Source organism: Streptomyces sp. NPDC034084, from assembly GCF_055575535.1.
On sequence record NZ_JBVISK010000006.1, the window covers coordinates 221,332 to 277,435 of the forward strand.

Below are 56,104 nucleotides of genomic sequence, written 5' to 3' on the forward strand. Positions count from 1 at the left end.
CAGGAAGGGGTACTCCACCTGGGAGCAGACCACCAGGACCGCCAGGAGCACCGAGTAGACCGTTTTGGTCAGGAAGAGCGTCGCCACGCGGGTGATGTTGCCGATCACCCGGCGGCCCTCCGCCACCACCGACGGGAGCGTCGCGAAGCTGTTGTCGAGGAGGACGATCTGCGCCACGGCCCTCGTCGCCTCCGAGCCCGAGCCCATCGAGACGCCGATGTCCGCGTCCTTCAGGGCGAGGACGTCGTTGACGCCGTCGCCCGTCATGGCGACCGTGTGGCCGTGGGACTGGAGCGCCGCCACCATGTCCCGCTTCTGCTGCGGGGTGACGCGGCCGAAGACCGCGTTCTCGTCGAGCGTCCTGGCCATCTTCTCCAGCTCGGTGGGGAGCTTGCGGGCGTCCACCGTGTTCCGCGCGCCTGCCATGTCCAGCTTCGCGGCCACCGCGCCCACCGAGACGGCGTTGTCGCCCGAGATGACCTTGGTGGCGACGTTCTGGTCGGCGAAGTAGGCCAGGGTGTCGGCGGCGTCGGGGCGCAGGCGCTGTTCCAGGACGACCAGCGCGGCGGGGTGGGCGCCGGTGGCGACCTCGGGGGAGTCGAGCTCGTGGGCCGTACGGGCGAGGAGGAGGACCCGCAGGCCCTCTTCGTTGAGCTGGTCGATCTCCGGGAGGGCCGGGTCGTCCGGGGACAGGAGGACGTCCGGGGCGCCCAGGAGCCACGTCGAGTCCTCGCCGTCCCCTTCGCTGAACGACGCGCCGCTGTACTTGCGCGCCGAGGAGAACGGCAGGCTCTCCGTGCAGCGCCACTCCGCCGTCTCCGGGCAGGCGTCGATGATGGCCTGGAGGGAGGCGTTCGGGCGCGGATCCGACGCGCCGAGGGCGCCGAGGACCTTCCGCACGTACGCCTCGTCGCTGCCGTTCAGCGGGCGGAGGTCCGTGACGTCCATGCCGCCCTCGGTCAGCGTGCCCGTCTTGTCCAGGCAGACCACGTCGACCCGGGCCAGGCCCTCGATCGCCGGCAGCTCCTGCACGAGGCACTGCTTGCGGCCGAGGCGGATCACGCCGATCGCGAAGGCGACGGAGGTGAGGAGGACGAGGCCTTCGGGGATCATCGGGACGATGCCGCCCACCGTACGGGCCACGGCGTCCTTGACGTTGTTGTCCTTGACCACGAGCTGGCTGAGGACGAGGCCGATCGCGGTCGGGATCATCATCCACGTCACGTACTTGAGGATCGTCGAGATGCCCGTACGCAGCTCGGAGTGGACCAGGGTGAAGCGGGACGCCTCCTCGGCGAGCTGTGACGCGTACGCCTCGCGGCCGACCCTGGTGGCGGTGAAGGCGCCGCCGCCCGCGACCACGAACGAGCCGGACATCATGCGGTCGCCCGGTCTCTTCACCACCGGGTCGGCCTCACCCGTCAGCAGCGACTCGTCGATCTCCAGGCTGTCGGCCTCCGCGACCTCGCCGTCCACGACCACCTTGTCGCCCGGCCCGAGTTCGATGAGGTCGCCCAGGACGATCTCCGACGTGGACAGCTCGGCCGTGACGCCGTCGCGCCGGACGGTGGGTTTCGCCTCGCCGATGACCGCGAGTCCGTCGAGGGTCCTCTTGGCGCGGAGCTCCTGGATGATGCCGATGCCGGTGTTGGCGACGATGACGAAGCCGAAGAGGCTGTCCTGGATCGGCGCGACGAGGAGCATGACCACCCACAGGACGCCGATGATCGCGTTGAAGCGGGTGAAGACGTTCGCCCGGACGATCTCCGTGGCCGAGCGGGAGCTGCGGACCGGGACGTCGTTGACCTCGCCGCGCGCGACGCGCTCCGCGACCTCGGCCGAGGTCAGTCCGGCGAGGCGGTGGACGACCGGTGTCTCATCCGGCCCCGTCCCGGGACCGGTTCCCCCGCCGCCCGTGTCGATCTTCGCCCGCTGCGTCATGTTTCCGACGGTACGACCGGATGCGGTCGTTCACCTGCCGAGGAGGGGGCGAGGGGGATCTCCCGTTACGCGCCCGGGGGTGTCTCCGGCGTTTCGCTCGCCCGCGCCGCCGCGTGACGCTTGATCGCCGCGTCCCGCTTCCGTACGTACCAGATGCCGATCAGGCCGAGCCCCGCCCCGGCGAGGCAGGTCCACACCCACCAGGTGAGGTCCCGGTCGTCGAACCAGCCGTAGAAGGGGACCTGGACGAGGAAGAGGACGAACCAGAGGATCGTTCCGCCGGTGATGGTGGCGACGACGGGCCCTTCGAGGGGCTCGGGTGCCTCGTGCTTCGGTGTCCACTTCGCCATGGGGCTCAGTCTAGGCGGCGCCCTCCTCCGGGCCGGGCCCGAGCGGGTCTACGCGCGGAGATGGACGCTCGCTCGTTCATGTGTTCATACTGAAACGGTTTGCCTCTGGCGGGTTCCACTCGTATGAACCGCCAAAAAAGGACTTCTCAGACCTCCGAAGAGGAACCCCCATGAGCTCGACGGCCACCGCCAAGGCCACGCCCCCGGAGACCCCTGGTACCCCCGTCTCCGGGCTCGACCGCTACTTCAAGATCTCCGAGCGCGGCTCGACCGTCGCCCGCGAGGTCCGCGGCGGCTTCGCCACCTTCTTCGCGATGGCCTACATCATCGTGCTGAACCCGATCATCCTCGGCAGCGCCAAGGACATGTACGGGCACCAGCTCGACGGCGGCCAGCTCGTCACCGCCACCGTCCTCACGGCGGCCTTCTCGACCCTCCTCATGGGGGTCATCGGCAACGTCCCGATCGCCCTCGCCGCCGGCCTCGGCGTCAACACCGTCGTCGCGCTCCAGCTCGCGCCGAAGATGTCCTGGCCGGACGCGATGGGCATGGTCGTCCTCGCCGGCATCGTCGTGATGCTGCTCGTCGCGACCGGCCTGCGCGAGCGCGTCATGAACGCCGTCCCGGTCGGCCTGCGCAAGGGCATCGCGATCGGCATCGGCCTCTTCATCATGCTCATCGGCCTCGTCGACTCGGGCTTCGTCTCCCGCATCCCCGACGCCGCGCACACCACCGTCCCGCTCCAGCTCGGCGGCGGCGGTCACCTCACCGGCTGGCCGGTCCTCGTCTTCATCCTGGGCACGCTCCTCACCCTCGCCCTGATCATCCGCAAGGTGCCGGGCGCGATCCTGATCTCGATCGTCGTGATGACGCTCGTGGCCATGGTGATCAACGCGGTCGCGACCGTCCCCTCCTGGGGCCTCACCACCCCGGAGTGGCCGGGCAATCCGGTCGCCTCGCCCGACTTCGGTCTCGTCGGCAAGGTGAGCCTCTTCGGCGGCTTCGACAAGGTCGGCGTCCTGACCGGCGTCCTCTTCGTCTTCACGGTCCTGCTGTCCTGCTTCTTCGACGCGATGGGCACGATCCTCGGCGTCGGCGACGAGGCCAAGCTGATCGACAAGGACGGCGACTTCCCCGGCATCAACAAGGTCCTCCTCGTCGACGGCCTGGCCGTCGCCTCCGGCGGCGCGACCTCCTCCTCCGCCACCACCTGCTTCGTGGAGTCCACGGCGGGCGTCGGCGAGGGAGCCCGTACGGGACTCGCCTCCGTCGTCACCGGCGGTCTGTTCTCGGTGGCGCTGTTCCTCACCCCGCTCGCCACCATGGTCCCCTCCCAGGCGGCCACCCCCGCGCTGCTCGCGGTCGGCTTCCTGATCCTGGCCGGTTCGGTCAAGGACATCGACTGGAGCGACTACACCATCGCGGTGCCGGCGTTCCTGGCCATGGTGATGATGCCGTTCACGTACTCGATCACGAACGGCATCGGCATCGGCTTCATCGCCTTCAGCGTGCTGCGTCTCGCGGCCGGCCGGGGCCGTGAGGTCCCGGTGGCCATGTACGTCGTGTCGGCCGTCTTCGTCTTCTACTACGCGATGCCGGCGCTCGGCCTCACGTGATCCCGGGGCGCCTCGGGCGTCCCGTAGAACTTCTCCGTCTCGTCGACGGCGGTCTTGAACCGCTCGTCGAAATCCTCGCGAATGAGCGTCCGGGCCACGTAGTCCTGGACGCTCATTCCTCTTTTCGCGGCGTGACTCCTGAGCCGGTCGAGCAGCTCACCGTCGATGCGCAGGCTGAGCACTGTCGATCCCATGCCGTTCAGGGTCGGGGCAGCCGGGGCCTCTTTGCGTCACTTTCCGGATCCCACTCACTCGTTCGGGTGATACATGGATGCCCAAGCGTGATCTGTCGTGCGCCGTGCTGCCACCCTTCGCGCGCGTTACGGGTGAGACGGCCGGCGCCACCCGCGCGCGTCGCGGACGGACGCGCGCGGGTGTTACGGGTGTGATCCCCGCTACCTCCGCGTGTTCCCGTTGGTATTTAGACAGGGTAATGAGTTAGCCTAATGAACATGCCTGACCTGTCCCACGGCTCCGCCGACGACGCCGCGGCCGTGAACGCGCTCCGCTCCTCCGTCATGCGACTGGGCCGACGCCTCAAGCACCAGCGCGTCGACGAGTCGCTGAGCCCCACCGAGATGTCGGTGCTCGGCACCCTGTCGCTCTGCGGCTCCGCCACCCCCGGTGAGCTGGCCCGCAAGGAGCACGTCCAGCCGCCGTCGATGACCCGCATCGTCGCGCTGCTCGAAGCCAAGGGACTGGTCCGGCTCGAGCCTCACCCCGACGACCGCCGGCAGAAGGTGGTCAGCCAGACCGAGCAGGCCGAAGCCATGCTCGAACAGTCCCGCCGCAAGCGGAACGCCTGGCTGGCCACCCTCGCCGAAGGCCTGGACGAGGACGAATGGGCCAAGCTGCGCGCAGCCGCCCCCGTCCTGGAGAAGCTCGCCCACCTGTAACCCCTGCGCCAAGGAGGCGACGCACTTTGAGTACGGGACCCGGAGCAGACTCCGCACCCGTCCATAAACCCACCCTCGACACCCGTGGGCGGGGGGACACCTTCTCCTCGCTCCGCATCCGCAACTACCGGCTGTTCTTCACCGGAGCGATCGTCTCCAACACCGGTACCTGGATGGCCCGGATCACCCAGGACTGGCTGGTCCTGAGCCTCACCGGCTCCGCCGCCGCCGTCGGCGTCACGACAGCCCTGCAGTTCCTGCCGATGCTGCTCTTCGGGCTGTACGGCGGTGTCATCGCCGACCGCTACCCGAAGCGGCGCCTGCTCCTCGTCAGCCAGGCCGCCCTCGGACTGTGCGGGCTCGCGCTCGCCGTCCTCACCCTCTCCGGGTCCATCCAGGTCTGGCACGTGTACCTGATCGCGTTCCTGCTCGGCATGGTGACCGTCGTCGACAACCCGGCCCGGCAGTCCTTCGTCTCCGAGATGGTCGGCCCCGACCAGCTCCGCAACGCCGTCTCCCTGAACTCGGCGAACTTCCAGTCCGCGCGGCTCATCGGCCCCGCCATCGCCGGTGTCCTCATCGCCGGGGTCGGCAGCGGCTGGGCCTTCCTCCTCAACGGCCTGTCCTTCCTCGCCCCGCTGGTGAGCCTCCTGCTCATGCGGACGAGCGACCTCCACAAGGTGGAGCGCGCCCCGCGCGGCAAGGGCCAGCTGAGGGAAGGGCTGCGCTACGTCGCCGGGCGCCCGGACCTGATCTGGCCGATCGTCCTCGTGGGCTTCGTCGGGACCTTCGGGTTCAACTTCCCGATCTGGCTCACCGCCTTCTCCGGCGACGTCTTCCACGTCGGCGCCGGTTCGTACGGCTTCCTCAACACCCTGATGGCGGCCGGCTCCCTCGTCGGCGCCCTCGCCGCGGCCCGCCGCGGCTCGACCCGGCTGCGGATGCTGGTGGTCGCGGCGGCCGTCTTCGGCGTCCTGGAGATCGCGGCGGCCCTGTCGCCGGCGTTCTGGCTGTTCGCCCTGCTGCTCGTCCCCATCGGCATGATCGGCCTCACGGTGAACATCACCGCGAACTCCGCCGTCCAGATGGCCACCGACCCGGCGATGCGGGGGCGGGTCATGAGCCTGTACATGATGGTCTTCGCCGGCGGTACGCCGATCGGCGCCCCGCTCCTCGGCTGGGTCACCGACACGTACGGCGCGCGCGTCGGCTTCGCCGCGGGCGGCCTGATCTCGCTCGCCGCGGCGGTCGTCGTGGGCCTGCTCCTGGCCCGGGTCGGCGGCCTCAAGGTCGCGATGGGCTGGCACCACGGGCATCCGCAGGTGCGGTTCGTGGCCCGCGAGCGGCTGGCGACGGCCGCGTAGCCCTTCGGCGGGCGGGCGGGCCGGGCCGGTTCCGCCGGGCCCGACCCCTCCCGTCGTCGTCAGACGCGCCGTTCCAGGACCTGGCCCCGCCAGTCGCCGACCTGGAACGGCTCGGTGCGGGTGAAGCCCTGGCCTTCGTAGTACGCGATCAGGCGGCCCTCGCTGCCCGCGAAGCAGTCCACCCGGAGCAGCGACACTCCCTGTCGTCTTGTTTCGTCCGCGGCGTGGGCCAGGAGCGCCGCCCCCGCCCCGTGGCCGTGGAAGCGCGCGTCGGTCGCCAGGAGGCGTACGTACACCTCGGGCTCGTCCGCGGGCGCGATGTGCTGCCCGGGGTGCGGCGTCAGCGTCATCGTGCCCGCCGGGACGCCGTCGATCTCGACGACCCATGGGTCGCCCTCGGACATCGTCCGCTCGACCTGCTCGACGGCCTTGGGGCGGGTGGAGAACGGCTCCGTGCCCCACTGGGCCGTGATGCCCTTGTCGTTGAGCCAGACCACGGCGCTGTCGAGTATCGCGAGTATCGCGGGGAGGTCCTCCGCCCCGCCCTTACGGATCTTCATGCCGGAGAGGCTAGTGGGTGACAGACTTCTGCCATGAGGCTCTTCGCCGCCGTCGTGCCCTCCCGGGAGTGCCTGGACGAGCTCGGACACGTCGTCGACCGGCTGCGCCGGATGCCCGGCGCGGACGGGCTCCGCTGGACCTCGCGGCCCGGCTGGCACCTCACGCTCGCCTTCATGGGGGAGGTCGCGGACGAGCTGCTGCCCGAGCTGCGGGTGCGGCTGAGTCGGGCCGCGCACCGGACGCCGCCGTTCTCGCTGCGGCTGCACGGGGGCGGTCACTTCGGGCGGGGCGTCCTGTGGGCGGGACTCGCCGGGGATCTGGACACGCTGCGGCTCCTCGCCGAGCGGTCCGACGCCGCCGCGCGCCGGGCCGGGGTGGCGATGGAGGAGCACCGCCGCTACCAGGCGCACCTGACCGTCGCCCGTGCGCGGGGGGACGGGGTGCCGCTCGGCTCCTTCGTGGAGGAGCTCCGTGGTTTCGAGGGCGCGAGGTGGCAGGTCGGCGAGCTGGCGCTCGTACGGTCGGACCTGCCGGTGAGCGGGGTGCGGGGGGAGCAGCCCCGGTACGAGACGGTCGGCGCCTGGCCCCTTGAGGGGCGGGAGGGGCGCTCGGGTTAACCTCGTCGGGTGGACCCGAAGACCCGAAACCGGATCATGGCCGGCGCGCTCGTACTGATGTTCGCGATCATCGCGGTGGCAGCGCTGACCGGTCAGTAACCCCTCGCACCCGTCCCTGCCACCCCGTGGGAAGGGCCTTGCTTCGAGTGCGCTCGAAGCAGTTGGCTTGTCGCCCATGGAGTACACGCAGCTCGGACGCACCGGACTCAAGGTCAGCCGACTCGTCCTCGGCACGATGAACTTCGGACCGCAGACGGACGAAGCCACCAGTCACGCCATCATGGACACCGCCCTCGACGCGGGGCTCAACTTCTTCGACACCGCCAACGTCTACGGATGGGCGGAGAACAAGGGGCGCACGGAGTCGATCATCGGCTCCTGGTTCGCCAAGGGCGACGGCCGCCGGGACCGTACGGTCCTCGCCACCAAGGTCTACGGGAACATGGGCCCCGACGGTGAGGCCTGGCCCAACCACGACAAGCTCTCGGCGCTCAACATCCGCCGGGCGGTGGAGGCCAGCCTCAAGCGGCTGGGGACCGACTACATCGACCTCTACCAGTTCCACCACGTCGACCGCTCCACTCCCTTCGAGGAGATCTGGCAGGCCGTCGACGTCCTCGTCCAGCAGGGCAAGGTGCTGTACGCGGGCTCCTCGAACTTCCCCGGCTACAAGATCGCCCAGGCCAACGAGACGGCCGCCCGGCGGGGATCGGTCGGGCTCGTCAGCGAGCAGTGCCTCTACAACCTGATCGAGCGGCGCGCCGAGATGGAGGTGATCCCGGCCGCGCAGGAGTACGGCCTCGGGGTCATCCCCTGGTCGCCGCTGAACGGCGGTCTGCTCGGCGGGGTCCTGAAGAAGGAGTCCGAGGGCAAGCGGCGCACGGAGGGACGCGCGGCGGCCACGCTGGCCGACCCGGCGAAGCGGGCGCAGCTCCAGGCGTACGAGGATCTGCTCGACAAGCACGGTCTCGCCCCCGGTGAGACGGCTCTTGCCTGGCTGCTCACCCGGCCCGGTGTCACCGGTCCGATCGTCGGGCCCCGCACCCCGGAGCAGCTGGCCGGCGCGCTGGCCGCTCTGGAGCTGGAGCTGAGCGAAGAGGTGCTGGCCGGGCTCGACGAGATCTTTCCCGGGCCGGGGCCGTCCCCGGAGGCCTTCGCCTGGTGATCCCGTAGGGGTTCAGGGCGCGCCGAGCCAGCTGGTGGCGTCCAGGCGGAACGCCGTCTCGGCGGGGACGACGTTCCGCAGGGCCGCCTCCATGTCCCGGACGCGGTCCGCGCCGAGGGTCGCGACCCATTCCGCGCGCAGGTCCTCGAAGATCGCGGCGGAGCGGGCGAGGGCGTCGTACCCGTACGGGGTGAGCCGGACGAGCTTGCGCCGGGCGTCGGCGGGGTCGTCGGCGCGCTCGGCATAGCCGGCGGCGAGCAGCCGGTCGACGGTCTTGCCCGCGGCCTGCTTGGAGACGCCGAGGCGTCGCCCGATGTCGCTGGCGGTCGCCCCGTGGGCGCCCGCGCCGGCCCCGCCCGTGCCGCTCCCGCCTGTGGTGCCGCCCGCGAGGATCGCCTGCATGGCGAAGCCGAAGGCGGGGCGCAGGTCGGGATGGCCCTCGGCGGCGAGGCGGGCGTGCAGCCGGTCGATGAGGGTGCGAAAACCGCCGAAGAGGAGCAGGGGCAGCTCGTATCCGGGACTGTCCCGGGGTACCCCCTTGCCAGTATCGACAACCTGGTTTACGTTTTCTCCAGCGACATGGTCAACCATGTTGTCCATTCTAGGGGAGATCGCCTTGTCCGTACCCGTCGACCTGTCCGCTCGTATCGCCGCCGCCGCCGCTCTCCTCAAGGAGTCCCCGGAGACCCTCGACGGCTTCCTCAAGCTCAGCGCGGCCTTCGAGTCCACCACCCTCGACCCGCACTCCCGCGAGACGGTCATCCTGACCGTCGCCGAGCGGAACCAGTGCCACCTCTGCGTCGACATGCACGAGGCCAAGCTGGCCGCCCTCGGCCCGGCACCCGACGCCGAACGCCTCGCCGCTGTCCGGACGTTCACCCTCCGGGTCCTCGCCTCCTCCGGCGCGGTGAGCGACGAGGACCTCGCCGCCTTCGAGAAGGCCGGCTACACCCGCCGCAACGCCCTGGAGGTCTGCCTCGGCATCGGTACGTACACGCTGTCGACCTTCGCCAACCGCCTCACCCGCGCCGCGTGACTCCGTCAGCGGGCGTACGGGCCACCCAGCCCCCACGCCTGGTGCATCGCGTCGGCGAACGCGGCGGCCAGCTTGTGCTCCCCTGAGGGGCCGGGGTGGGTGCCGTCGTAGGTGTCCGCCCGGAGGTCGTACGACTCCGGGACCGTCGCGAGCAGCAGCGGCGAGGCGGCCGTGTCCAGGTCGGCGACCGCCTTCGCGAGGAGCTCGTTGAAGCGGGCGCACTCGGCGGCGAAGAAGGCGTCGCACCCGGCGCGGACGTTGGGGATGACCGGTAGGAGGACGGCCCTCACGCGCGGGTTCGCGGCCCGCGCCGCCGCCACGAACGCCCGGACGTTCTCCTCCGTCTGGTCGCTGTTCGTGTAGAAGCCCAGGTCGATCAGGCCGAGGGAGACGAGCAGCACGTCCGCCCCGGTCGCCGAGACCGCCTCGCCGATCACCGGGGCCATGTGGAGCCAGCCCTCGCCCCAGCCCGCCAGGTGACGCCGGGCGGCCGCGGGGAACGCGGGATCGGGGTACGCCTCCGAGGCCGGGGCGTCCACGGCGGGGTCGTACAGACCGGAGCGCGGGCCGACGATCTCGTACCCGCCGGGGAGCGTGGCCTCCAGGTGCTCCCACATGCGGTAACGCCAGGTCCAGTCGCCGGCGCGTCCGATGGTCATGCTGTCGCCGACGAACAGAAAACGCATGGTCATATCATCGCGGACCGTGTCCCGGAGCGGCGACGTGATCCGGGACACGGGATTCGGGATCCGGGATATTGGATCCGTGATTCGTGATCCGTGATCCGTGATCCGTGATCCGTGATCCGGGATCCGGGATCCGGGATATTGGATCCGGGATATTGGATCCGGGATCCGGGATGTTGGATCCCGGACCCTGGATCCGGATCCGCGCGCCTACCTCAGAAAAGCGCCCACCGTCGACGCCACCCACTCCGCGTCGTCGTGCCACGGGAAGTGCCCCGCCCCCGCCAGGACCGCGAGTTCCGAAGCCGGGAACAGCTCCGCGTACGCGCGGGCCGTCGGCACCGGCGTGTTCGCGTCGCCCTCCCCGGCGACGACGAGTACCGGACGGCCGAACTCGGCGAACACCGCGCGCGTGGCCTCCGGTTCGAAGGCGCCCTCGCTCCCGTAGACACCGGCGGCCTCCACGTTCCGCTGCCGCTCCATCGCCGCGTGCCGCTCCCGCGCGGCCTCGTCCCAGGTGCCGTGGAAGAACGGCGCGACGGCCTGGAAGGTCTCCGCCGTCCCCCGCCCCGCCGTCAGGTCCTCGAGCGCCGTGTACGCCTCCGCGAACCACGGCTCCCCGGTCCGCAGCCGTGCCGCCGCGAGCCGCTCCTCCCCGGTCGTCTCGAGGCCGACGGCCGCCGTGCCCGGGGTGAGGAGGACGAGACGGGACACCCGTTCCGGATACCGGGCCGTGTACAGCGCGGCCAGGTTCGCCCCCGCCGAGTGCCCGAGGAGATCGACGGTGTCAAGGCCGAGGTGCACGCGCAGCGCCTCCACGTCCTCGACGAGCCGGTCGCAGCGGTACGAGGCCGGGTCCTCCGGCACCGCCGACGCGCCCGTGCCCCGCAGGTCGAGCCGGATGAGCGTCCGGTGGGCGGCGAGACCGCCGAGGTCACCGAGGTAGACGGAGTCCTGCATGGGGCCGCCGGGCAGACAGATCAGCGGGTCGCCGGAACCGGACGCGTGGTACGCGAGCAGGGTTCCGTCGGGAGCGGGGAAAGTAGGCATGGCCGCGACCATGACAGTGCCTCCGATGCTGGTCAAGCCGGTTTCCGCGCCGTCATGGCAGGCTTGCTCCCATGCGATCTGCTCTCTGCGCCCTCGGCGCGGCCGCCGCCCTGGTGCTGCTCCCGGCCGGCCACGCCCGTGCCGAAGGGCAGGAACCCGACCGGGACTTCACGATCGAGGACGCCCGGATCACCGAGTCCAGCGGCCTCGCCGCGAGCCGGGCCCACCCCGGGATCTACTGGACGCACAACGACCAGGACGCGCCCCTGATCTACGGCGTCGACTCCCGTACGGGAAAGACCGTCGCCACCCTGACCATGGCCGGCGTCGGCACCCCCCGCGACATGGAGGCGATCGCCGTCGGCCCGGACGGCGACCTCTACGTCGGCGACATCGGCGACAACCTCGACGGCTCCTGGGACCACGTCTGGATCTACCGCTTCCCCGAGCCGAAGACCCTGAAGGACCAGACCGTCAAGGCGAAGCAGTACGTGGTGAAGTACGCCGACGGGGCGCGCAACGCCGAGGCCCTGATGGTCCATCCGAAGACCGGCCGGGTGTACATCGCGAGCAAGAACGAGGACGGGGGCGGCCTCTACGCGGGACCCGAGCGTCTCTCCCCGTCCGGCACGAACGTGTTCCGGCGCGTCGACGACGTGCCCTGGGTGACCGACGGCGCCTTCTCGCCGGACGGTGACCGGCTCGTCCTGCGCGGCTACTTCAGCGCCAAGGAGTACGCCTGGAAGGACGGCCGCCTCGGCGACGACGGCACGCCCGTCGGGGCCCCTTTCCAGGGCCAGGCGGAATCGGTGACGTACACGACGGACGGCTCGGCCCTCATGTTCGGCTCGGAGGGCCGCAACAGCCGCGTGGTGCGTGTGGACCGGGAGGGCGCCGCCGGCCCGTCGGGCAGTCCGTCGGACCCGCCGTCCTCGCGGGCGCCGGGCGTGTCCCAGCCCCCGGCGGCGGGCGGCCGGGGCGGTCAGGGGAGCGCGACCACCGGCTTCCTCGTCCTCGCCGGCGCCACCGTCCTCGTCCTCGGCGCCAAGCGTCTGCTGCGCCGCGGCTGATCCGGGCCGAGACTGGAAGGAGACCGGGGAGGCCGGGGCCCGGCCGGGCAGGCCGACGCGAGGCTTGGAGGAATCATGACGGGATTCACGCGCGAGGACACCCCCGTCGCCCTGGAAGGCGGCGGCGTGGACTTCCGCAAGCAGGAGGCCGGTGGCGGCCTGAGCGTCTCCTTCGTCCACCTCCCCAAGGGCACCGACATGGCACCGGCGCTCAAGGGCCTGGAAGGCGACCTGTGCCAGTGCCCCCACTGGGGGTACCTCCTGAACGGCCGCATCAGGATGCGGACCGCCTCGGGCGAGGAGATCTACGAGGCGGGACAGGCCTACTACTGGGGGCCGGGCCACGCCCCCGAGGCGCTGGAGGACACCGATGTCGTGGAGTTCTCGCCGACCGCCGAGTTCGACGCCGTGATCGATCACGTGAAGGCGCGGTCGGGCTGAGTCCGGCCGGGCACGGCGAAGGGCCCGGCACCTGTCGCCTCGGTGCCGGGCCCTCGGTACGACCGCAGAGGTCAGAGCCTCTCGATCACGTGGTCGACGCAGGCCGTCAGGGCCCGCACGTCCGCCGGGTCGATCGCCGGGAACATCGCGATCCGCAGCTGGTTGCGGCCCAGCTTGCGGTACGGCTCGGTGTCCACGATGCCGTTGGCGCGCAGCACCTTCGCGACCGCCGCCGCGTCGACCTCGTCCGCGAAGTCGATCGTGCCGATGACCTGCGAGCGCTTCGCCGCGTCCGCCACGAACGGCGAGGCGTACTTGGACTCCTCGGCCCACGTGTAGAGCGCGTCCGAGGACTCCTTCGTCCGGGCCACCGCCCAGTCCAGACCACCCTGGCCGTTGATCCACTTCAGCTGCTCGTTGAGCAGGAAGAGGGTCGAGAGCGCCGGGGTGTTGTACGTCTGGTTCTTCAGCGAGTTGTCGATCGCCGTCGGCAGCGAGAAGAACTCCGGGACGTGGCGGCCGGACGCGTGGATCCGCTGCGCACGCTCCAGGGCGGCCGGGGAGAAGGCCGCGAGCCACAGGCCGCCCTCGGCGGCGAAGGACTTCTGCGGGGCGAAGTAGTAGACGTCCGTCTCGGTGATGTCGACGGGCAGACCGCCCGCGCCGGAGGTCGCGTCGACCAGGACCAGCGCGCCCTCGTCGGCGCCCGCGACCCGCTTGATCGGGGCGGCGACACCGGTGGAGGTCTCGTTGTGGGTGTACGCGTAGACGTCGACGCCCGCCTCGGCCACCGGCTCCGGGTGGGTGCCCGGGTCGGAGGAGATCACGGTCGGCTCGGCAAGCCAGGGAGCCAGCTTGGCGGCCTTCGCGAACTTGGAGGAGAACTCGCCGAAGCTCAGGTGCTGCGACTTGTTCTCGATGAGACCGTGGGTCGCGACGTCCCAGAAGGCGGTGGAGCCGCCGTTGCCCAGGATCACCTCGTAGCCCTCGGGCAGCGAGAAGAGGTCGGAGATGCCGGCACGTACCTCGCCGACCAGGTTCTTGACCGGAGCCTGGCGGTGGGACGTGCCGAGGAGGGAGGTGCCGGTGGCGGCCAGGGCGTCCAGCGCCTCCGTACGCACCTTGGAGGGGCCCGCGCCGAAACGGCCGTCGGCGGGCTTGATGTCAGCGGGAATCCGGATCTCAGCCACGAGGCGGAGAGTATCGGGTCGGGGCGGCACCGGTCGCCGTATGTCCGCCCGATGAGACGAGGACTGAGACATCCTGGCCTCGTGGGAAGACACGAGGAACACCCGTCCGGCCCGGCCTCCCGACTGGCGGGCGACCTGCGCGCCGCCGTCGCCGGAGAGGTCGACTTCTCCGTCACCGCCAGGGCCCTGACGACGATGGACGCCTCCAACTACCGCCGCGTTCCCGCCGGTACGGTCGCGCCGCGCGACGCCGCCGACATCGCGGCCGCCCTGGAGGTCTGCCGGGCCCACGACACCACCCCCGTCGTCGCCCGGGGCGGCGGAACCTCGATCGGCGGCCAGGCCACAGGCACCGGAGTCGTGCTCGACCTCACACGCCACATGGACGGGATCGTCTCCCTGGACCCGGAGGCACGGACCGCCGTCGTCCAGCCCGGAGTCATCCTCGACCGGCTGCGGGCGGCGGCCCGCCCCTACGGGCTGACCTTCGGCTCCGACCCCTCCACCCACAGCCGCTGCACCCTCGGCGGAATGATCGGCAACAACGCCTGCGGGGCGCACTCCGTCGCCTGGGGGACCACGGCGGACAACGTGCGCTCGCTGGAAGTGGTGACGTACCGGGGCGAGAGATTGACGCTCGGCCGGGACGGACAGGGCGCGCCCGCCGGACTCCTCGACCTCGTCGACCGCCACCTGGCCCTTCTGCGGACCGGCTACCCCGCCGGGCTCCCGCGCCGGATCTCCGGCTACGCCCTCGACGCGCTGCTCCCCGAGCGGGGCGCGGACGTGGCCCGCTCCTTCTGCGGCAGCGAGGGCACGCTCGGGGTGGTGACGGAGGCGACCGTGGCGCTCGTCCCGCTGCCCGCCGAGCCGGTCCTCGTCGTCCTCGGGTACGCGGACGAGAGCGCGGCGGCGGACGCGGCGGCGGGCCTGCTCCCGTACGGGCCGCTCACCGTGGAGGGCATGGCGGCGGATCTCGTCCGGGGTGCCGCGGGGTTGCCCAGGGGCGGGGCGTGGCTGTTCTGCGAGGTGGACGGGGAAGGGGCGGCCGGACGGCTGGTCCGGGCGGCCGACGCGCTGGACGCGGCGGTGGTGCGCGAGGCGGCCGGGCAGAGGGCGCTGTGGCGGATCCGGGAGGACGCGGCCGGGACGGCGACCCGGATGCCGGGGGGCGGGGACGCCTGGCCGGGATGGGAGGACTGCGCGGTGCCGCCGGCCCGGCTCGGCGCGTACCTGCGGGAATTCCGTGCCCTGCTGGCCGATTTCGGCCTCCGGGGGATCCCGTACGGGCACTTCGGGGACGGGTGCGTGCATGTGCGGATCGATTTCGACCTGTGGACGGGCGAGGGCGTACGGGACTTCCGGCGGTTCTCGGAGGCGGTCGCCGACCTCGTGGTCGCCCACGGCGGCTCGCTCTCCGGGGAGCACGGCGACGGACAGGCGCGGGCCGAACTGCTGCCGAGGATGTACGGGGAGGAGCTGGTCGGCCTCTTCGGCGCCGTCAAGGACGTGTGGGATCCGGACGGCGGCCTGAACCCGGGGGTGCTGGTGCGGCCGAAGCCGCTGGATTCCGGACTCCGCTTCGAGGGCCTGCCGCTGGTCGGGGTGGGCAGGTCCGCGGCCCGGTGCGTGGGGGTGGCCAAGTGCCGGGTGGACGGCCCGAGCACCGGCCCGGGGGTGATGTGTCCCTCGTACCGGGCGACGGGGGAGGAGAAGCACTCCACCCGGGGCCGGGCGCGGCTCCTGCACGAGATGGCGCTCGGCGAGGTGATCACCGACGGCTGGCGCTCGGAGGAGGTCCGGGAGGCGCTCGACCTGTGCCTGTCCTGCAAGGGCTGCCGCAGCGACTGCCCGGTGGGCGTGGACATGGCCGTGTACAAGGCGGAGTTCCTCGACCGGCACTACGCGGGACCGCTCGGGGTTCTGCGCCGGCCGCGCTCGCACTGGACGCTGGGCCGCCTGCCGGGGTGGCTGGCGCACTTCGGGCGGGCCCTGAACGCGGCGATGGCGCTGCCGTTCGCGGCGCGGCTCGCGGGGGTGACGCCGGAGCGGACGATGCCGAGGGTGGCGGAGCGGACCTTCGCGTATTGGTTCGCCCAGCGCGCCTCGACACGCCCGCCGTCGCTCACGCTGTGGCCGGACACCTTCACGAACCACCTGGCACCGGAGGTCGGCGAGGCGGCCGTCCGCGTCCTGGAGGACGCCGGCCTCGGGGTGGAGCTGCCGCCGGGCCGGGTCTGCTGCGGGCTCACGTATGTGTCGACGGGGCAGTTGGGGGCGGCGAGGAAGGTGATGCGGCGGACGCTCGACGTGATGGAGGAGGGGACGGGCCCGGTGGTCGTCCTGGAACCCTCGTGTGCGGCGACCCTCCGCACCGACCTGCCGGAACTGCTCCCGGACGACCCTCGCGCGGCGCGCCTGGCGGGGGCGGTCCGCACCTTCGCGGAGGCTCTGGAGGAGTTTGCCCCCGACTGGACCCCACCCCGCCTCGACCGACCGGTCACCGGCCAGACCCACTGCCACCAGCACGCCGTCCTGGGCGACGCGGCGGACCGCCGCCTCCGGGAACGGGCGGGCCTGACGGGCGAGTTCACGGGCGGGTGCTGCGGCCTCGCGGGCGACTTCGGCTTCGAACCGGGCCACTACGAGGTGTCGGTGGCGTGCGCGGAGGATCAGCTGCTGCCGGCCCTCCGCGCCGCCGGCCCGCAGACGACGGTCCTGGCGGACGGCTTCTCGTGCAGGACCCAGATCGCGGACCTGACGGGGCGGAGGGGGCGGCATCTGGCGGAGGTGCTGGCGGAGGGGGTGGAGGGGGAGCGGTGAGACCGGGTCCCGCGCCTCACTCCCCCTCCCCCACGATCTCCCGAGCCAGCGCCACCAGCGCTTCCGTCGCCGGGTGCGGGAAGGCGTCGCGCCACGCCAGGACGACCGGCAGCGGGGGCGCGTCCGGGAGGGGGCGGTACGTGACGCCCGGGTGGGGGTGGAGGGCCGCCGTCGAGGCGGAGGAGACGCCGATGCCCCGGCCGGCGGCGATCGCCGTCAGCCAGTCGTCGGTGTTGGCGACCGTCAGGGTGGCCGCCGGGCGGCCACCGGCCGGCCAGAGCGCGAGGGTGGTCGTGCCCGAGACGGTGTTGAGGACGACCGTCTCGCCCGCGAGGTCGCCGAGGGAGAGCCCGGGACGGTCCGCGAGCGGACTGTCGGCGGGCAGCGCGACCACCCGTTCCTCGGTGGTGAGTTCCGCCGTGACCAGGCCGGGTGCCTCCACCGCCCCGCGCAGCAGCGCCGCGTCGACCTCGCCCCGGGCGAGGCCGGCGGTGCGGTCGTCGACGCGGAGGAGTTCGAGCGGGGTCTCGGGGTGGGCGCGCTGCCAGCGCCGGAGCAGGGGAGTGGTGTACGCGCCGAAGGCCGACCAGGCGTGCCCGAGGCGCAGCGGGCGGTGGCGCAGCCGCGCCGGGTCGACGGCCGCCTCGAAGGCGGCGAGAGCGGCGGCCGCCCGGTCCTGGAACGCGCGGCCTTCGGCGGTGAGCGCGAGGTGGTGCGTGGAGCGGTCGACGAGCCGGGCGCCGAGGTGCTGCTCCAGGGCGGCGAGCGTGCGCGAGACGGCGGGCTGGGTGAGGTGGAGCCGGGCGGCCGCCCTGGTGAGGCTGGACTCCTCGGCGATGGCGAGGAAGCAGCGGAGGTGGCGTAGCTCGATGCTCATGCGTCCGGAGCATAACCGCAGCACAATCGGCATTTCCGCTGCCGCGCGGAGGCTCGTAGCGTGGAGAGGGAATCCGGCTGCGGGCCGGAACGGGGGTGCATTATTCTGGACTGAGAGTCCAGTGCATTGAACTAGCGTGCGTGGTGAGGAGCCGTCGGTGGACAGTCCGGTCAAGGAGGCCTCGGCCGCCGCACCTGCCGCCGTGCCTCAAGCGGGCCCTGGGCCTCAAGCGGCCCCCGGGGCGCGGTCCGAGGCGGCGCATTCGCGGGCCGCCGCCCCGCTCGCGGCCGGTCACCGGCTCGGGCCCGTGGCGCTCGTCGTCGCCGGCGGGCTCTCCGTGCAGTTCGGTTCCGCCGTCGCCGTCCTGCTCATGCCCCGCGCGGGCGCGCTCGGGGTCGTGACCCTGCGGCTCGTGCTCGCCGCCGCCGTCCTGCTGATCGTCTGCCGGCCCAAGGTCCGCGGCTACGGCCGCGCCGACTGGGGGACGATCGTCGCCTTCGGCGCCGCCATGGCCGGCATGAACATCCTCTTCTACCAGGCCGCCGACCGGATCCCGCTGGGCGCCGCCGTGACCCTGGAGGTCCTCGGCCCGCTGATCCTCTCCGTGGCCGCGTCGCGTCGGCTGATGAACCTCCTGTGGGCCGGGCTCGCCCTCGGCGGCGTCGTCCTCCTCGGCGGCGGCGGCTTCGACCGCCTCGATCCGCTCGGCGCGGGCTTCGCGCTCGCCGCGGGCGTCATGTGGGCCACGTACATCGTCTTCAGCGCACGCACCGGCCGCCGCTTCCCGCAGGCCGACGGGCTCGCGCTCGCCATGGCCTTCGGAGCCGTCCTCAGCCTGCCGCTCGGGATCGCGGAGGCGGGCGACAAGCTCCTCGTGCCGTCGACGATCGGCCTGGGCCTCGCCGTCGCGCTAATGTCCTCCGTCCTCCCGTACACCCTGGAACTCCTCGCGCTGCGCCGCCTGCCCGCGCCCACCTTCGCGATCCTGATGAGCCTGGAACCGGCCATCGCGGCGACGGCCGGCTTCCTCGTCCTCAGCCAGGCCCTGTCCGGCACCGACGCCCTCGCCATCGCCCTCGTCATCGGGGCGAGCATGGGCGCGGTCCGCACCCAGGCGCGTCGGGCCCGCGCCGAGTAGCTTCGGCGGGGGCCAGTCGTCCCTCGCGAGACGCGCCGCCGGCCGGTCGAGGCGGTGCTCGCGGGCACTGCGCCTGCGCCCTGCCCGCCCCTAGACTCCGCGCATGATCGCCGAACTCCAGTGCCTCGTCCTCGACTGTTCAGCGCCCCGGGACCTCGCCGCGTTCTACCGCGCCGTGCTCGGCGGGGACGTCGACCGGCCGGACCCGCGCTGGTCCCTCGACGAGAACTGGTCCACCCTGCACACCCCCGGCGGGCTCGTCCTCTGTTTCCAGGGCGTCGCCGATCACCGCCCGCCGGCGTGGCCGGACCCGGAGCGTCCCCAGCAGTTCCACCTCGACTTCGGCGTCGCCGACCTGGACGCGGCCCAGGAGGAGGTCCTCGCGCAGGGCGCGAGGCTGCTCGACGACGGGGCGGGGACGCGGAGCTGGCGGGTGTACGCGGACCCGGCGGGGCATCCGTTCTGCCTGGTCAGGCACTGACCCGATCCTGTCGTTCCATGGCCGCCGGGCTGTTGAGGGGGCCGGGGGCGGGCGCTGATCATGGAGTGGTTCTCAGTCGTACGAGGAGGGGGAGCCGACCATGGCCCTGGAGATGCGAGACCGTTGCGAGCGCTGTGAGACCGAGGCCCTGACGCCGGACGGGCCCGCCCGGATCTGTTCGTACGAGTGCAGCTTCTGCGTCCCTTGCGCCGACGCGATGGGCGGCGTCTGTCCGAACTGCGGCGGCGAGCTGGTGGCCCGGCCGCGGCGCGTCCGCTCCTGAGGGGCCGGGGCGTGCCGTGAGCGTCCCTGCCGTACGGCTGGTCGCCTCACGGAGGAAGCGGAGGGGGTCCGGCCCGCCTAGCGCCCCGAAGCCCCCAGAAACTAAAGCAAGCACGCTTGATTGTTTCTGGTCCCGCTGGCATGCTCCTCGGCGAAGGCCCGTGACCGCCCGTCCCCCGAGGGGAGCGCACCGTGTCCGACCCCGCCGTCGTCCTCGACGACCTCCGCGCCGAGAGCGAAGAACTCGACCGTCTCGTCGCGGAGTCGACCGAGGAGCAGTGGGGTACGCCGACCCCCGCGCCCGGCTGGACGATCGCCCACCAGATCGCCCACCTCGCCTGGACGGACCGGGCCGCCCTCCTCGCCGCCACCGACGCCGAGGCCTTCGCCGCCGAGACCGCGAAAGCCCTCGCCGCCCCCGACCGCTTCGTCGACGAGGGCGCCGAGGAGGGCGCCGGGCTGCCGCCCGCCGAGCTCCTGGCCCGCTGGCGCGCCGGCCGCGAGCGGCTCCAGGAGGCGCTGCGCGCGGTCCCGCCCGGCGTCAGGTTCCCCTGGTACGGGCCGCCGATGAGCGCCCCCGCCATGGCCACCGCCCGGCTGATGGAGACCTGGGCGCACGGCCAGGACGTCGCCGACGCCCTCGGGGCGGCCCGCCCGCCCACGGCCCGGCTCCGGCACATCGCCTGGATCGGCCACCGGGCCCGCGACTACGCCTTCCTGGTACGGGGCATCCCGGCGCCCGCCGAGCCCTTCCGCGTCGAACTCGTCGCCCCCGACGGCCGGTTGTGGGCGTACGGCCCCGAGGGCGCCGCCCAGAAGGTCACCGGTCCAGCCCTCGACTTCTGCCTCCTCGTCACCCAGCGGGTCCACCGCGACGACACCGCCCTGGTCGCCGAGGGCGAGGACGCCGAGCGCTGGCTCGGCATCGCCCAGGCCTTCGCGGGCCCGGCGGGCGCGGGTCGTACGCCCAGGGAGGCCGGGGCGTGATCCGTATCGGCAACGCCTCCGGCTTCTACGGCGACCGTTTCGACGCCGTCCGCGAGATGCTCACCGGCGGCGGGCCCGGCGGCGCACTCGACGTCCTCACCGGCGACTACCTCGCCGAACTGACCATGCTCATCCTCGGCCGCGACCAGCTGAAGGACCCGGCCGCCGGGTACGCGAAGACCTTCCTGCGGCAGATGGAGGAGGGCCTCGGCCTCGCCCACGAGCGGGGGGTCCGGATCGTCGCCAACGCGGGCGGCCTCAACCCCGCCGGGCTCGCCGACGCCCTGCGCGCCCTCGTCGCGAAGCTCGGCCTGCCGACCCGCATCGCCCACGTCGAGGGCGACCGGCTGCCCGCCCGGGACGGCGCCCTCGCCGCCAACGCCTACCTCGGGGGCGCCGGCATCGCCGCCTGCCTCACGGCGGGCGCCGACGTCGTCGTCACCGGCCGGGTCACCGACGCGGCCCTCGTCACCGGGCCCGCGCAGTGGCACTTCGGCTGGAGCCCGGAGGCGTACGACGAGCTGGCGGGCGCGGTTGTCGCCGGGCACGTCCTGGAGTGCGGCACCCAGGCCACCGGCGGCAACTACGCCTTCTTCCGGGGCCATGACGTGCGCCGCCCCGGCTTCCCGGTCGCCGAACTCCACGCGGACGGCAGCGCGGTCATCACCAAGCACCCCGGCACCGGCGGCCTCGTCGACACCGGCACGGTCACCGCCCAGCTCCTCTACGAGACGGCCGGCGCCCGCTACCCCGGCCCCGACGTGACCGCCCGGCTCGACACCGTCCGGCTCACCCAGGAGGGCCCCGACCGCGTCCGGATCGAGGGCGCCCGGGGAGAGGCCCCGCCCCCGACGCTCAAGGTCGGGCTCAGCAGGCTCGGCGGCTACCGCAACGCGGTCGTCTTCGTCCTCACCGGCCTCGACATCGAGGCCAAGGCGGCCCTCCTCCGGGAGCAGCTCCACGACGCCCTCGCGAAGGACCCGCCGGCCGAGGTCCGCTGGGAACTCGCCCGCACCGACCGGCCGGACGCGGAGACCGAGGAGACCGCGAGCGCCCTGCTCCGGCTCGTCGTCCGCGACCGGGACCCCGACAAGGTCGGCCGCGCCGTCACCGGGGCCGCCGTCGAACTGGCCCTCGCGAGCTACCCCGGCTTCCACGTCACCGCCCCGCCCGGCAGGGGCGCCCCCTACGGGGTCTTCGAGTCGGCGTACGTACCGGCCGCCGAGGTCCCCCACACGGCGGTCCTTCCCGACGGGACCCGCCTGGACGTCCCCGTACCCCCGAGGACCCGCGAGCCGGGACCCGTACCCGACCCGGAGCTTCCGCCGCCGCTCCCCGAGGGGCCCACCCGGAGAGCACCCCTCGGCCGGATCGCGGGGGCCCGGAGCGGTGACAAGGGCGGCGACGCGAACGTGGGGGTGTGGGTCCGGACGGAGGAGGAGTGGCGCTGGCTGGCCCACACCCTCACGGTGGAGAGGCTCAGGGAACTCCTGCCGGAGACCACCGGCTTGACCGTCACCCGGCACCTCCTCCCCAACCTCCGCGCCCTCAACTTCACCATCGCCGGGATCCTCGGCGAGGGCGTCGCCTCCCAGGCCCGCTTCGACCCCCAGGCCAAGGCCCTCGGCGAATGGCTCCGCTCCCGCCACGTCGACATACCGACGGCCCTGCTCACCGCCCCTCCGGAGGAACCGTCGTGACCGTCCTCGCCTCCGCCCTCGACCCCACCGCCCCCGACCACGCCGCCCACCGCGCCGCCATGCTGGAGAAGCTCGCCGCCCTCGACGCCGAGCACGCCAAGGCCCTCGCGGGCGGCGGCGAGAAGTACACCGCCCGCCACAGGAAACGCGGCAAGCTGCTCGCCCGCGAGCGCGTCGAACTGCTCGTCGACCCCGACAGCCCCTTCCTCGAACTCTCCCCCCTCGCCGCCTGGGGCAGCGACCACACCGTGGGCGCCTCGCTCGTCACCGGCATCGGGGTCGTCGAGGGCGTGGAGTGTCTGATCACCGCCAACGACCCGACCGTGCGCGGCGGCGCCTCCAACCCGTGGACCCTGAAGAAGGCCCTGCGGGCCAACGAGATCGCGTACGCCAACCGGCTGCCGGTCATCTCCCTCGTCGAGTCCGGCGGCGCCGACCTGCCCTCCCAGAAGGAGATCTTCATCCCCGGCGGCGCCCTCTTCCGCGACCTCACCCGCCTCTCCGCCGCCGGCATCCCGACCGTCGCCGTCGTCTTCGGGAACTCGACGGCGGGCGGCGCGTACGTCCCCGGCATGTCCGACCACACCGTGATGATCAAGGAGCGGTCGAAGGTCTTCCTCGGCGGGCCGCCGCTGGTGAAGATGGCGACGGGCGAGGAGAGCGACGACGAGTCGCTCGGCGGCGCCGAGATGCACGCCAGGACCTCGGGCCTGGCCGACCACTATGCCGTCGACGAGGCCGACGCGATCCGTCAGGCCCGCCGGATCGTCGCCCGCCTCAACCACCGCAAGGCGCACCCCGACCCGGCGTCCGCGGAACCCCCGAAGTACGACCCCGAGGAGCTGCTCGGGATCGTCCCCGGCGACCTCAAGACCCCCTTCGACCCGCGCGAGGTGATCGGCCGCATCGTCGACGGCTCGGACTTCGACGAGTTCAAGCCGCTGTACGGGACGTCGCTGACCACGGGCTGGGCGCGCCTGCACGGCTATCCGGTCGGCATCCTCGCCAACGCGCGGGGCGTCCTGTTCTCCGCCGAGTCGCAGAAGGCCGCCCAGTTCATCCAGCTCGCCAACCAGCGCGACATCCCGCTCGTCTTCCTCCACAACACCACCGGCTACATGGTCGGCAAGGAGTACGAGCAGGGCGGCATCATCAAGCACGGCGCCATGATGATCAACGCGGTGTCGAACTCGAAGGTCCCCCACCTCTCCGTCCTGATGGGGGCGTCGTACGGCGCCGGGCACTACGGCATGTGCGGCCGGGCCTACGACCCGCGCTTCCTCTTCGCCTGGCCGAGCGCGAAGTCCGCCGTCATGGGCCCGCAGCAGCTCGCCGGCGTGCTCTCCCTCGTGGCGCGCGCCTCGGCGGCGGCGAAGGGGCAGCCGTACGACGACGAGGCCGACGCCGGGCTGCGGGCGCTGGTCGAGGCGCAGATCGAGTCCGAGTCCCTGCCGATGTTCCTCTCCGGCCGGCTCTACGACGACGGGGTCATCGACCCCCGCGACACCCGCACGGTCCTCGGGCTGTGCCTCTCCGCGATCCACACGGCACCGGTCGAGGGCGCACGCGGCGGCTTCGGCGTCTTCCGAATGTGAGGCATCAGGTGATCAGGACTGTCCTCGTGGCGAACCGGGGCGAGATCGCCTGCCGGGTCTTCCGCACCTGCCGTGACCTCGGCATCGCGACCGTCGCCGTGTACTCCGACGCGGACGCCGGCGCACTGCACGTCCGGGAGGCGGACACGGCGGTACGGCTGCCGGGGGCCGCGCCCTCGGAGACGTACCTGCGCGGCGACCTGGTGGTGAGGGCGGCGCTCGCGGCGGGCGCCGACGCCGTCCACCCCGGCTACGGCTTCCTCTCCGAGAACGCCGGCTTCGCGCGGGCCGTGACCGACGCCGGTCTGGTGTGGATCGGCCCGCCGCCGGCGGCGATCGAGGCGATGGCGTCGAAGACCCGGGCGAAGGAGCTCCTGGGGATCGCGCCCCTCCGTCCGGAGGACGTCGGCGAGGCCGACCTGCCCGTCCTGGTGAAGGCGGCGGCGGGCGGCGGCGGCCGGGGCATGCGGATCGTCCGGGAACTGGACGCCCTGGCAGGTGAGTTGAAGGCCGCTTCGGCGGAGGCGGCGAGCGCGTTCGGTGACGGCGAGGTGTTCGTCGAGCCGTACGTGGAGAACGGCCGTCACGTCGAGGTGCAGCTCCTGTGCGACGCCCACGGCACGGCCTGGGCGCTCGGCACCCGCGACTGCTCCCTCCAGCGGCGGCACCAGAAGGTCATCGAGGAGGCACCCGCGCCCGGTCTGCCCGCCGCGCTCGAAGCGAGTCTCCTCGACACGGCCGTCCGGGCGGCGAAGGCCGTCGGCTATGTCGGCGCGGGCACGGTCGAGTTCCTGGTCGCGGATGTCCCCCAAGCTCTCGGCTTCGCTCGAGCAGGGGGGACCCCCAAGGCGCACTTCCTGGAGATGAACACCCGCCTCCAGGTCGAGCATCCCGTCACGGAGGAGGTGTACGGCGTCGACCTCGTCGCCCTCCAGCTCGCCGTCGCCGAGGGCCGTCCGCTGCCCCCCGAGCCCCCGGCCCCGCGAGGCCACGCCGTCGAGGCCCGGCTCTACGCCGAGGACCCGGCGCGGGAGTGGGCGCCGCAGACGGGCGTCCTGCACCGCTTCGAGACCCCGGCGGGTGTGCGCGTCGACACCGGATACGCCTCCGGGGACACGATCGGCGTCCACTACGACCCGATGCTCGCCAAGGTGATCGTCCACGCCCCGACCCGGGAGGCGGCGCTCCGCAAGCTCGCCCACACTCTGGAGCGGGCCGTGCTGCACGGCCCCGTCACCAACCGCGACCTGCTCGTCGCCTCGCTGCGGCACCCCGAGTACGCCCACGAGGAGGCCCTCGACACGGGCTTCTACGACCGGAACCTGCCCGCCCTGCTCGCCCCGCCCCCGGACGGGCGGTACGCGGCCGCGGCCGCCGCCCTCGCCCAGGCGGCGGCCCGCACCGGCCGGTTCGGTGGTGGTTGGCGCAATCTGCGGTCGCAGGACGAGACGAGGACGTACGGCGACCACGAGATCCGCTACCGGCCGACCCGGGACGGCGGTTACGAGGTCACGTCCCCGGAGGGCGTACGGGTGGTGGAGGCGACGCCCGGCCGGGTGAGCCTGGAAGTGGCGGGAGTCGTCAGACACTTCGAGGTCACCGCGTACGAGGACACGGTCCACGCGGGCGGCCACCGCCTCACCGTCCACCCCCGCTTCCCCGACCCCACCGACCTGCGAGCACCCGGTTCCCTGCTCGCCCCGATGCCCGGCACCGTCGTCCGGGTCGCGGACGGCCTCGCCGTCGGCGACCGGGTCACCGCCGGACAGCCGCTGCTCTGGCTGGAGGCCATGAAGATGGAGCACCGCGTCATCGCCCCCGCCTCCGGCACGCTCACCGCGCTCCACGCCGCCCCCGGCCGCCAGGTCGAGGTAGGCGCCCTGCTCGCCGTCGTACAGACCGATGCACAGGAGGAAGTCCCCGCATGAGCACCCTCGTCGACACCCCCGAGCACACCGCACTCCGCGCCGCCGTCTCCGCGCTCGGACACCGCCACGGACCCGGCTTCGACCGGGCCGAACTGTGGGCCGAGGCGGGCAAGCTCGGATATCTGGGTGTGAACCTTCCCGAGGAGTACGGCGGCGGAGGCGGCGGCATGGCCGAGCTGTCGATCGTCCTGGAGGAGGCGGGCGCGGCCGGCGCGCCGCTGTTGATGATGGTCGTCTCGCCCGCGATCTGCGGCACGGTCATCGCCCGCTTCGGCACCGAGGAGCAGAAGCGGGCGTGGCTGCCGGGCCTCGCGGACGGGTCGAGGACGATGGCGTTCGGCATCACGGAGCCCGACGCGGGCTCCAACTCGCACCGCATCACCACCACCGCCACCCGCATCGAGGACGGCTGGGCCCTGAGCGGCCGGAAGGTCTTCGTCTCGGGCGTGGACATCGCGGACGCGACGCTTGTCGTGGGCCGCACGTCGGACGCCAGGACGGGCACCCTCAAGCCCTGTCTCTTCATCGTCCCGCGCGACGCGCCGGGCTTCGGCCGCCGGCACATCGAGATGGAACTCGACGCGCACGAGAAGCAGTTCGAGCTGACCCTCGACGACGTGCACCTGCCCTTCGACGCGCTCGTGGGCGACGAGGACGCGGGCCTGCTCCAGCTCTTCGCGGGCCTCAACCCCGAGCGGATCATGACGGCGGCCTTCGCGATCGGCATGGGCCGCTACGCCCTCGCGCAGGCGGTGAAGTATGCGAAGGAGCGCCAGGTCTGGAAGGCCCCGATCGGCGCCCACCAGGCCATCGCGCACCCGCTCGCCCAGGCGCACATCGAGCTGGAACTGGCCCGCCTGATGATGGCGAAGGCCGCGCACCTCTACGACGCGGGGGACGACATGGGCGCGGGAGAGGCGGCGAACATGGCGAAGTACGCGGCCGCCGAGGCCTGTGTGAAGGCGGTCGACACCTCCGTGCACACCCTCGGGGGCAACGGCCTCACACGCGAGTTCGGCCTCGCGCGCCTGATCACGGCGGCCCGGGTGGCCAGGATCGCTCCCGTGAGCCGGGAGATGATCCTCAACTACGTCTCCCACCAGACGCTGGGGCTCCCGAAGTCGTACTGAGCGGGCCCGGCTCGCCGGCGGGGGGCGGCGGGGCCGGTGCCTGACGTCTCATCTCGCCGATTCCGCCTCCGGTTGTGAAGACCGCGTGTACGATCCCTGCACTTCGCTCACGTCCGAGCGTCACGAGCCCCGGGAGAGGCGCGCGTGTACCAGAACACCCACCAGTTCCAGCCCCCGCCGCCGTGGACGCCACCCCGCCGCTGGTGGCAGCATCCCGCCCTGGTCATCACCCTGTTGGTGCTCTTCCCGCCCGGCGGCATAGCCCTGGCCTGGCTGAGCCGCTGGACCACCCGGACCAAGATCGTGGCCACGGTCCTGTCGGCCCTGTGGTTCCTCATCGCCCTCGCCGTCGACGACCCGCAGCAGAACGGCGTGGACGACCCGAAGCCCGCCGCGACGGTGACGGCCTCCGCGACCCCGACGCCCGCGCCGAGCACCGCCCCGACCACCCCCGAGCCGAGCCCGACCACCGAGGCGCCCACCCCGGACCCGACGCCCACCACCGTCGCGCCCACCCCGGAGCCGACCACCGCCCCGCCCCGGACCTCCGCCCCGAAGCCCACCCGCACCCGCACCCCGGAGCCGGAGCCCACCACCGAGGAGCCGGAGCCCGCCCAGACCACGGAGGAGGCACCCTCCGGCGTCCACTACGCCAACTGCTCCGCCGTCCGCGCTGCCGGCGCCGCCCCCATCCACATCGGCGAGCCGGGCTACGGCAGCCACCTCGACCGCGACGGCGACGGAGTGGCCTGCGAGCGCTGACGCGCCGTGAGGGGCCTGTAGGCGGACCGGCCCCGCAGCGGCGACGGCCCGCCCCGTGTGCCGGGGGCGGGCCGTCGAGGGCGGGTCGGATCAGCTGACGTGCTCGTACTTCCAGCCCGTGGCGATCTTGACGCGGGCGGCGAACGTCGCGGCGCCGCCGCGGCCGGTGGCCGAGTAGCGGTAGACGTCACCGCCGGAGGTGACCGCGACCAGATCGGCCCGGCCGTCGCCGTCGATGTCGCCCGGTCCGGCCAGGTGCGCGTACCCGCCCCAGCCCGCGCCGATCAGGACGCGCGCGGCGAACGGCGCGGTGGCCGATCCGGTGCCCGGGTGCACGTACAGGCGGTCGTCGTAGCGGGAGACCAGGTCGGGGCGGCCGTCACCGGTGACGTCACCGGTGCCGACCAGCGTGTCCGTCTTCCAGCCCGTGGCGACCTTCACGGCCGCGCCGACGCGGGTCGGCGTCTCGTTCTTGATGCCCGCGTGGAGGAACAGGCTGCCCCACGCGTCCAGGCCGAGGACGTCGGCCTTGCCGTCGCCGGTGACGTCGCCGACCGAGAGCCGGACGGCGTAGTCGCGGAAGACCGGGCTGCTGGAGACCTGGTTGCCGGTGCTGTCGCCGCTCCAGCTCCACAGACCGCCGTTGTCGGCGGTCAGCAGGGTGGCCCGGTCGTCGGCTTCCAGGGCGTGGACGCTGGACGTCGTCCAGTGGTACGCCCACTCGCCGTCGAAGCCGAACTGCCGGGGCGCGGTGAAGGTGCCGTTGGTGAGCGTTCCGTAGGTGTAGGAGTTGCCCGCTCCGTTCACGACGTAGAGGCTGTGCTTGCCGTAGGCCGGCACACCGCCCTGGCCGAGGTAGTACGAGAGGTTCTGGCCCCCGCCGCCGTAGTACGTCCGTGTCCCGAACTTCCCGCCGCCGGTGGAGAGGTACCGGTAGAAGGCACCGCTGTACGTGCGGGCCAGCAGATCGCCCCTGCCGTCGCCGTTCAGGTCGTCGGCGCCGATGATCTGGTTGTACGTGTTCCAGCCGCCGCCGATCCGGACGCGGGCCTTGAACGGGGTGGTGGCGGAGCCGGTGCCCTTGTAGAAGTAGAGGTCACCCGCCGGTGTCCGGGCCACGAGGTCGGCGATCGTGTCGCCGTCGAGGTCGTTGGTGCCGACGAGCTGGTCGTAGATCTGCCAGCCTCCGCCGATCGCGACGCGCGACGCGAAGGGACCCCGGTAGTCCACGCTGCCCTTGCCCGTGTACAGGTAGAGCGTGCCGGACTGGGTACGGGCCAGCAGGTCCTGGCGGCCGTCCTTGGTGAGGTCGCCGGGGGCGAGGACCTTGTTGTAGATCTGCCAGCCGCCGCCCTGCCAGACGACCCCCTTGTCGGTCTCCGTGGGACTCACGGCGGAATGCAGCCGGAGCGTGCCGTCGGAGCGGAGCGTCAGCAGCTCCGGGGCGCCGTCGGCGCCCCACAGGTCGTCCGCGGGCAGGATCTCCTCGCTGACGGCGCCGTTGAGATCGTCGGCGCCGATCGTGAACGGTGCGCCGCCTGTCTTCGACAGGATGATCGTCAGCTTGCCGGTGGTGGCCGACCGGTAGATCCGGTCGCTGCGGCCGTCGCCGTCCCGGTCGAACCGGGGCTTCGCGACGGCCGTGGCCGCGGCCGGGACGACCGGGGGGTCGGTGGCGAGCGGTGCCGCGACGGTCGCGGACACCAGGCACGTGCCGAGCGCGAAGGTGGTGCAGGCCGCCAGCCGACGCGTTCGGCGCGGGTGGTGCGTGTGGTGCAAAGTCCCTCCCGGGACGGGGGCGGAGTGTGGGCGTCCGGATCCTAAGGACCGCGGGGAACGGAAAGGAAGATCTCCCGCGTACAACCTTTGACCGGCTCGCCGGTCGTCCGCTCCACCCACCCCCTCCAAAACCATGCATGCGTGCTTGATTGTTCTTCGGGGTGCTGACAAGGTCTCCCCAAGTCCCGCCCACAACAGCGATCCTGGCGACCACCTTCCACCTCCCCAGGGGGCAACGCATGGTGTTCCACAGCGCGTACGAGGACGTCCCGCCCGTCTCCGTCCCCATCCACGACGCCGTCCTCGGACGCGCCGCCGCGTACGGGGACACCCCGGCCCTCGTCGACGGGGCCGGGGGCCTGACGCTCACGTACGCCCAGGTCGACGCCTTCCACCGGCGGGTGGCCGCCGGGCTCGCGGAGGCCGGGGTCCGCAAGGGGGACGTCCTCGCCCTGCACAGCCCCAACACCGTGCTGTTCCCGGTCGCGTTCTACGCCGCCACGCGCGCGGGCGCCGCCGTCACGACCGTGCACCCGCTCGCCACGCCCGAGGAGTTCGCCAAGCAGCTGAAGGACGCGGGCGCGCGATGGATCGTGACCGTGTCCCCGTTGCTCGGCACCGCCCGCGCGGCCGCCGAACTCGCGGGCGGGATCACGGAGATCCTCGTCTGCGACCGGGCGGGAGAGGGCGAGGGCGTCCGCTCGCTCCAGGACTTCCTCGCCTCCACCGGACCCGTCCCCGAGATCGACGTCGACCCCGACGAGGACGTCGCCGTCCTCCCGTACTCCTCCGGCACCACCGGCGTCCCCAAGGGCGTCATGCTCACCCACGCCTCGATCGCCACCAACCTCGCCCAGCTGGAGCCGTTCGTCCCCATGGGGCCGGGCGACCGCATCCTCGCCGTCCTGCCGTTCTTCCACATCTACGGACTCACCGCCCTCATGAACGCGCCCCTCCGCCAGGGCGCCACCGTCGTCGTCCTGCCCCGCTTCGAACTCGACACCTTCCTCGGCGCCATCCAGGAACACCGCGTCAACGGCCTGTACGTGGCTCCGCCGATCGTCCTCACCCTCGCCAAGCACCCGGCGGTCGCCGACTACGACCTGTCCTCCCTGGAGTACATCGTCAGCGCCGCCGCCCCCCTCGACGCCGCCCTCGCCGAAGCCTGCTCCACCCGCCTCGGCCTCCCGCCCGTCCGGCAGGCGTACGGCATGACCGAGCTGTCCCCCGGCACCCACGTCACCCCGCTCGACATCGCCACGCCCCCGCCCGGCACCGTCGGCAGACTGCTGCCCTCCACCGAGATGCGGATCCTCTCCCTCGACGACCCCGCCAAGGACGCGGCGCCCGGCGAGGAGGGCGAGATAGCGATCCGCGGCCCCCAGGTCATGAAGGGCTACCTAGGCCGCCCCGACGCCACCGCCGCCATGATCGACGCCGACGGCTGGGTGCACACCGGCGACGTCGGCCGCGTCGACGAGGACGGCTGGCTGTACGTCGTCGACCGCGTGAAGGAACTCATCAAGTACAAGGGCTTCCAGGTCGCCCCCGCCGAACTCGAAGCGCTCCTCCTCACCCACCAGGGCATCGCCGACGCCGCCGTCATCGGCGTCACCGACGCCGACGGCACCGAGATCCCCAAGGCCTTCGTCGTCCGCCAGAGCACCGCGCCCGGCCTCACCGCCGAGGACGTCATCGCCCACGTCGCCGCCCGCGTCTCCCCGTACAAGAAGGTCCGCGCCGTGGAGTTCATCGACACCGTTCCCCGGGCAGCGTCCGGAAAAATCCTCCGAAGGGAACTGAGGGACCGCGCATGACCCTTGTCCACGTCACCGAGGAGCGGGGCATCACCACCCTCGCCCTGAACTCCCCGGCCACCCGCAACGCCCTCTCCGCGCCGCTCGTCACCGAGCTCGCCGACGCGCTCACCACCTGCGGCAAGGACCCCGCGGTCCGGGCGGTCGTCCTCACCCACACCGGCTCCACGTTCAGCGCGGGCGCCGACCTGAAGGCGCCGCCCAGCCCGTACGCCTTCGTCGACCTGCTCCGGCAGGTCGTCGAGCTGCCGAAACCGGTCGTCGCCCACGTCACCGCCGGCAGCCACACCCGGGCCGGCGGCCTCGGCCTGCTCGGCGCGGCCGACATCGTGGTGGCGGGGGAGGGGGCGGACTTCGCCCTCACCGAGGTACGGATCGGGGTCGCGCCCGCCGTCATCTCCCTCACCCTCCTGCCGAGGCTGGAACCGCGCGCCGCCGCCCGGCACTACCTGACGGGCGAGCGGTTCGGCGTCCCCGAGGCGGTCGCCATGGGCCTCGTGACGGCCGGCGACCAGGAGCTCCCCGGCATCCTCGACGCCCTCCGCGCCGCCTCCCCGCAGGGCCTGCGGGAGGCGAAACGACTGGTCACCGCTAAAGTCCTGGAGACCTTCGAACGCGACGCGGAGGACCTGGTGCAGAGGTCGGCCACGCTCTTCGCCTCCCCCGAGGCGCGCGAGGGGATGACGGCCTACCTCGAACGACGGGACCCCGCATGGCGGCTCTGACCGCACCCAAGCCCGACCGGCCCGACCGGAACCCCAAGCAGGACCGGAGCCGCGCCACCCGGCAGCGGCTCCTGGAGGCCGCCGTGTCCTGCCTCGCCGAGCACGGCTGGGCGGGCTCCACGGTCGCCGCCGTCGCCGAGCGGGCCGGCGTCTCCCGGGGCGCGGCCCAGCACCACTTCCCCACCCGCGAGGACCTGTTCACGGCCGCCGTCGAGTACGTCGCGGAGGAGCGCTCGCAGGCCCTGCGGGCGGTCCGTACCGACGACCGCGAACAAGCCGTCGCCGCCCTCGTCGGCCTCTACACCGGGCCCCTCTTCCGGGCCGCGCTCCACCTGTGGGTCGCCGCCACCGACGAGGAGCAGCTCCGCGAACGGGTCACCGACCTCGAGGCGCGCGTCGGGCGCGAGTCCCACCGCATCGCCGTCGAGGTCCTCGGCGCCGACGAGTCGCGGCCCGGCGTCCGCGAAACCGTCCAGGGCCTCCTGGACATGGCCCGCGGCCTGGGCCTCGCCACCCTCCTGACGGACGACCGCGCCCGCCGGGAACGGGTGGTGTCCCAGTGGGCGCGGCTGGTGAACGAGGCGCTGACCCCCTGAGAGGGCCCTTAGACGCCCGGGATCTCCCGCGCGCGGAAGGCGTCGCGTACGGCCGTCGCGGCCTGCGTCCCGTACATCTTCTGCGCGGTCGCGACCGTCGTCAGGGCCGCGTCCTCGAAGCTGGTGTCGGCGGCGAAGCCGAACTGCGCGTTCACGATGATCCGGTCGGCCGTGCGGGCTCCGAGCCTGTTCCGGATGTCGAAGAGCGCGCGGGACCAGATCTCGCCGTCCGCGTGGACCTCGCCCTCGCGGTCCGCGTAGGTCTTCGTGCCGTCGATCCGGCGCAGGCAGTGCGGGGCCGCGCTGTACCCGGTGGAGTCCCAGTCGGCGACGCAGGCCAGGTCGGCCTTCATCGGCCAGCCGTACTTCGTCACCGCGTTCGTGCCGACCTCCACGGCCAGGTAGTCACCGAAGGCCTCGCCGATCGCGCCGGCCTCGGGGGAGGTGCCGAAGCCGGGCACCTGGGCGTGGTGCACCGCGTGACCGTACTCGTGGACGATCACCTCGGCGTCCTCGGCGTCGTCCACCCCGCCCTTGCCGAAGCGGATCTCGGCCTTCTTGTCGGTGAAGAACGAGTTGTCGGCGCCCCACTGGTTGAGGCGGACCGGCTGCACCCGGTCGTTCGCCCCGCGCAGCTCGGTGCCGAAACCGAGGCCCTGGAGGTACTCCTGCGCCTCGTTGACCCAGAAGTACGCCATGACCTGCTCGAACTCGTCGTCGGAGCGGTCGTACGAGGCGGCGCCGGCGGCCGTCGCGGGGTTACCGGTCTCCGAGCGGACGGCGACCCAGCGGCCCGACAGGGCGCCGCTCGCGTCGAGGTTCCGCAGCGCGACCGTGGCGTACGCGGAGGCGGGGACGTCGCTCACCGCGTCCTTGTGGTCGGTGAGGGACTGGTCGCCCGAGGACTGGACCGGGTTCACCATGAAGACGCGGGCCTGCGGCGGCGCGGCGGCGGAGGCTCCCGCGGAGGGGAGCAGCGCCGCGGTGGCGGTGGCCACGGTGACGGCGGCCGCGGCGACCAGGCCACGAGAGGTGCGGCGGGTCATGGACATCCTCCTGCGATGGGATGCGGCGACGAAAAGCTTGGCGTGTACCGGACACGCGTGGCGGCGATCTTCGCGCACCCCCGCCACTTTGAACAGGCTTTGAGCCATCCCCGCAGCGGACGTGACGCGCACCACAGTCCCCCCGACCGCGCCGCAGTACGCTGATCCCATGCCTCTGCTCGTACGCCGTCGCCACGTGGACTACGTCCGCGTCACGAGCATGGGCTGTCGCCGCTCCGCCTGACCTTCCGGGGTACCACTCCACACCCCTGCGGTCCCTCGTCCGAGCCCCAGCCGACCGGCACCCGTGGCCCCCGCCCCACCCCTGGCGGCCGCCCCGGGCACCCGTACACCCCGCGGATGCATACACATGACGAACAGCTCGTACTCCTCGCAGCTCCCCATCGTCGACCTCTCGGCGGCCGACCGAGACCCCCAGGCCCGGAGGCTGCTCCACGCGCAGCTCCACTCGGCCGCCCACGACGTGGGCTTCTTCCAGCTCATCGGGCACGGCGTCACCGAGGCCGAGACGCGGGCGCTCACCTCCGCCATGCACGCCTTCTTCGCCCTGCCCGAGGCCGACCGGCTCGCCCTCGACAACATCAACTCCCCGCACTTCCGCGGCTACACGCGCATCGGCGACGAGCGCACCGCCGGCGCCCGCGACTGGCGCGACCAGCTCGACATCGGCGCCGAGCGCCCCGCGCGCGAACCGGCACCCTGGGAAGCCCCGTACTGGTGGCTCGAAGGCCCCAACCAGTGGCCCGCCGCCCTCCCCGAGCTCCGCACGGCCGCCCTGCACTGGATCGACCGCCTCAGCGGCGTCGCCGAGCGCCTCCTCCACGAGCTGCTCGCCTCCATCGGCGCGCCCGCGGACTTCTACGACGACATCTTCGGCCCGCGCGCCCACCCGCACCTCAAGCTGGTGCGCTACCCCGGCAGCAGCGGCGAGGGCGACGACCAGGGCGTCGGCGCGCACAAGGACTACGGCTTCCTCACCCTGCTGCTCCAGGACCAGGTCGGCGGGCTCCAGGTGCAGCGCGAGGACGGGAACTTCCACGATGTGCCGCCGCTGCCGGGCGCGTTCGTCGTGAACCTGGGCGAACTCCTGGAGGTCGCCACGAACGGCTACCTGATCGCGACGAACCACCGGGTGGTCTCCCCGCCCGGGGCGACGGAACGCTTCTCCGTGCCGTTCTTCTACAACCCGCGGCTCGACGCCCGGATCACGCCGCTGGAGTTCCCGTTCGAGGACCGGGCGCCCGGCGTCACGGCCGACCCGGCGAACCCGCTGTTCGCCGAGTACGGCCGCAACGAGCTGAAGGGCAAGCTCCGCGCCCACCCCCTGACGACGGCCCGCCACCACGCGGACCTGCTGCTCTCCCAGGACCAGCAGGCCCAGCTGGTGTAGACGGCACCCCGGCGGCCCGGGCGGGTTCCGGGCCGCCTGTGCGGGGTCGGCCCGGACCGCCTGCGCCAGGACCCGGTCCTAGCCGGTGATGTCGGCGTAGCCCTCGATGTCGCGCGGGTCCCGCTGGCCGGGGCCCGTGTAGCGGGCCGAGGGGCGGACGAGGCGGCCGGTGCGCTTCTGCTCCAGGATGTGCGCCGACCAGCCGGCCGTACGCGCGCACGTGAACATCGACGTGAACATGTGGGCCGGGACCTCCGCGAAGTCGAGGACGATCGCCGCCCAGAACTCCACGTTCGTCGCCAGGACCCGGTCGGGGCGGCGGTTGTGCAGCTCCTCCAGGGCGGCCTTCTCCAGCGCCTCGGCGACCTCGAAGCGCGGCGCGGCCAGTTCCTTCGCCGTACGGCGCAGCACGCGCGCGCGGGGGTCCTCGGCGCGGTAGACGCGGTGGCCGAAGCCCATGAGGCGCTCGCCCTTGTCGAGGGCCTGCTTCACGTACGCCGTGGCGTCGCCGGTCCGCTCGATCTCCTCGATCATGCCGAGGACGCGGGAGGGCGCGCCACCGTGCAGCGGGCCGGACATGGCGCCGACGGCGCCGGAGAGCGAGGCGGCGACGTCGGCACCCGTGGAGGCGATGACGCGCGCGGTGAACGTGGAGGCGTTCATGCCGTGCTCGGCGGCGGAGGTCCAGTAGGCGTCGACGGCCTTGACGTGCTTGGGGTCGGGCTCGCCGCGCCAGCGGACCATGAAGCGCTCGACGACCGAGTCGGCCTTGTCGATCTCGCTCTGCGGGACCATCGGGAGGCCCTGGCCGCGCGCGGACTGCGCGACGTACGAGAGGGCCATGACGGCGGCGCGGGCGAGGTCGTCGCGGGCCTGCTCGGCGGAGATGTCGAGGAGCGGTTTGAGGCCCCACACGGGCGCGAGCATCGCGAGGGCGGACTGCACGTCGACCCGGATGTCACCGGAGTGCACGGGGATCGGGAAGGGCTCGGCGGCCGGCAGGCCCGGGTTGAACGCGCCGTCGACGAGCAGGCCCCAGACGTTCCCGAAGGAGACGTGACCGACGAGGTCCTCGATGTCGACCCCGCGGTAGCGGAGGGCGCCGCCCTCCTTGTCGGGTTCGGCGATCTCCGTCTCGAACGCGACGACTCCCTCGAGGCCGGGTACGAAGTCGGACATCAGGCGGCTCCTCTATCGATGATCGATCAACCGTGTTGGTCGATGGTGGGGAATCAACAGTCATCCAGCCGAAGAGTCTGTACGGTTCCGATGATGCGGGGAAGCGTGACATCCGGCACACTGCGCCGATTCGGCGAGGGAGGATTAGCGCCCTGTGGTGCCGGGCAGACTGGGGCGCTGCGGCAGGATGGCCCTGTGACCGACGCCCTGGATCCCGCCGACATGCGCGAGCAGTACCGCACCACGGAGCTCTCCGCGGCCGACCTCGCGCCCGAACCGGTCGGGCAGTTCACCCGCTGGTTCAAGGAGACCGCCGCGAATCCGGCCATCCACGAGCCGAACGCGATGATCGTCTCGACCGCGACGCCCGAGGGCCGCCCGTCCTCCCGGACGGTCCTCCTGAAGCACTACGACGAGGCCGGCTTCGTCTTCTTCACCAACTACGAGTCCCGCAAGGGCAGGGAGCTGGCGGCCAACCCGTACGCCTCGCTGCTCTTCCCCTGGCACCCGCTGGCCCGCCAGGTCATCGTCACCGGCCGCGCGGTCCGCGTCGGCCGCGACGAGACGGTCGCCTACTTCCGCACCCGCCCGCACGGCTCCCAGCTGGGCGCCTGGGCGAGCCCCCAGTCCACGGTGATCCCGTCCCGCGCGGACCTCCTCGCCCGCTACGCCGAACTGGCCGCCCGCTACCCGGGATCCGAACAGGTCCCGGTCCCCCCGGAATGGGGCGGCATCCGCGTCGTCCCCGAGACGGTCGAGTTCTGGCAGGGCCACGAGAACCGCCTCCACGACCGCCTGCGCTACGTCCGCGAGCCCGACGGGACATGGCGGGTGGAACGCCTGGCGCCCTGACCCGCCCCGGGAACGCAGACGACCCGTGAGTCCTGGCTCCGTCCGCCTAGGTTCGGACGGAAGCCGGCCGGCCGGACTTGCCGGCGACTCACGGGTCGGGTGACTGCGTTGGTGTTCGGCAGAAGGCCTGCCGAGGTGCACAGAGTGCGACTGGCAGGCCTCAGCCCGCAGTCACCTCACGAGTCCGAAAAGAAACCATTTTTCCGGATCACCTCCTTTCGCGTGTACCCACACAGTACGAACGGTCCGCCGCCCGCTCAAGCGATTTACGTGGGTGATTCGGAACGAAGGATTTGACGAAGGTGGTGTGCGCTGGGTCACGTTCCAGTTGAATGGTCGCAGCATGGGGGGTGCCTGGATGAGTGCATTCACGGGGGCCGCGAGCGACGCCGTTGCCGTCCCGGGGGCGGGGGCCGATCTGTTGGCCGCGTTGCTCGACGGGATGGACGCCGCGCTCTGCGCGTTCGACGCCGACGGGACGGTCACGCACTGGAACCGGGAGGCCGAGCGGATCCTCGGGTGGTCCGCCGGGGAGGCCGTGGGGCGGCGCGGGTTCCAGGGGTGGGCGGCGCGGAGCGCGGACGCCGAGGAGACCCTGGGGCGGCTGATGGGAGCCATGAAGGGCCCCGGGCGCCAGGTCCACGAGTTCGTGCTGCTGCGCAAGGACGGCGGGCGGGTGCTCGTACGGAGCCAGGCCGCCGGCGTGCGCGGCGCCGACGGCGCTCCGGCCGGGGTGTACTGCGCGTTCAGCGAGGTCCACGTCCAGCTCGACCTGGAGCGTTCGGTGGCCCTCAGCGAGGCCCTGTTCGAGGACGCCTCCTGGGGGGTCGTCCTCGTCGACGCCGACCTGCGCCCGGCCATGGTCAACGGACACGCGGCCCGCGCCTTCGGGACCGGGCGTACGGCTCTGCTCGGGCGGCCGCTCGGTGACGTAGTCGTGCACGGCGCGGAGGAGCTGGAGGACGCCCTCCAGCACGTCCTGGCGGAGGGCACGCCGCCCGCGCCGGCCGAGGTGTGGGTGACGCTGCGGACGGCTTCGGGGGACCGGCGGCGGTGCTGGCGCAGTGGCTTCCTGCTGTTGTCGTCGCCGATGGCGGAGGAGCCGGTGCCGTTGGGCGTGGCCTGGCTGTTCCAGGACGTCACGGAGGAGCGGCTCGCGGCGCGCGATGCCGACCGGCTGCGGTTCCGGTGGAGCCAGCTGCACCGGGCGGGCGCGGCGGCCGCGGAGTGCGAGGACCCGGCGGAGGCGGCGACGGTCCTGCTCGACTTCGCCCTGGCCGGGTTCGCCGACCACGCCCTGGTGGACCGGCCGGCGGGGGAGCGGCGGCTCACGCGGGCCCTGGCCACCCCGGCGGGCGCCGCCCCCGGCCCGTCCTCGCCGGTGGTGGGCGGCGGGATCCCGTTGCGGTACGGGCCGAGGCATCCGGCGCTCCAGGCCTGGGACCGGGTGGGCACGGTGCGGGCGAGCGCGGGCCGGACGGCCGAGGTGTGGGCGGAGGCCCACCAGTGGCCGGGGGACGCGGCCCACGCGCTGTGCGTGGTCCTGCGCTCCCGGGGCCGGACCCTCGGCGTCCTGACGTTCCTGCGCGCCGCCTGCCGGGCGCCCTTCGAGCGGGAGGACGTGGTGTACGCCGAGTCGGTGGCCGCCCGGGTCGCGGCGGAACTGGCCCTGGCCGAGCGCGCGAGCTGAAACGCGTGCTAGTGCCGGAAGAAGATCCGGTCGCCGTACTCGCTCATCACGCGCCCGTTCCACTCGTGCCCGCCGTCGACGTTGCCGGAGCGCAGCAGCGGGGGCTCGATGCCGAGGCGTACGAGTTCCTCGGCGGCGGCGGCCATCGTGGCCTGCATGAGGGCGCTGGTGACGACGGTGGAGGCGGGTGCGAAGGGTGCTTCGATGCCCTCGTGGGTGAGCTCGGCGTCCCCGACGGCGATCCTCGAGTCGAGGACGATGTCGCAGTGGTCCTTGAGGTACGTCCCCGAGACGTGCCGTGACTTCGTCTCCGTGGCGTACGCGAGCGAGGTGACGCCGATGACGGTGAGGCCGAGCGCGCGGGCGTTCATGGCCATCTCGACGGGCAGGGCGTTGCGCCCGGAGAGGGAGATGATGATCAGGACGTCCCCGGCCCTGGCGGGGGAGGAGTCGAGGACCGCTCCGGCGAGGCCGTCGACCCGCTCCAGGGCGGAGCCGAGGGTGGCCGGCATGACGTCGACGCCGACGGTGCCGGGGACGGCGAGCAGGTTCATCAGGGCGAGGCCGCCGGCCCGGTAGACGACGTCCTGCGCGGCGAGCGAGGAGTGGCCGGCGCCGAAGGCGAAGAGCCGGTTGCCGTTCGCGACGGCCGCGGCGATCGCGGCTCCGGCGGCGGCGATCTCGGCGGAGTCCCCGTCGCGCACCTCCTTGAGCAGGCCGATCGCGGCGTCGAAGAACTGTCCGGCCAGCTTGCTCTCGCCCATCGCGGCGGCTCCTTCTCGTCGTGCTCGGGGGGTCGTGCGCGTCGTGTGCGGAAGTCGCGGCTCCCGCCGAGGTCGCGGATCACGGTGCGGTCTGGACCATTGCTCTGTCAATACCGCCTCGCCCTGCCTCTCCCCGGCGCGGCCCGGTTGTCGGTCCGATGCGTCAGAATTGGGGCAGGGCCAGCGCACGACTCATCGAGGGGCACGTATGTCCGGACTGATCGACACAACGGAGATGTATCTCCGCACCATCCTCGAGCTCGAGGAAGAAGGTGTGGTCCCCATGCGTGCCCGGATCGCCGAGCGGCTCGACCAGAGCGGCCCGACGGTGAGCCAGACGGTGGCCCGGATGGAGCGCGACGGCCTGGTGGCCGTGGCGAGCGACCGCCACCTGGAGCTCACGGACGAGGGACGTCGCCTCGCCACCCGGGTGATGCGCAAGCACCGCCTCGCCGAGTGCCTGCTCGTCGACGTGATCGGCCTGGAGTGGGAGCAGGTCCACGCCGAGGCCTGCCGCTGGGAGCACGTGATGAGCGAGGCCGTGGAGCGGCGGGTGCTGGAGCTGCTGCGGCACCCGACGGAGTCGCCGTACGGGAACCCGATCCCGGGCCTGGAGGAGCTGGGCGAGAAGGCGGAGGCCGAGGCTTTCCTCGACGACTCGATGGTGTCGCTCGCCGACCTGGACGCGAGCGACGGCAAGACGGTGGTCGTGCGCCGGATCGGCGAGCCGATCCAGACGGACGCCCAGCTGATGTACACGCTGCGGAGGGCGGGCGTGCAGCCCGGCTCGGTGGTGTCGGTGTCGGAGTCGCCGGGCGGTGTCCTGGTGGGCAGCAGCGGCGAGGCCGCGGAGCTGGGCGCGGAGGTCGCGGCGCACGTGTTCGTGGCGAAGCGCTGAGCTTCTCCCGTACGGGCTTTGCTCGTACGGGCTTTTCGCGTACGGAGTGAGGGGCGCCCTGCCGGGGCTGTGACGACCGGCGGGGCGCCCCCTCGCGTATCCGGGATCTGGCGCGCGCCCCGTTTTACGCCGGAATCGCCACGCCCGCGCCCTTGCCGTGCCACGCTGGTACGAGCCGGGCGATGAGCGGGTGCGGGGGTGGGGCCATGAGGGCTGCGGACGACAGAGGGCCCCGGCGCCTTCCGGCGCCGGGGCCTGTCCTCCCCTGTGCTGACCTGGAGCCCCGAGCTCTCAAGGTCATTCCCCTCGGACCGTTTTTCCCCGAGCGGTCCGCCTCCCGCTCAAGATCTCCCCTCGGCAGGGCGCGTCAATCCTTGAGGCGTGTCACTCGAACGAGGGGTGTTGTGTGGCAGGAGCGCATTTTCGAATGCGAGTTCGATAGTCTGGCGAGGTTCGACGGAAAAGAGGGGGTGCCGGATCCATGGTGCGACGACTCGACGTCACCGGGGCCGACGGCGTCCGGCTGGCGGCCTGGGACCACACGGCCCAGGACCACGCGGTGTTCTGGGACCGCGCTGCCGGACCGGCCGGGTCCGGCCGCCCCGGGATCGGCCCACAGGCCGGCCCGCAGCAGCCGGGCCCGGACGGCGCCGCGCGCCCCGGCGGCCGACCCGTCCCCCGCCCCGTACGAGCCCCCCAGGCCGCCCACCCACCCCACCTCCCGGCATCGCAGGCTCCCGCTCCCGGGGTGTTACTCCTCCACGGTCTGATGGGGCACGCGGGCCACTGGGCCCCCGCCGTCCGCCGGCTCACCGGTGGCCACCGGATCGTCGCCCTCGACCAGCGCGGCCACGGCGCGAGCGAGAAGCCGGCCGCCGGACCGTTCACGCGCGAGGCGTACGTGGCGGACGCCGCCGCCGTCGTCGAGCAGCTCGGTCTCGGCCCCGTCACCCTCGTCGGCCACTCCATGGGCGCCCTGACCGCCTGGCAGCTGGCGGCCGAGCGCCCCGACCTCGTCCGGGCCCTCGTCATCTGCGACATGCGGGCCTCGGCGCTGGGCGCGGCCTCGCAGCGGGCCTGGCAGGACTGGTTCCGGGGCTGGCCGGCGCCGTTCGCGTCCCTGGAGGCCGTTCACCGCTGGTTCGGCGCCGAAGACCCCTGGGTGGAGACCCCGAATCCGGCGCGGGGCGCGTTCTTCGCCGAGGTGATGGCCGAGCACCCCGACGGCTGGCGTCCGGTCTTCGACCCGGAGCAGATGCTGACCTCCCGCGAGACCTGGGTCCACGACGCCCACTGGGACTCCCTCGCCCAGGTGCGCTGCCCCACCCTCGTCGTGCGCGGCCTCGACGGCGAGCTGGGCCGCGCGGAGGCCCAGGAGATGGTCCGGGTCCTGCCCCACGGGGCGTACGCGGAGATCCCCGACGCGGGCCACCTCCTCCACTACACGCACCCGGAGGCCTGGAGCGAGGCGGTGGAGCCGTTCCTGAACGGGGTGCTGACCCCCTGACGGCGGGCACCGGAAGGCCGCACGGTACGGTCCCTCTCACGGCGCGTCGAGCAGCACGCCTCCGCGCCGCTTGGAGGGAACTCAATGCGCATTTCCATGCTGCGGCGCGTGGCCACGGTGGCCACGACGCTGGGGCTCACCTCGCTCGGCCTCTTCGGCGCGGGCGCGGCGCCGGCGCAGGCCGCGATCAGCGACTGTCCGTCCGGCTACTTCTGTGCCTGGAAGTCCGACAACGGCACCGGCACGATGTACAAGACGAACGTGAACACGGCGACGCTCGGGACCTGGGACAACACGTTCCGCTCGGTCGTCAACCGCACGAGCAGGTTCGCCTGCCTGTACGACGACCCGAACTACGGCGACTCCGCGGGCGCCGGCGTGATCGACCCGAGCCCCTCGGGCTCCGAGTGGGGCGGTCCCGGCAGCAACTCCGTCAGCTCGCTGAAGTTCGTCCCCACCGAGCGCGAGTGCGTCCTGCCCGCGTACCCGGAGTGGCACGCCTCCACCGCCCCCAAGGCGGCGGGCTTCGGTGACCTGAACGCCGACAAGAAGTCGGACGTCCTCGTCCGCGACAAGGCCGGCCGCCTCTGGTTCCTGCCCGGCGACGGTACGGGCAAGCTCGTCGGCGCCGGCGGCTGGAACGCCATGAACGCGGTCACCCGGCACGGCGACTTCACGGCCGACGGCCGCGAGGACGTCATCGCCCGTGAGGGCGCCACGGGCAAGCTGTGGCTCTACCCGGGCACCGGCACCGGCGCGGTCGGTGCGCGGAAGCTCGTCGGCGCCGGCGGCTGGAACGCCATGGACAAGCTCACCGCCTTCGGCGACCTGACCGGCGACAGCCGCTCGGACCTGCTCGCCGTCGAGAAGTCCACGGGCAAGCTGTGGCTGTACCCCGGCACCTCGGCGGGCACGCTCGGCGCCCGCAAGCTGATCGGCGCAGGCGGCTGGACCGCGATGAACGCGCTGGTCGGCACCGGTGACCTGAACGGCGACAACCGGGCCGACCTGGTCGCCCGCGAGGGCGCCACGGGCAAGCTCTGGTTCTACCCGGGCACCGCGAGCGGCACCTTCGGCTCGCGCGTACTGATCGGCAGCGGCGGCTGGAACGTCATGGCGTCGTTCCTCGCGGTCGGCGACTACAACGGCGACGGCCGCAACGACCTGGCGACGATCACCAACAGCAGCTACGTCTCGCCGGAATGCCGGGGCGTGGGCTGCCTGGTCCTGTACACGGGCAAGGGCACGGGCGCGTTCAACGCCGGCGTCCCCGAGGACGGCAACTGGTGGGGCCTGAACGGGGCCTTCTGACCGTGGCCGACGCGTGAGGGCCTCCACCCGCCGGGGTGGGGGCCCTTTCCGGTGCCACCGCCCCAGCTCCCAGGCGTCGTTACGGGTTCACCGGCTCAGGCGCCACACCCTGTCCTCGCCCGTCTCCCCCGGTGCGGAAGGCTCGTAGGGGCGGCGGCGGTGGTCGGTGAAGCCGAGGCGTGAGGGGACGGCGCCGCTGGCGTGGTTGGCGATGTCGTGGACGATCTCGACGCCGGTGACGCCGGGGAGCCGGAAGGCCTCCTCGACGAGGGCGCGGGCGGCGCGGGTGGCGAGGCCCCGGCCCGTGGCGGCCGGATGCAGCCAGTAGCCGATCTCGAGCGTGTCGTCCGGGGTGTCGTCGTGCCGGTGCAGCCCGCAGGTGCCGACGAGGGCCCCGTCGAGCACGATCGCATAGGTGTACTGGTCGCCGTTGGCCCACAACTCCGCGCGGGAGGACAGGAATTGCACGGTCCTCTCGTGGCTGTGCTCGGCGACCCACGGCATCCACGGGCGCAGGTGTTCCACCGACTCCTCGATGACCCGGAACAACTCGGCGAGGTCCGCCTCGCCCTCGAGCGCGCGCAGCGTGAGCCCGTCGTCGAGCTCGATGCGGGGCGGGGGCGAGGGCTGGGGGCGCGAAGGATCCATACGGGGAGGATCGTCCGCGCCGGTCGCCTCGGGCAAGGGATTTCGGCCGCCGGCCGCCGGCCGCCGGTACGGGCGCGGGCTGCCGCAGGCGGACCAGGTCCTCCATGCTCGCTCCCCGGGCCGGCCGACGATGGGACGGCCAGTCATCAGGGGGTACGCGATGGAGATCGACGAGAGCCTGGTACGGGCGCTGCTCCACGACCAGCACCCGGACCTGGCGGAGCTGCCGCTCCGGCGGGTGCCGGGCGGCTGGGACAACCAGATGTGGCGGCTCGGCGACGCGTTGGCCGTACGGATGCCCCGTACCGAACGGGCTCCGGGCCTGTTGCGCAAGGAGCACCGTTGGCTGCCCGCCCTGGCGCCGCTGCTCCCGCTGCCCGTCCCCGTCCCCGTACGCACCGGGGAACCGTCCGCGCGCTTCCCCCGGACCTGGGCGGTCGCCCGCTGGGTTCCGGGCGAACCGGCGGACGCCACGCCCGTCACGCGCGGCGGCCACGCGGCCGAGGCGCTGGCGGGCTTCCTGCGGGCGCTTCACCGCGAGGCGCCCGAGGACGCACCCGCCCATCCGGACCGGGGCGTGCCCCTCGGGGGCTTCACGGCGGGGTTCGAAGCGGGGTTCCCGCTCCTGGCCGCCCACGCCGACCCGGAGGCCGTCCGACGGGTGTGGGAGGACGCCCTCGCGGCCCCCGGCCCGCAGGGCCCGCCGGTGTGGCTGCACGGGGCCCTGCACCCCGCGAACGTCGTCGTCTCGGACGGCACCCTCGCGGGGGTGCTGGACTTCGGCGAACTCCGCGCGGGCGACCCGGCGACGGACCTCTCGGCGGCGTGGCTGTTGCTGCCCGGTGGCGCGGCCCCGCACTTCTTCGAGGCGTACGGGGACGGGGACGGGGCGACCGTCCGCCGCGCCCGGGGCTGGGCCCTGCTCCGCGCGGCCGGTCTCATCGACATCGGCCACGCGGGCGAACGCGGCCTCCCGGGCGGGAAGCCGACCTGGGGCCCGGCCGGCCGCGCCGCCCTCGCCCGCGTACTGGCGAACGAGCAGCCCCGGACTACCCCTTGCTGACCGCCGTCAGGATCTCCGGCAGGCGGCGCGCCGCGCGCGGGGCCGCCAGCCTGAGGCCGGCGACGAGGAGGAGTGCGCCGTACAGCGTGCCGGCCGGGAGGATCAGCCACAGCAGGGACGCCTGGTCGGAGACGTGGAGGTAGATCGTCGCGGCGATCAGCGGGGCGCACAGGATCGCGGCCGTGAACATGCCGCCCATGATCGAGATCCAGGCCAGACCCGCCTGCCCCGGCACCACGTTCTTGTAGCCGCTGTCCTGAGGAATCGAGTACGGGAAGCGCGCTGAGGTCACCGCTCCCGTCCCGACCATCGCGCCGAGCAGGCCGAGCGCCAGCCCCAGGGCCTCGGGGAACCGCGCCCAGTCGCCGAGGACGGCGGCCGTCAGCGCGGTCACGAGCAGGGTGAACGGCAGCGTGATCATCAGCAGGGCAAGGGCCCGCGCCCGCAGTTCGGCGTACGCGTCGGCCGCCGTCGAGATGGTCTGGGCGACCATCCAGAACGCCGAGCCGTCCTGCCCGAACTGGTTGTACATCAGCATGCCGAGCATGCCGGAGGCGAAGCACGCGAAGTAGATCGAGCCCGCGCCCTGGAAGGCGTTGAAGAGCGGGACGATCAGGCCGATGGCGAGCGAGGTCACCCACGCCGCCTTCGTCTTCGGGTCGCGCCAGATGTACCGCAGGCTGCGCTCCATGATGCTGCCGGTGCGCCCCTGCGGAAGGATCCGGCCGAGCAGCCCCGAGCCCGCCTTCTCGGCCGCGGCCGCGTCGGAGGCCGCGCCGATCGTGGAGCCGTCCGGCTCGACCATCAGCCGCACCAGGCTCCGCTGCCACCAGTACACGAGCGCGACGAGGGCTGCCGCCGTGAGCAGCAGCCGGGCCACCGCCACCGCGTGGTCGCCCCGGCTCGCGGAGTCGACCGCGCCGATCGCGGCGGCCGGCGGCAGCCAGCCGATGACGGCCGCCGCCGGTTCCAGGGACTCCAGGCCGCCGGGCCGGCCGAGGCGCTGGGCGCCGAAGTTCACGAACTGCATGCCGACGGCGATGACGAGACCGCTCAGCAGGGCCAGGTCCCGGCCCTTGCGGGAGGTGAGGAGCCGGACGTTGGCGGCGGCCACGGCCCGGGACAGCGCCACGCACGTCACCGTCGTGAGCGGGACCGCGAGGACCGCCAGGACGGTGCCCGCCGCGCCGTGGGCGAGGGACAGGGCCGCGCCCAGGGCCAGGACGAAGGTGAGGACGGGCCCGATGCCGACGAGGGAGGCCACGAGCAGCGCCCGGACCAGCGGCCGGGGCAGGAGCGGCAGCATCACGAGCCGTGAGGGGTCGAGGGTCTCGTCACCACTGGAGATGAACAGCGGCATCACGGTCCACGACAGCGCGAGCACGCCGGTGAGGAGGAGCGCGACGGTGGCGGCACCCGCGTGGCCCCGCAGGAGGACGAAGGCCAGCACTATTCCGGCGGCGAAGACCACGCCGAACACGATCGTCACGATGTACGCGGCGGTCCGCCCGCCGGACTGCCGCAGCGCGTTCCGCAGCAGCGCCACCTTGAGCCGTACGAAAACGGAGGTCAGAGACGGTACGGGGGCGGTGGTGGGCGTCACGGGAGAGGTGGCGGCGCTCATCGCTGCGTACCGCCCGCGCCCGTACCGGCGTCCGTGCCCGTACCCGATCCCGTCCCGCCGCCCAGCCAGTCCAGGGAGTCCCCGGCCGCCTCGCGGCCGTTCGCGCCGACGAGTTCGAGGAAGGCCGCCTGGAGCGAGGGCGCCGTGCCCCGGACCTGGGCCAGCGGGCCCTGCGCGCGGATCTGGCCGGCCGCCATCACGGCGACCCAGTCGCAGAGCGACTCGACGAGCTCCATGACGTGGCTGGAGAAGACGACGGTCGCGCCGGAGGCGGTGTACCGCTCCAGGACGCCGCGGATGGTCTGCGCGGAGACCGGGTCGACGCCCTCGAAGGGCTCGTCGAGGAAGAGGACCTCGGGATTGTGGAGGAGCGCGGCCGCGAGGCCGATCTTCTTCCGCATGCCGGTCGAGTAGTCGACGACCAGCTTGTTCTGCGAGCCCGTCAGGTCGAGCACGTCGAGGAGCTGCGCCGCCCGCTTGTCGACCTCGGCGCCGGGCAGCCCCCGCAGCCGGCCGGTGTACGCGAGGAGTTCACGGCCCGAGAGGCGCTCGAAGAGCCGCAGGCCCTCGGGCAGGATCCCGATGCGGGCCTTGACCTGGGCGACCGAGTCCGGGTCGGCCCACACGTCGTGCCCGGCGACGAGGATCCGCCCGTGGTCCGGGCGCAGCAGGCCGGTGATCATGGAGAGGGTGGTGGTCTTGCCGGCGCCGTTGGGCCCCACGAGCCCGATGAACCGGCCGGCGGGCAGGACGAGATCGATCCCGCTCACCGCCACCTGCTCGCCGAAGCGCTTCCACAGCCCCTCGACCAGCACGGCGGGCGCCGCACCGTCCCCCGGTGCGGCGCCCGCCGTCTCGAACGCTCCGTCAAATGCCTGGTCAGGCATGGTCAGTCAACCTTTCGGTCGTCCCCGTCATACGTACGGGGACACCCTACGGGCGGGGCCGACCGGGCCCACGGGTCACGGGGTGCGGCTCCTCGCCTCCGCCGCCTCCCGGCCGCACGCGTACGCGAGGGCGCTGATCAGCTCCTCCGCGTCCGGCAGCCAGCGGTTCGCCGGGGTGGGGCGCCGCGCCCACTGCACCGCCCCGAAGCCGCCGATCCGGGTGGGCGGGGCAGCCACGTAATGGCCCTCGCCGAGCGTGGCCAGGTCGAGGGAGGCCGGGGCCCAGCCGAGCTTGCGGACCAGGTCCGGGACCTTCGTGGCGGCGCCGGGCAGGACGAAGAAGTACATCCGGCGGTCCGGCGTGCAGGTCACCGGGCCGAGCGTCAGTTCCATGCGCTCCATGCGGGCGAGCGCCAGGAAGCCGGCCGACTCGGACACCTCGATCGCCTCGAAGGTGCGGCCGGTGGGCAGCAGGATCGACGCCTTCGGCGTCTTCGACCACATCCGCCGCGCCCCGACCCCGCTCCCGGTCGCCTGGGTCGACCAGTCGGGCCTGATCGCGTGGGCGCCGGGGACGGCGCACGCGTCGGCGCCGCAGGAGCAGCGCTCCCGGCCCTCGACGGCCTCGAGCCAGGTCCCGGGAAACACGTCCCAGTGCCGCTCTTCCGCGTACCGCACGGCGCTGTCCAGCAGCTGCTCGCCCCGCTGCTTGGGGATCTGTGCGGCTTCCGTGACTCCCATGGTCTCTTCCACGGTGAACACAACTTCCCCCGCCACCTGGGGTTACGGGCGTGGCGGCGGCCGTGTTGGCGCATCGATCCTGCACGCGGGGCGCATGGGTGCACTGGCGGGGGCGCGCGGAGGGCCGGGGAGCGGGGGTGGGTACGCAGAGGTGGGGGCGCCGGCGGCGGGGGGTGGCTTCATCCCTCACGGCCGACGTGTCCGGTTTCGCGTGTTCACATCGGCATTGACCGGATTGCCGCCGGGCAGTGATCCCTTCTCCGATGACCACCGCACGGCCTCAGGGGGTACACATGGCAGCCAGGCCACTCGTTCCGCGTCAGCTCAACGAACGGCTCCAGGCGCTCATCCAGGAGGCCGGCTGCTCCAACGCCGGTCTCGCCCGCAGGGTCAACATGGTCGGCGCCGAGCGCGGCCTCGATCTGCGCTACGACAAGACGTCGGTGGCGCGCTGGCTGCGCGGGCAGCAGCCGCGCGGCCGGGCGCCCGGGATCATCGCGGAGGCGCTGGGCCGCAAGCTGGGCCGTACGGTCACGATCGACGAGGTCGGCATGGCCAACGGCCGGAACCTCGCCGCCGGGGTGGGGCTCCAGTTCGCGCCGACCGTGCCGGGGGCGATCGAGCAGGTCTGTGAGCTGTGGCGCAGCGACGTGGGGCGCCGGGACTTCCTGAACGGCTCGACGGTCGCGGCCTCCGCCCTGGTCGAGCCCAGCAGGGACTGGCTGATCACGGGGCCCGACGCGCATGTGGCCCGGATGGCGGGGGCCCGCGTCGGGGTCGCGGACGTGGCGGCGGTACGGGAGATGACGGCCGCGCTCGTCGACCTCGACCGGCGCTTCGGCAGCGGTCATGTGCGGCCGGTGGTGGTCCACTACCTCAACAGCGTGGTGTCGGGGATGCTGTCCGGCTCGTACCGGGAGGCGGTCGGCCGCCAGCTCTTCGCGGCGGTCGCCCGACTGACCGAGCTCGCCGGGTACATGGCGGTGGACACCGGTGAACCGGGCCTCGCCCAGCGGTACTACATCCAGGCGCTGCGGCTCGCGCAGGCGGCGGGGGACCGGGGGTACGGCGGCTATGTGCTCGCCGCCTCGATGAGCCACCTCGCGGCGCAGCTCGGCAATCCGCGGGAGATCGCCCAGTTGGCGCGGGCGGCTCAGGAGGGCGCGCGCGGGAAGGTGCCGCCGCGCGCGGAGGCGATGTTCCTCGCGGCGGAGGCGCGCGGGCACGCGCTGATGGGCGACGTGCGCGCCTTCGAGACGGCCGCGGGCCGTGCCGTACGGGCGCTCGGCCGGGCCGACCCGGAGGCGGGCGACGATCCGGTGTGGATCGCCCACTTCGACGCGGCCTACCTCGCGGACGAACTGGCCCACTGCTACCGGGACCTGGGGCAGGCGGAGGCGGCGGCGCGGGCCGCGGAGGAGTCGGTCGCCGGGCATCCGGAGACGCGGGCGCGGCGCCGCGCGATCGGTCTCGCGCTGCTCGCCGCGGCGCAGGTCCAGCAGCGGGAGGTGGAGCAGGCCTGCCGGACGGGGACGCAGGCGCTCGAACTCCTCGGCACACTGCGGTCGTCGAGGGGCGCGGAGTATCTGGAGGACCTGCGGGCGCGTCTGGAGCCGTACGCGGGGGAGGCGGTGGTGCGGGAGTTCGGCGCGCGGATGGAGCTCTACGCGGCATAGAGCGTGTCAACCGTGTAACCGGTCTCACACGTGTGTGCGGGCCCAGTCGGCACCCGGTAGCGTGAGTCGACGATTCCGTAGGCAGGTCCATCAGTGGGAGTCCCGGTGACGCAGAACGGACAGGGTCCGGAGCAGGGCGGCGGTCAGCCGTGGGGCGGCGCCTGGGGCCCCGCCGGTGGTCAGCCGGGCGGGCAGCCGCTGCCGCCCGCGCAGCCGCTGCCCCCGGAGGCGCCGCAGGGCGCCGCCGACATGCAGTCCACCCAGTACCTGCCGCCGATACCGCCGCAGCCCGGGTACGGCTACCCGGGCCCCGGTGCTCCGGCCGCCGCCGACATGCAGGCGACCCAGCACATCGCGCCGGTCCCGGGCGGGATGCCGCCGGTGCAGGCGGGGATGCAGCAGGGCGGGACGCCTCCGCAGCAGGGCGGGATGCCGCCCGTGCAGGGCGGCCCGCAGCCGGGGTACGGCTACCCGCCGCCGGCCGGCTCCTCTGACGCGACCCGCTTCATCGCCCCGGTGCCGCCGCAGCAGGGCGGCGGCTCCGACACCCAGTTCCTCGGCACGGGCCCGCTCGCGCCCCAGGGCCCCGGTCCGGCCGGATCCTCGGACGCGACCCAGTACATGGCCCACGTACCGCCGCAGACGCCCGGTGAGCGGCAGCCGCCCGCCGAGTTCGACAGCCTCTTCCGTACGGAGGCACCGCGCCCGCCCCAGCAGCCGCACGCGCCGCAGGGCTACCAGCAGCCGGGCCCGGCCCCGTACCAGCAGCAGCCCCAGCACCAGCAGCACCACCAGCCGCCGCAGCCCCCGCAGCAGCAGTACGCCTACCAGGACGCCTACTACGAGGACGACGAGCCCGCGCCGCGCCGCAGGTCGCCGCTCGCGCTGATCGCCGCCGTGGTCGTCGGCTGCGCGGTCGTGGGCCTCGGCGCCGGGATGCTGCTCAGCGGCGGGGACGAGGAGAAGGACCCCAAGACCCCCGGGCAGAACGTGGCGGCGAGCTCCGCCGCGCCCTCCACCGGGGCGCCCGAGCCCACGGAGAAGCCGGCCGACCCGGCGGAGCCACAGGCGCAGGAGCTCAGCAAGCTGCTCGCGACCAGCAGCAGCAGCCGTCAGACGGTGATCGGCTCGGTCGCGTCCATCAACCAGTGCAAGGACCTCGACAAGGCCGCGAGCGATCTGCGCGGCGCCGCCGAGCAGCGCCGCGGGCTGATCACCAGGCTCCAGGCGCTGTCGGTCGACAAGATCCCGGACAACGCCGCGCTGACGGCGGCGCTCACCAAGGCCTGGCAGGCCTCGGCCGCCGCCGACGACCACTACGCGGCCTGGGCCGGCCAGATGAAGGCCAAGAAGGCGTGCAAGGGCGGCCACGCCCGGTCGACCAGTCAGAAGGCCGCGGGCGACGCGAAGAGCGGCGAGGCCAGCGCCGCCAAGAAGACGGCGGCCGGGCTGTGGAACCCGACCGCCGCGAAGTACGGCCTGGAGAAGCGGAGCTGGACGCAGCTCTGAGCGGGCTCACGGGGCGCCGAGGACGGTCTCGCCGACGTCGACGAAACCGGGCTTCTGCGCCACGAGCCGCCCCTGGCGGACCACCTGGAAGGTCACCTCGTGGTTGACGATCCGGGTGAAGCCGGGGGCGCCGAGCAGGTCCTCGTACTTCCAGCGCAGGCTGGGGGTGAGGCCGCCGGTGTCGATCCGCTCGCCCCGGTCGAGGGCGTGGCTGATCTGCCCGGCCGTGATCGTGTCCTGCCGGAGGGACTCGATGACCTCCTTGAGGACCGTGTACGCGATCCAGGTGGTCTGGACGCCGGCGTCGGCCGGGTCGACGCGGTTGTCGACGAACGCGTACTCCTGGATGACCTTCCGCATCGGCCCCCAGCTCCGGTCGCCCGCCTCCGGGTACCAACCGGTGACGAACGCGCCCTCGAAGGGGCTGTGGGGGCCGCCGGTGCGGTCGATGACGGGCTGGTCGACGCTGCCGAGGACCGAGGAGATCCGGACGGTGTCCTTCTCCCGCTTCTCCTCCTGCCCGGGGAGGCGGCGGAAGGAGTCGAAGAAGGTCTGGGTGCGCTCGCCGAGGACGGCGGTCACGCAGCCCTTCCGGCGGCCGGCCCGGCTGCGGGCGCGCTCGGCCTGCCGGGTGTACTCGGCGGAGTCCTCCAGGGCCGGGATGTCGACGGCGATCCGGTGACTGGCTTTGCGCAGCCCGGAGTTGAGGAGCTCGGGGAGCTTGTCGCCCGCGGTGGTGTCGGGGCGCACGAGGGAGACCCGGTCGCAGGCGTCGGCGAGCTGCATCCCGTGCCCGGCGACGAGCGCGGCCACCCCGCCGTTGACGGGGTAGGAGAGCGGGCTGGTGAACTCGTCCTCCGCGATGCCGTAGCCGCCGATGTACGGGATGCCCGCGGCCTCCAGCGGGGCCATGAACGCGCGGCCGTTCTGGCTGTACGAGCCGACGACGGCCACCGCGTTCTCGCGGACCGCCCGGCGGGCGCAGGCGGCGGCGCCGGCGGTGCTGTTCTCCTCGTTGCAGGTGAGGACGCGCAGCTCGTGCCCGTCGATGCCGCCCTGTGCGTTGACCCACCGGGCGTAGGTCTGCGCCATGGCGGGCATTCCGGGCATGTTGGTCGCCCGGGTCTGGTCGGGAGCCCAGGTCATCACCGTGACGGGCTCCCTGGAGCCCCCCGTGGCACCAGGGAGCACGTCACACCCGGTGAGCAGCGACGCCGCGGCCGCCGCGGTCGTGACGTACGCGAGGAGTGAGGTCAGTCGCCTACCGGTCATGGGCATGCACATTTCCGCCTCATGGGTAACGCGGGAGTGAGCACGGTTCAACGGGGGGTGACGTGAAGGTGAATTACGGGGGCGGGCGCCCGGCGCGGAAGGGGGCGGGTCCGCTGACCGGACAAGGGAACGTACGATCGAAACGTGTCCAGTCCAGTCCCCGGCCCGGTCTCCGGTTCGGTTAACTCTTCCCGTCGCGGCCGTCGCTCCTCCACCATGGGCGGCATGCCGCTCAACGACATGCCGTGGTGGCGCTGGCGCATCAACGTGCGCTCGGCGCTGCACATGCTCTCCGACCCCGCGTTCCACGAGACGACCTGGCTGGCCGGCCAGGAGGGGTACGGCGACGTCACCGACGCCGTCTACCGCCTCGTCGAGGACACCTGGCTCGACAACTGGTCCGCCGAGAAGTACGTGGGCTCGATCTTCCGGGACTCCGGCGAGGCCGCCCTCGTCGACGCCGCCGTCCTCCGGGTGCTGCGGATCATGCACCAGGTCGGACCGGACGCCCCCGTCTCCGCGTACGTGGCGCACCCCGGCTGGCCCGAGGCCGTACGCGCCGCCCGCGAGGCCCACGTCCGGCTGGCCCACGCCGACGGCGAGGACCCCGACACGCCCCCGCGCTCCCTCGACGTGCTGCGTATCATGACCCGGTCCTGAACCGTTCCGCCAGACGGACGCGGACCTCCCGGCGGGGCCGGGTGTGGGAGGCTGGCGGGATGACCGACCAGTACGTCCTCACCCTCTCGTGCCCCGACAAGCAGGGCATCGTGCACGCCGTGTCGAGCTACCTCTTCATCACCGGCTGCAACATCGAGGACAGCCAGCAGTTCGGAGACCGTGACACGGGTCTCTTCTTCATGCGGGTCCACTTCTCGGCCGAGGCCCCGGTGACGGTCGACAAGCTCCGGGCGAGCTTCGCCGCCGTCGGCGACTCCTACGCCATGGACTGGCAGATCAACCGCGCCGACCAGCCCATGCGGGTCGTGCTCATGGTCTCGAAGTTCGGCCACTGCCTGAACGACCTGCTGTTCCGCTCGCGGATCGGGGCGCTGCCGGTGGAGATCGTCGCGGTCGTCTCCAACCACACGGAGTTCGAGGAGCTGGTGGGCTCGTACGGGATCCCGTTCCGGCACATCCCCGTCACCAAGGAGAACAAGCCGGAGGCGGAGGCGGAGCTGCTGGAGCTCGTCCGCTCCGAGAACGTCGAGCTGGTCGTCCTGGCCCGCTACATGCAGGTCCTCTCCGACGACCTCTGCAAGCAGCTCTCCGGCCGGATCATCAACATCCACCACTCCTTCCTCCCCAGCTTCAAGGGTGCCAAGCCCTACCACCAGGCGCACGCGCGCGGTGTGAAGCTCATCGGCGCGACCGCGCACTACGTGACGGCCGACCTCGACGAGGGCCCGATCATCGAGCAGGAGGTCGAGCGCGTCGGACACGAGGTGACGCCGGACCAGCTGGTGGCGGTCGGGCGTGACGTGGAGTGCCAGGCGCTGGCGCGGGCGGTCAAGTGGCACGCCGAACGCCGCATCCTCCTGAACGGCCGCCGCACGGTCGTCTTCGCGTAGCCGTCGCGGTCGGCCGTTCCGGCGGGGCGGCGCCCCACCACCCACCCCGTTGGGGGCAGTCGTTCCGCGGGGACGTTGCCCACCCGCACCCCCGTTGTGAGCAGTCGTTCCGCAGGGCGAAACGGGTGGGCACAACGGGACGGCGCCCCTTGCCGGGCCTAGGCTTCCGTGCCCTGACCCGCACCGCCAGTACGGCGCACACGCCCGCACGGCCGCGGCGCGCGCGGCGCGGCTACAGGCGGCTCAGCGACGCCGCCGCTGAGAGGACGTCCCGGATGGCCTCGCGGTCGCCGTCCTGGCCCGCCGCCGCCTCCTCCGGGGTGACGTGCCCCGCCACCAGCTGGCAGAACTCCACGCCGTCCATCGCCACCTGCGCGACCGCCCGTTCCGGGGAGCCGACCGCCGCCGGGGAGTCCAGCGCGATGTACCAGTGGCCGCCGCCCGCGCCCTCCACCTCCAGGTGGAGCGAGCGGCCCGGCGCGCCCGCCGTGACGAGCTCCTTGGCGGGGCCGGCCAGGCCCGTGCGGCGGCGGTTCGCGAGGGCCGCCGGGAGCAGTCGGGCCGCGAGGTCGATCATCCCGTGCAGGTGCGGGCCGCTGGGCGGCGCGTACGGGTAGGCAACCGCCGTCGCGATGTCGTCCGCGTGCAGCCAGCACTCGAAGGCCCGCTCCAGGAGGGAGTCCCGCAGGGGCAGGGCGAAGTCCTTGTAGGTGACGGTCAGGTCCGCCACCCCTCGGCCCGCGAAGGCGGCCGTCCGGATCAGCGTGTGCGACTGGTCCCGCCACGGGCCCCGGACGGACCGGTTCGGCGGCCGGTCGAGGGCCGACCAGAACGCCTGCGTCCGCTCCGTCGGGGACAGCTCCGGGACCCCGGCGCCCAGCGGGTCGTCCAGGCCCATGGCCGCCGACACGAGGCCGTCCACCGCCAGGAGGTGGCCGATGACCGCCGCGACGGTGGCCTTGCGGCGCACGATCCGGTCCTCCTCGTACCACTTGAGCCGTACCGGCGCGTGCCACTCGGACTCGCCGATGTCCCGGAGGAGCGCGTCGAGCCGGGCGGTCTCCGCGTCGTACGGCGTGACCCAGTCGGGGACGGGGATACGGGCGGGGCGCCGGCCCAGGCAGTTCTCCAGGACGCGGGAGCGGAGCAGCGGGTCGAGGTCCAGCTCGCGGTCCTCGTGGAGGAGCGCGACGGCGTCGCGGAGCCGGAGGGCCTCGTCGGCGCACGGGGCGCAGGAGGTGAGGTGGATCTCGACGGCCCGGGTCTCGCCGGCGGAGCACGCCGAAAGTGCCCAGGCCCCGAGGAGGGACTTGAGCACGTTGTGGGTGAGGTCCGGGACCTCCGGCTCCTCCATCTCCGGGTCGTCCGCTTCCTGGCCCTCCGCCTCCGCCTCCGGCCGTGCCGTCAGGTCCGCGTGGTCGTCCGCGGCCATGCGGGGCCCGGGTATCCAGGGGGCGCGTGCGACGTCGTCCGCTTCGCCGCTCGCCCCGGTCACGGCGTCCGTCCGTAACCGGGCGGCGAGGACCCTTCGAGGGGCCGGGTGTTCGCGGAGGAGATCAGCTGGAGGCCGAGCCGGAGGCGTCGGCGGGCCTCGTCCTCGGTGACGCCGAGGTCGGCGGCGGTCTGCCGGTAGTCGCGCCGCTGGAAGTACGCCAGTTCGAGCGCCTTCCGGAGCGGCGCCGGCAGGGAGGTCACGATGTAGTCGGCGCGGGCGGCGACCGAGGCCCGGTGGACCTTCTGCTCCAGCTCCTCGGCCGAGCCGATCCCCGTCTCCGCGTACGCCAGCGCCTCGGCCTGGCGCAGCCGGTGCACGGCCTGCCGCTGGGTGAGCCGGGCGACCCACGAGCGCATG

General features: G+C 73.0%; 52 protein-coding genes (2 of these 52 running past the window's edge). 32 read left to right on the top strand and 20 right to left on the bottom strand.

What is annotated here, in order from left to right:
• On the bottom strand, positions 1-1,941 hold the 5' portion of the coding sequence (locus tag ACZ51I_RS22740) for an HAD-IC family P-type ATPase (RefSeq protein ID WP_468878769.1). 480 nt of this gene lie to the left of the window's left edge; 1,941 of the gene's 2,421 nt are visible here — the first part of the coding sequence; the start codon lies at positions 1,939-1,941; its stop codon lies off the left edge, out of view.
• Positions 1,942-2,006: 65 nt separating this feature from the next.
• A complete protein-coding gene (locus ACZ51I_RS22745; protein ID WP_468878772.1) occupies positions 2,007-2,291 on the bottom strand; it encodes a DUF2530 domain-containing protein in 285 nt (94 codons plus the stop codon).
• A gap of 170 nt (positions 2,292-2,461) precedes the next feature.
• Here ACZ51I_RS22745 and ACZ51I_RS22750 point away from each other — a divergent pair, with 170 nt between their 5' ends.
• On the top strand, positions 2,462-3,907 hold the full coding sequence (locus ACZ51I_RS22750; protein ID WP_468878774.1) for an NCS2 family permease: 1,446 nt from the start codon (positions 2,462-2,464) through the stop codon (positions 3,905-3,907).
• Here ACZ51I_RS22750 and ACZ51I_RS22755 read toward each other — a convergent pair.
• Positions 3,877-4,101: a hypothetical protein gene (locus ACZ51I_RS22755; protein WP_468878777.1), complete on the bottom strand. Its 225-nt coding sequence runs from the start codon at positions 4,099-4,101 to the stop codon at positions 3,877-3,879. The two genes, ACZ51I_RS22750 and ACZ51I_RS22755, sit on opposite strands and share 31 nt — an antisense overlap.
• 258 nt (positions 4,102-4,359) lie before the next feature.
• Between ACZ51I_RS22755 and ACZ51I_RS22760 the strand changes: the two genes are divergently transcribed.
• A complete protein-coding gene (locus tag ACZ51I_RS22760; protein ID WP_468878779.1) occupies positions 4,360-4,803 on the top strand; it encodes a MarR family winged helix-turn-helix transcriptional regulator in 444 nt (147 codons plus the stop codon).
• A gap of 26 nt (positions 4,804-4,829) precedes the next feature.
• Positions 4,830-6,167 carry an MFS transporter gene (locus ACZ51I_RS22765; protein ID WP_468878780.1) on the top strand — a complete coding sequence of 446 codons (1,338 nt, stop codon included), beginning with the start codon at positions 4,830-4,832 and terminating at the stop codon, positions 6,165-6,167.
• Positions 6,168-6,226: 59 nt separating this feature from the next.
• On the opposite strand, the gene ACZ51I_RS22770 is transcribed toward ACZ51I_RS22765, so the two are convergent.
• Positions 6,227-6,727, bottom strand: a complete 501-nt coding sequence (locus ACZ51I_RS22770) for a GNAT family N-acetyltransferase (protein WP_468878782.1) — start codon at positions 6,725-6,727, stop codon at positions 6,227-6,229.
• A 33-nt stretch (positions 6,728-6,760) separates the two neighbouring features.
• On the opposite strand from ACZ51I_RS22770, the gene thpR reads away from it, so the two are divergent.
• Both thpR and ACZ51I_RS22780 read left to right on the top strand, forming a co-directional pair.
• Entirely contained in the window at positions 6,761-7,345 is a 585-nt protein-coding gene (gene thpR / locus ACZ51I_RS22775; protein ID WP_468878784.1) for an RNA 2',3'-cyclic phosphodiesterase, read from the top strand.
• Positions 7,346-7,520: 175 nt separating this feature from the next.
• Positions 7,521-8,510, top strand: coding sequence for an aldo/keto reductase (locus tag ACZ51I_RS22780; RefSeq protein WP_468878785.1), 990 nt, complete (start codon positions 7,521-7,523; stop codon positions 8,508-8,510).
• A 12-nt stretch (positions 8,511-8,522) separates the two neighbouring features.
• Here the strand turns inward: ACZ51I_RS22780 and ACZ51I_RS22785 are convergent, their stop codons facing one another.
• Entirely contained in the window at positions 8,523-9,101 is a 579-nt protein-coding gene (locus tag ACZ51I_RS22785; RefSeq protein WP_468878786.1) for a MarR family winged helix-turn-helix transcriptional regulator, read from the bottom strand.
• A 25-nt stretch (positions 9,102-9,126) separates the two neighbouring features.
• Between ACZ51I_RS22785 and ACZ51I_RS22790 the strand changes: the two genes are divergently transcribed.
• Positions 9,127-9,546 carry a carboxymuconolactone decarboxylase family protein gene (locus tag ACZ51I_RS22790; protein WP_468878788.1) on the top strand — a complete coding sequence of 140 codons (420 nt, stop codon included), beginning with the start codon at positions 9,127-9,129 and terminating at the stop codon, positions 9,544-9,546.
• A 5-nt stretch (positions 9,547-9,551) separates the two neighbouring features.
• Here the strand turns inward: ACZ51I_RS22790 and ACZ51I_RS22795 are convergent, their stop codons facing one another.
• Both ACZ51I_RS22795 and ACZ51I_RS22800 read right to left on the bottom strand, forming a co-directional pair.
• Entirely contained in the window at positions 9,552-10,232 is a 681-nt protein-coding gene (locus ACZ51I_RS22795) for a GDSL-type esterase/lipase family protein (RefSeq protein ID WP_468878791.1), read from the bottom strand.
• Positions 10,233-10,442: 210 nt separating this feature from the next.
• Positions 10,443-11,282, bottom strand: a complete 840-nt coding sequence (locus tag ACZ51I_RS22800; protein WP_468878793.1) for an alpha/beta fold hydrolase — start codon at positions 11,280-11,282, stop codon at positions 10,443-10,445.
• A 71-nt stretch (positions 11,283-11,353) separates the two neighbouring features.
• On the opposite strand from ACZ51I_RS22800, the gene ACZ51I_RS22805 reads away from it, so the two are divergent.
• Complete coding sequence (locus ACZ51I_RS22805) at positions 11,354-12,352, top strand: WD40 repeat domain-containing protein (RefSeq protein ID WP_468878796.1); 999 nt, start codon at positions 11,354-11,356, stop codon at positions 12,350-12,352.
• Between the two features lie 75 nt (positions 12,353-12,427).
• Positions 12,428-12,793, top strand: a complete 366-nt coding sequence (locus tag ACZ51I_RS22810) for a cupin domain-containing protein (protein WP_468878798.1) — start codon at positions 12,428-12,430, stop codon at positions 12,791-12,793.
• A 71-nt stretch (positions 12,794-12,864) separates the two neighbouring features.
• On the opposite strand, the gene serC is transcribed toward ACZ51I_RS22810, so the two are convergent.
• A complete protein-coding gene (gene serC / locus ACZ51I_RS22815) occupies positions 12,865-13,983 on the bottom strand; it encodes a phosphoserine transaminase (RefSeq protein WP_468878800.1) in 1,119 nt (372 codons plus the stop codon).
• Between the two features lie 51 nt (positions 13,984-14,034).
• Between serC and ACZ51I_RS22820 the strand changes: the two genes are divergently transcribed.
• A complete protein-coding gene (locus tag ACZ51I_RS22820) occupies positions 14,035-16,806 on the top strand; it encodes an FAD-binding and (Fe-S)-binding domain-containing protein (protein WP_468878803.1) in 2,772 nt (923 codons plus the stop codon).
• A gap of 16 nt (positions 16,807-16,822) precedes the next feature.
• On the opposite strand, the gene ACZ51I_RS22825 is transcribed toward ACZ51I_RS22820, so the two are convergent.
• A complete protein-coding gene (locus tag ACZ51I_RS22825) occupies positions 16,823-17,683 on the bottom strand; it encodes a LysR family transcriptional regulator (RefSeq protein WP_468878805.1) in 861 nt (286 codons plus the stop codon).
• 202 nt (positions 17,684-17,885) lie between these two features.
• Here ACZ51I_RS22825 and ACZ51I_RS22830 point away from each other — a divergent pair, with 202 nt between their 5' ends.
• From ACZ51I_RS22830 to ACZ51I_RS22870, 9 genes are all read left to right on the top strand, one after another.
• Complete coding sequence (locus tag ACZ51I_RS22830) at positions 17,886-18,821, top strand: EamA family transporter (protein WP_468879628.1); 936 nt, start codon at positions 17,886-17,888, stop codon at positions 18,819-18,821.
• 103 nt (positions 18,822-18,924) lie between these two features.
• The gene (locus ACZ51I_RS22835; protein ID WP_468878808.1) at positions 18,925-19,302 is read left to right on the top strand and encodes a VOC family protein; all 378 of its coding nucleotides are present in this window, start codon (positions 18,925-18,927) and stop codon (positions 19,300-19,302) included.
• Between the two features lie 100 nt (positions 19,303-19,402).
• A complete protein-coding gene (locus ACZ51I_RS22840) occupies positions 19,403-19,585 on the top strand; it encodes a DUF1272 domain-containing protein (RefSeq protein ID WP_468878810.1) in 183 nt (60 codons plus the stop codon).
• Between the two features lie 191 nt (positions 19,586-19,776).
• Entirely contained in the window at positions 19,777-20,571 is a 795-nt protein-coding gene (locus tag ACZ51I_RS22845) for a TIGR03084 family metal-binding protein (protein ID WP_468878811.1), read from the top strand.
• Positions 20,568-22,271: an acyclic terpene utilization AtuA family protein gene (locus tag ACZ51I_RS22850; RefSeq protein WP_468878814.1), complete on the top strand. Its 1,704-nt coding sequence runs from the start codon at positions 20,568-20,570 to the stop codon at positions 22,269-22,271. Before ACZ51I_RS22845 ends, ACZ51I_RS22850 begins: the two co-directional genes overlap by 4 nt.
• Positions 22,268-23,866, top strand: a complete 1,599-nt coding sequence (locus tag ACZ51I_RS22855; protein WP_468878817.1) for an acyl-CoA carboxylase subunit beta — start codon at positions 22,268-22,270, stop codon at positions 23,864-23,866. The genes ACZ51I_RS22850 and ACZ51I_RS22855 overlap by 4 nt, the downstream gene beginning before the upstream one ends.
• An 8-nt stretch (positions 23,867-23,874) precedes the next feature.
• The gene (locus tag ACZ51I_RS22860; protein ID WP_468878819.1) at positions 23,875-25,794 is read left to right on the top strand and encodes an acetyl/propionyl/methylcrotonyl-CoA carboxylase subunit alpha; all 1,920 of its coding nucleotides are present in this window, start codon (positions 23,875-23,877) and stop codon (positions 25,792-25,794) included.
• The gene (locus tag ACZ51I_RS22865; RefSeq protein ID WP_468878822.1) at positions 25,791-26,924 is read left to right on the top strand and encodes an acyl-CoA dehydrogenase family protein; all 1,134 of its coding nucleotides are present in this window, start codon (positions 25,791-25,793) and stop codon (positions 26,922-26,924) included. Before ACZ51I_RS22860 ends, ACZ51I_RS22865 begins: the two co-directional genes overlap by 4 nt.
• A gap of 144 nt (positions 26,925-27,068) precedes the next feature.
• Positions 27,069-27,686 carry an excalibur calcium-binding domain-containing protein gene (locus ACZ51I_RS22870; protein ID WP_468878824.1) on the top strand — a complete coding sequence of 206 codons (618 nt, stop codon included), beginning with the start codon at positions 27,069-27,071 and terminating at the stop codon, positions 27,684-27,686.
• A 90-nt stretch (positions 27,687-27,776) separates the two neighbouring features.
• On the opposite strand, the gene ACZ51I_RS22875 is transcribed toward ACZ51I_RS22870, so the two are convergent.
• Entirely contained in the window at positions 27,777-29,465 is a 1,689-nt protein-coding gene (locus tag ACZ51I_RS22875) for an FG-GAP repeat domain-containing protein (protein ID WP_468878826.1), read from the bottom strand.
• Between the two features lie 239 nt (positions 29,466-29,704).
• Here ACZ51I_RS22875 and ACZ51I_RS22880 point away from each other — a divergent pair, with 239 nt between their 5' ends.
• From ACZ51I_RS22880 to ACZ51I_RS22890, 3 genes are read left to right on the top strand one after another with little or no spacing between them, the layout of a single operon-like run.
• Positions 29,705-31,282: a 4-coumarate--CoA ligase family protein gene (locus ACZ51I_RS22880; protein WP_468878829.1), complete on the top strand. Its 1,578-nt coding sequence runs from the start codon at positions 29,705-29,707 to the stop codon at positions 31,280-31,282.
• Positions 31,279-32,007 (top strand): enoyl-CoA hydratase family protein, encoded by a 729-nt coding sequence (locus ACZ51I_RS22885; RefSeq protein WP_468878831.1) that lies wholly within the window; start codon positions 31,279-31,281, stop codon positions 32,005-32,007. Before ACZ51I_RS22880 ends, ACZ51I_RS22885 begins: the two co-directional genes overlap by 4 nt.
• Positions 31,995-32,603, top strand: coding sequence for a TetR/AcrR family transcriptional regulator (locus ACZ51I_RS22890; RefSeq protein WP_468878833.1), 609 nt, complete (start codon positions 31,995-31,997; stop codon positions 32,601-32,603). The genes ACZ51I_RS22885 and ACZ51I_RS22890 overlap by 13 nt, the downstream gene beginning before the upstream one ends.
• A gap of 8 nt (positions 32,604-32,611) precedes the next feature.
• Here ACZ51I_RS22890 and ACZ51I_RS22895 read toward each other — a convergent pair whose 3' ends face one another.
• Positions 32,612-33,649 (bottom strand): M4 family metallopeptidase, encoded by a 1,038-nt coding sequence (locus tag ACZ51I_RS22895; protein ID WP_468878835.1) that lies wholly within the window; start codon positions 33,647-33,649, stop codon positions 32,612-32,614.
• 370 nt (positions 33,650-34,019) lie between these two features.
• On the opposite strand from ACZ51I_RS22895, the gene ACZ51I_RS22900 reads away from it, so the two are divergent.
• Positions 34,020-35,060 (top strand): isopenicillin N synthase family dioxygenase, encoded by a 1,041-nt coding sequence (locus ACZ51I_RS22900; RefSeq protein WP_468878837.1) that lies wholly within the window; start codon positions 34,020-34,022, stop codon positions 35,058-35,060.
• A 78-nt stretch (positions 35,061-35,138) separates the two neighbouring features.
• On the opposite strand, the gene ACZ51I_RS22905 is transcribed toward ACZ51I_RS22900, so the two are convergent.
• The gene (locus ACZ51I_RS22905) at positions 35,139-36,239 is read right to left on the bottom strand and encodes a citrate synthase 2 (RefSeq protein WP_468878840.1); all 1,101 of its coding nucleotides are present in this window, start codon (positions 36,237-36,239) and stop codon (positions 35,139-35,141) included.
• Between the two features lie 222 nt (positions 36,240-36,461).
• Between ACZ51I_RS22905 and pdxH the strand changes: the two genes are divergently transcribed.
• A complete protein-coding gene (pdxH, locus tag ACZ51I_RS22910; protein WP_468879630.1) occupies positions 36,462-37,091 on the top strand; it encodes a pyridoxamine 5'-phosphate oxidase in 630 nt (209 codons plus the stop codon).
• A gap of 358 nt (positions 37,092-37,449) precedes the next feature.
• Positions 37,450-38,781: a PAS domain-containing protein gene (locus ACZ51I_RS22915; RefSeq protein ID WP_468878842.1), complete on the top strand. Its 1,332-nt coding sequence runs from the start codon at positions 37,450-37,452 to the stop codon at positions 38,779-38,781.
• Between the two features lie 8 nt (positions 38,782-38,789).
• Here the strand turns inward: ACZ51I_RS22915 and ACZ51I_RS22920 are convergent, their stop codons facing one another.
• On the bottom strand, positions 38,790-39,545 hold the full coding sequence (locus tag ACZ51I_RS22920) for an SIS domain-containing protein (protein WP_468878845.1): 756 nt from the start codon (positions 39,543-39,545) through the stop codon (positions 38,790-38,792).
• A 208-nt stretch (positions 39,546-39,753) separates the two neighbouring features.
• On the opposite strand from ACZ51I_RS22920, the gene ACZ51I_RS22925 reads away from it, so the two are divergent.
• The 3 genes from ACZ51I_RS22925 (at position 39,754) to ACZ51I_RS22935 (ending at position 43,261) form a co-directional block, all read left to right on the top strand.
• Entirely contained in the window at positions 39,754-40,443 is a 690-nt protein-coding gene (locus tag ACZ51I_RS22925; protein WP_468878848.1) for a metal-dependent transcriptional regulator, read from the top strand.
• 481 nt (positions 40,444-40,924) lie between these two features.
• The gene (locus tag ACZ51I_RS22930; protein WP_468878849.1) at positions 40,925-41,950 is read left to right on the top strand and encodes an alpha/beta fold hydrolase; all 1,026 of its coding nucleotides are present in this window, start codon (positions 40,925-40,927) and stop codon (positions 41,948-41,950) included.
• A gap of 84 nt (positions 41,951-42,034) precedes the next feature.
• The gene (locus tag ACZ51I_RS22935; RefSeq protein ID WP_468878852.1) at positions 42,035-43,261 is read left to right on the top strand and encodes an FG-GAP-like repeat-containing protein; all 1,227 of its coding nucleotides are present in this window, start codon (positions 42,035-42,037) and stop codon (positions 43,259-43,261) included.
• An 87-nt stretch (positions 43,262-43,348) separates the two neighbouring features.
• On the opposite strand, the gene ACZ51I_RS22940 is transcribed toward ACZ51I_RS22935, so the two are convergent.
• Positions 43,349-43,909, bottom strand: coding sequence for a GNAT family N-acetyltransferase (locus ACZ51I_RS22940; protein WP_468878854.1), 561 nt, complete (start codon positions 43,907-43,909; stop codon positions 43,349-43,351).
• 160 nt (positions 43,910-44,069) lie between these two features.
• Here ACZ51I_RS22940 and ACZ51I_RS22945 point away from each other — a divergent pair, with 160 nt between their 5' ends.
• Complete coding sequence (locus ACZ51I_RS22945) at positions 44,070-44,972, top strand: aminoglycoside phosphotransferase family protein (RefSeq protein ID WP_468878856.1); 903 nt, start codon at positions 44,070-44,072, stop codon at positions 44,970-44,972.
• Here the strand turns inward: ACZ51I_RS22945 and ACZ51I_RS22950 are convergent.
• The 3 genes from ACZ51I_RS22950 to ACZ51I_RS22960 all read right to left on the bottom strand — a co-directional run bounded on the left by ACZ51I_RS22950 (position 44,959) and on the right by ACZ51I_RS22960 (position 48,245).
• Positions 44,959-46,596, bottom strand: coding sequence for a transporter (locus ACZ51I_RS22950; protein ID WP_468878858.1), 1,638 nt, complete (start codon positions 46,594-46,596; stop codon positions 44,959-44,961). The genes ACZ51I_RS22945 and ACZ51I_RS22950 overlap by 14 nt on opposite strands.
• Positions 46,593-47,483: an ABC transporter ATP-binding protein gene (locus ACZ51I_RS22955; protein WP_468878861.1), complete on the bottom strand. Its 891-nt coding sequence runs from the start codon at positions 47,481-47,483 to the stop codon at positions 46,593-46,595. The genes ACZ51I_RS22950 and ACZ51I_RS22955 overlap by 4 nt, the downstream gene beginning before the upstream one ends.
• 75 nt (positions 47,484-47,558) lie before the next feature.
• Entirely contained in the window at positions 47,559-48,245 is a 687-nt protein-coding gene (locus ACZ51I_RS22960; protein WP_468878864.1) for a bifunctional DNA primase/polymerase, read from the bottom strand.
• 272 nt (positions 48,246-48,517) lie between these two features.
• Here ACZ51I_RS22960 and ACZ51I_RS22965 point away from each other — a divergent pair, with 272 nt between their 5' ends.
• Positions 48,518-49,900 (top strand): transcriptional regulator, encoded by a 1,383-nt coding sequence (locus ACZ51I_RS22965; protein ID WP_468878866.1) that lies wholly within the window; start codon positions 48,518-48,520, stop codon positions 49,898-49,900.
• Between the two features lie 105 nt (positions 49,901-50,005).
• Positions 50,006-51,409 (top strand): hypothetical protein, encoded by a 1,404-nt coding sequence (locus ACZ51I_RS22970; RefSeq protein WP_468878869.1) that lies wholly within the window; start codon positions 50,006-50,008, stop codon positions 51,407-51,409.
• Positions 51,410-51,415: 6 nt separating this feature from the next.
• On the opposite strand, the gene ACZ51I_RS22975 is transcribed toward ACZ51I_RS22970, so the two are convergent.
• Entirely contained in the window at positions 51,416-52,681 is a 1,266-nt protein-coding gene (locus ACZ51I_RS22975; RefSeq protein WP_468878872.1) for an ABC transporter substrate-binding protein, read from the bottom strand.
• A 216-nt stretch (positions 52,682-52,897) separates the two neighbouring features.
• On the opposite strand from ACZ51I_RS22975, the gene ACZ51I_RS22980 reads away from it, so the two are divergent.
• Both ACZ51I_RS22980 and purU read left to right on the top strand, forming a co-directional pair.
• Positions 52,898-53,341: an SCO4402 family protein gene (locus ACZ51I_RS22980; protein WP_468879631.1), complete on the top strand. Its 444-nt coding sequence runs from the start codon at positions 52,898-52,900 to the stop codon at positions 53,339-53,341.
• Positions 53,342-53,400: 59 nt separating this feature from the next.
• Positions 53,401-54,252 carry a formyltetrahydrofolate deformylase gene (gene purU / locus ACZ51I_RS22985; RefSeq protein ID WP_468878874.1) on the top strand — a complete coding sequence of 284 codons (852 nt, stop codon included), beginning with the start codon at positions 53,401-53,403 and terminating at the stop codon, positions 54,250-54,252.
• A 232-nt stretch (positions 54,253-54,484) separates the two neighbouring features.
• On the opposite strand, the gene ACZ51I_RS22990 is transcribed toward purU, so the two are convergent.
• Entirely contained in the window at positions 54,485-55,684 is a 1,200-nt protein-coding gene (locus ACZ51I_RS22990) for a zf-HC2 domain-containing protein (protein ID WP_468878876.1), read from the bottom strand.
• A 59-nt stretch (positions 55,685-55,743) separates the two neighbouring features.
• On the bottom strand, positions 55,744-56,104 hold the 3' portion of the coding sequence (locus ACZ51I_RS22995; protein ID WP_468878878.1) for a sigma-70 family RNA polymerase sigma factor. 221 nt of this gene lie beyond the right edge of the window; 361 of the gene's 582 nt are visible here — the last part of the coding sequence; the start codon falls outside the window, past its right edge — the gene reads right to left on this strand; the stop codon is at positions 55,744-55,746.

Coding starts and splice junctions, on each gene's coding strand:
- ACZ51I_RS22745 (WP_468878772.1), bottom strand. CDS start 2,291: ATGGCGAAGTGGACACCGAAGCACGAGGCACCCGAGCCCCTCGAAGGG.
- ACZ51I_RS22750 (WP_468878774.1), top strand. CDS start 2,462: ATGAGCTCGACGGCCACCGCCAAGGCCACGCCCCCGGAGACCCCTGGT.
- ACZ51I_RS22755 (WP_468878777.1), bottom strand. CDS start 4,101: ATGGGATCGACAGTGCTCAGCCTGCGCATCGACGGTGAGCTGCTCGAC.
- ACZ51I_RS22760 (WP_468878779.1), top strand. CDS start 4,360: ATGCCTGACCTGTCCCACGGCTCCGCCGACGACGCCGCGGCCGTGAAC.
- ACZ51I_RS22770 (WP_468878782.1), bottom strand. CDS start 6,727: ATGAAGATCCGTAAGGGCGGGGCGGAGGACCTCCCCGCGATACTCGCG.
- thpR (WP_468878784.1), top strand. CDS start 6,761: ATGAGGCTCTTCGCCGCCGTCGTGCCCTCCCGGGAGTGCCTGGACGAG.
- ACZ51I_RS22780 (WP_468878785.1), top strand. CDS start 7,521: ATGGAGTACACGCAGCTCGGACGCACCGGACTCAAGGTCAGCCGACTC.
- ACZ51I_RS22785 (WP_468878786.1), bottom strand. CDS start 9,101: ATGGTTGACCATGTCGCTGGAGAAAACGTAAACCAGGTTGTCGATACT.
- ACZ51I_RS22795 (WP_468878791.1), bottom strand. CDS start 10,232: ATGCGTTTTCTGTTCGTCGGCGACAGCATGACCATCGGACGCGCCGGC.
- ACZ51I_RS22800 (WP_468878793.1), bottom strand. CDS start 11,282: ATGCCTACTTTCCCCGCTCCCGACGGAACCCTGCTCGCGTACCACGCG.
- ACZ51I_RS22805 (WP_468878796.1), top strand. CDS start 11,354: ATGCGATCTGCTCTCTGCGCCCTCGGCGCGGCCGCCGCCCTGGTGCTG.
- ACZ51I_RS22810 (WP_468878798.1), top strand. CDS start 12,428: ATGACGGGATTCACGCGCGAGGACACCCCCGTCGCCCTGGAAGGCGGC.
- ACZ51I_RS22820 (WP_468878803.1), top strand. CDS start 14,035: ATGAGACGAGGACTGAGACATCCTGGCCTCGTGGGAAGACACGAGGAA.
- ACZ51I_RS22825 (WP_468878805.1), bottom strand. CDS start 17,683: ATGAGCATCGAGCTACGCCACCTCCGCTGCTTCCTCGCCATCGCCGAG.
- ACZ51I_RS22835 (WP_468878808.1), top strand. CDS start 18,925: ATGATCGCCGAACTCCAGTGCCTCGTCCTCGACTGTTCAGCGCCCCGG.
- ACZ51I_RS22840 (WP_468878810.1), top strand. CDS start 19,403: ATGGCCCTGGAGATGCGAGACCGTTGCGAGCGCTGTGAGACCGAGGCC.
- ACZ51I_RS22865 (WP_468878822.1), top strand. CDS start 25,791: ATGAGCACCCTCGTCGACACCCCCGAGCACACCGCACTCCGCGCCGCC.
- ACZ51I_RS22880 (WP_468878829.1), top strand. CDS start 29,705: ATGGTGTTCCACAGCGCGTACGAGGACGTCCCGCCCGTCTCCGTCCCC.
- ACZ51I_RS22885 (WP_468878831.1), top strand. CDS start 31,279: ATGACCCTTGTCCACGTCACCGAGGAGCGGGGCATCACCACCCTCGCC.
- ACZ51I_RS22890 (WP_468878833.1), top strand. CDS start 31,995: ATGGCGGCTCTGACCGCACCCAAGCCCGACCGGCCCGACCGGAACCCC.
- ACZ51I_RS22895 (WP_468878835.1), bottom strand. CDS start 33,649: ATGACCCGCCGCACCTCTCGTGGCCTGGTCGCCGCGGCCGCCGTCACC.
- ACZ51I_RS22900 (WP_468878837.1), top strand. CDS start 34,020: ATGACGAACAGCTCGTACTCCTCGCAGCTCCCCATCGTCGACCTCTCG.
- ACZ51I_RS22905 (WP_468878840.1), bottom strand. CDS start 36,239: ATGTCCGACTTCGTACCCGGCCTCGAGGGAGTCGTCGCGTTCGAGACG.
- pdxH (WP_468879630.1), top strand. CDS start 36,462: ATGCGCGAGCAGTACCGCACCACGGAGCTCTCCGCGGCCGACCTCGCG.
- ACZ51I_RS22915 (WP_468878842.1), top strand. CDS start 37,450: ATGAGTGCATTCACGGGGGCCGCGAGCGACGCCGTTGCCGTCCCGGGG.
- ACZ51I_RS22920 (WP_468878845.1), bottom strand. CDS start 39,545: ATGGGCGAGAGCAAGCTGGCCGGACAGTTCTTCGACGCCGCGATCGGC.
- ACZ51I_RS22925 (WP_468878848.1), top strand. CDS start 39,754: ATGTCCGGACTGATCGACACAACGGAGATGTATCTCCGCACCATCCTC.
- ACZ51I_RS22930 (WP_468878849.1), top strand. CDS start 40,925: ATGGTGCGACGACTCGACGTCACCGGGGCCGACGGCGTCCGGCTGGCG.
- ACZ51I_RS22935 (WP_468878852.1), top strand. CDS start 42,035: ATGCGCATTTCCATGCTGCGGCGCGTGGCCACGGTGGCCACGACGCTG.
- ACZ51I_RS22940 (WP_468878854.1), bottom strand. CDS start 43,909: ATGGATCCTTCGCGCCCCCAGCCCTCGCCCCCGCCCCGCATCGAGCTC.
- ACZ51I_RS22945 (WP_468878856.1), top strand. CDS start 44,070: ATGGAGATCGACGAGAGCCTGGTACGGGCGCTGCTCCACGACCAGCAC.
- ACZ51I_RS22950 (WP_468878858.1), bottom strand. CDS start 46,596: ATGAGCGCCGCCACCTCTCCCGTGACGCCCACCACCGCCCCCGTACCG.
- ACZ51I_RS22955 (WP_468878861.1), bottom strand. CDS start 47,483: ATGCCTGACCAGGCATTTGACGGAGCGTTCGAGACGGCGGGCGCCGCA.
- ACZ51I_RS22965 (WP_468878866.1), top strand. CDS start 48,518: ATGGCAGCCAGGCCACTCGTTCCGCGTCAGCTCAACGAACGGCTCCAG.
- ACZ51I_RS22975 (WP_468878872.1), bottom strand. CDS start 52,681: ATGACCGGTAGGCGACTGACCTCACTCCTCGCGTACGTCACGACCGCG.
- ACZ51I_RS22980 (WP_468879631.1), top strand. CDS start 52,898: ATGGGCGGCATGCCGCTCAACGACATGCCGTGGTGGCGCTGGCGCATC.
- purU (WP_468878874.1), top strand. CDS start 53,401: ATGACCGACCAGTACGTCCTCACCCTCTCGTGCCCCGACAAGCAGGGC.
- ACZ51I_RS22990 (WP_468878876.1), bottom strand. CDS start 55,684: ATGGCCGCGGACGACCACGCGGACCTGACGGCACGGCCGGAGGCGGAG.